Annotated in this window: 50 protein-coding genes and 4 tRNA genes; 16 read left to right on the top strand and 38 right to left on the bottom strand. The window is 70.1% G+C overall.

Going from position 1 to position 50,716, the window contains the following annotated elements; genetic code table 11:
- Positions 1 to 80: 80 nt before the first annotated feature.
- The 11 genes from ACFORO_RS35895 to ACFORO_RS35845 all read right to left on the bottom strand — a co-directional run bounded on the left by ACFORO_RS35895 (position 81) and on the right by ACFORO_RS35845 (position 11,014).
- Positions 81 to 593 carry an XdhC family protein gene (locus ACFORO_RS35895; protein WP_377869836.1) on the bottom strand — a complete coding sequence of 171 codons (513 nt, stop codon included), beginning with the start codon at positions 591 to 593 and terminating at the stop codon, positions 81 to 83.
- 15 nt (positions 594 to 608) lie between these two features.
- On the bottom strand, positions 609 to 1,094 hold the full coding sequence (locus ACFORO_RS35890; protein ID WP_377869835.1) for an NUDIX hydrolase: 486 nt from the start codon (positions 1,092 to 1,094) through the stop codon (positions 609 to 611).
- Positions 1,091 to 2,233, bottom strand: a complete 1,143-nt coding sequence (locus ACFORO_RS35885; protein WP_377869841.1) for a glycosyltransferase family 4 protein — start codon at positions 2,231 to 2,233, stop codon at positions 1,091 to 1,093. The genes ACFORO_RS35890 and ACFORO_RS35885 overlap by 4 nt, the downstream gene beginning before the upstream one ends.
- 17 nt (positions 2,234 to 2,250) lie before the next feature.
- A complete protein-coding gene (locus tag ACFORO_RS35880; RefSeq protein ID WP_377869834.1) occupies positions 2,251 to 3,162 on the bottom strand; it encodes a phosphatidylinositol mannoside acyltransferase in 912 nt (303 codons plus the stop codon).
- Complete coding sequence (gene pgsA, locus ACFORO_RS35875; RefSeq protein ID WP_344277063.1) at positions 3,159 to 3,806, bottom strand: phosphatidylinositol phosphate synthase; 648 nt, start codon at positions 3,804 to 3,806, stop codon at positions 3,159 to 3,161. The genes ACFORO_RS35880 and pgsA overlap by 4 nt, the downstream gene beginning before the upstream one ends.
- Positions 3,807 to 3,906: 100 nt before the next feature.
- Positions 3,907 to 4,437 carry a MarR family winged helix-turn-helix transcriptional regulator gene (locus tag ACFORO_RS35870; protein ID WP_377869833.1) on the bottom strand — a complete coding sequence of 177 codons (531 nt, stop codon included), beginning with the start codon at positions 4,435 to 4,437 and terminating at the stop codon, positions 3,907 to 3,909.
- A 50-nt stretch (positions 4,438 to 4,487) separates the two neighbouring features.
- The gene (locus tag ACFORO_RS35865; protein WP_377869832.1) at positions 4,488 to 5,030 is read right to left on the bottom strand and encodes an HIT family protein; all 543 of its coding nucleotides are present in this window, start codon (positions 5,028 to 5,030) and stop codon (positions 4,488 to 4,490) included.
- Positions 5,027 to 7,054, bottom strand: a complete 2,028-nt coding sequence (gene thrS, locus ACFORO_RS35860) for a threonine--tRNA ligase (protein ID WP_354745142.1) — start codon at positions 7,052 to 7,054, stop codon at positions 5,027 to 5,029. The genes ACFORO_RS35865 and thrS overlap by 4 nt, the downstream gene beginning before the upstream one ends.
- Positions 7,055 to 7,209: 155 nt before the next feature.
- Complete coding sequence (locus ACFORO_RS35855; RefSeq protein ID WP_377869831.1) at positions 7,210 to 7,821, bottom strand: malonic semialdehyde reductase; 612 nt, start codon at positions 7,819 to 7,821, stop codon at positions 7,210 to 7,212.
- A 157-nt stretch (positions 7,822 to 7,978) separates the two neighbouring features.
- A complete protein-coding gene (locus tag ACFORO_RS35850) occupies positions 7,979 to 9,529 on the bottom strand; it encodes a sugar transferase (protein WP_377869830.1) in 1,551 nt (516 codons plus the stop codon).
- A gap of 603 nt (positions 9,530 to 10,132) precedes the next feature.
- Positions 10,133 to 11,014 carry a nitroreductase/quinone reductase family protein gene (locus ACFORO_RS35845; RefSeq protein WP_377869829.1) on the bottom strand — a complete coding sequence of 294 codons (882 nt, stop codon included), beginning with the start codon at positions 11,012 to 11,014 and terminating at the stop codon, positions 10,133 to 10,135.
- 383 nt (positions 11,015 to 11,397) lie between these two features.
- Here ACFORO_RS35845 and ACFORO_RS35840 point away from each other — a divergent pair, with 383 nt between their 5' ends.
- Entirely contained in the window at positions 11,398 to 11,937 is a 540-nt protein-coding gene (locus ACFORO_RS35840) for an RNA polymerase sigma factor (protein WP_377869828.1), read from the top strand.
- A complete protein-coding gene (locus ACFORO_RS35835) occupies positions 11,934 to 12,194 on the top strand; it encodes a hypothetical protein (RefSeq protein ID WP_377869826.1) in 261 nt (86 codons plus the stop codon). Before ACFORO_RS35840 ends, ACFORO_RS35835 begins: the two co-directional genes overlap by 4 nt.
- Before the next feature lie 89 nt (positions 12,195 to 12,283).
- Here ACFORO_RS35835 and ACFORO_RS35830 read toward each other — a convergent pair.
- Positions 12,284 to 12,358, bottom strand: a tRNA-Val gene (locus ACFORO_RS35830).
- A gap of 391 nt (positions 12,359 to 12,749) precedes the next feature.
- Between ACFORO_RS35830 and ACFORO_RS35825 the strand changes: the two genes are divergently transcribed.
- The 4 genes from ACFORO_RS35825 (at position 12,750) to ACFORO_RS35810 (ending at position 13,542) form a co-directional block, all read left to right on the top strand.
- Positions 12,750 to 13,175, top strand: coding sequence for an SsgA family sporulation/cell division regulator (locus ACFORO_RS35825; protein WP_005159130.1), 426 nt, complete (start codon positions 12,750 to 12,752; stop codon positions 13,173 to 13,175).
- Between the two features lie 126 nt (positions 13,176 to 13,301).
- A tRNA-Gly gene (locus ACFORO_RS35820) sits at positions 13,302 to 13,374 on the top strand.
- 21 nt (positions 13,375 to 13,395) lie between these two features.
- Positions 13,396 to 13,466 (top strand) — tRNA-Cys (locus ACFORO_RS35815).
- 1 nt (position 13,467) lies between these two features.
- Positions 13,468 to 13,542 (top strand) — tRNA-Val (locus ACFORO_RS35810).
- 64 nt (positions 13,543 to 13,606) lie between these two features.
- Here the strand turns inward: ACFORO_RS35810 and ACFORO_RS35805 are convergent.
- The gene (locus ACFORO_RS35805; RefSeq protein WP_377869825.1) at positions 13,607 to 14,731 is read right to left on the bottom strand and encodes a Dyp-type peroxidase; all 1,125 of its coding nucleotides are present in this window, start codon (positions 14,729 to 14,731) and stop codon (positions 13,607 to 13,609) included.
- A gap of 381 nt (positions 14,732 to 15,112) precedes the next feature.
- Between ACFORO_RS35805 and ACFORO_RS35800 the strand changes: the two genes are divergently transcribed.
- On the top strand, positions 15,113 to 16,429 hold the full coding sequence (locus tag ACFORO_RS35800) for a right-handed parallel beta-helix repeat-containing protein (protein ID WP_377869824.1): 1,317 nt from the start codon (positions 15,113 to 15,115) through the stop codon (positions 16,427 to 16,429).
- A gap of 116 nt (positions 16,430 to 16,545) precedes the next feature.
- Here the strand turns inward: ACFORO_RS35800 and ACFORO_RS35795 are convergent, their stop codons facing one another.
- Entirely contained in the window at positions 16,546 to 17,274 is a 729-nt protein-coding gene (locus ACFORO_RS35795) for a hypothetical protein (protein WP_377869823.1), read from the bottom strand.
- 144 nt (positions 17,275 to 17,418) lie between these two features.
- On the opposite strand from ACFORO_RS35795, the gene ACFORO_RS35790 reads away from it, so the two are divergent.
- On the top strand, positions 17,419 to 19,926 hold the full coding sequence (locus ACFORO_RS35790) for an SdrD B-like domain-containing protein (RefSeq protein ID WP_377869822.1): 2,508 nt from the start codon (positions 17,419 to 17,421) through the stop codon (positions 19,924 to 19,926).
- Between the two features lie 45 nt (positions 19,927 to 19,971).
- Here the strand turns inward: ACFORO_RS35790 and ACFORO_RS35785 are convergent, their stop codons facing one another.
- Positions 19,972 to 21,216 carry an alpha/beta hydrolase gene (locus tag ACFORO_RS35785; RefSeq protein WP_377869821.1) on the bottom strand — a complete coding sequence of 415 codons (1,245 nt, stop codon included), beginning with the start codon at positions 21,214 to 21,216 and terminating at the stop codon, positions 19,972 to 19,974.
- A 47-nt stretch (positions 21,217 to 21,263) separates the two neighbouring features.
- Between ACFORO_RS35785 and ACFORO_RS35780 the strand changes: the two genes are divergently transcribed.
- Entirely contained in the window at positions 21,264 to 21,791 is a 528-nt protein-coding gene (locus ACFORO_RS35780) for a helix-turn-helix domain-containing protein (protein ID WP_377869820.1), read from the top strand.
- A 260-nt stretch (positions 21,792 to 22,051) separates the two neighbouring features.
- Here the strand turns inward: ACFORO_RS35780 and fgd are convergent, their stop codons facing one another.
- The 4 genes from fgd to ACFORO_RS35760 form a co-directional block, all read right to left on the bottom strand.
- The gene (fgd, locus tag ACFORO_RS35775) at positions 22,052 to 23,056 is read right to left on the bottom strand and encodes a glucose-6-phosphate dehydrogenase (coenzyme-F420) (RefSeq protein WP_354749249.1); all 1,005 of its coding nucleotides are present in this window, start codon (positions 23,054 to 23,056) and stop codon (positions 22,052 to 22,054) included.
- Positions 23,057 to 23,161: 105 nt separating this feature from the next.
- Positions 23,162 to 24,595 (bottom strand): glycoside hydrolase family 76 protein, encoded by a 1,434-nt coding sequence (locus tag ACFORO_RS35770; RefSeq protein ID WP_377869840.1) that lies wholly within the window; start codon positions 24,593 to 24,595, stop codon positions 23,162 to 23,164.
- A gap of 127 nt (positions 24,596 to 24,722) precedes the next feature.
- Entirely contained in the window at positions 24,723 to 25,097 is a 375-nt protein-coding gene (locus ACFORO_RS35765; RefSeq protein ID WP_377869819.1) for a YciI family protein, read from the bottom strand.
- Between the two features lie 94 nt (positions 25,098 to 25,191).
- The gene (locus ACFORO_RS35760; protein ID WP_377896715.1) at positions 25,192 to 25,935 is read right to left on the bottom strand and encodes a hypothetical protein; all 744 of its coding nucleotides are present in this window, start codon (positions 25,933 to 25,935) and stop codon (positions 25,192 to 25,194) included.
- 610 nt (positions 25,936 to 26,545) lie between these two features.
- On the opposite strand from ACFORO_RS35760, the gene ACFORO_RS35755 reads away from it, so the two are divergent.
- Complete coding sequence (locus ACFORO_RS35755) at positions 26,546 to 27,340, top strand: siderophore-interacting protein (RefSeq protein WP_377869817.1); 795 nt, start codon at positions 26,546 to 26,548, stop codon at positions 27,338 to 27,340.
- 5 nt (positions 27,341 to 27,345) lie between these two features.
- Here ACFORO_RS35755 and ACFORO_RS35750 read toward each other — a convergent pair whose 3' ends face one another.
- Positions 27,346 to 27,846 carry a methylated-DNA--[protein]-cysteine S-methyltransferase gene (locus ACFORO_RS35750; protein ID WP_377869816.1) on the bottom strand — a complete coding sequence of 167 codons (501 nt, stop codon included), beginning with the start codon at positions 27,844 to 27,846 and terminating at the stop codon, positions 27,346 to 27,348.
- A 67-nt stretch (positions 27,847 to 27,913) separates the two neighbouring features.
- Here ACFORO_RS35750 and ACFORO_RS35745 point away from each other — a divergent pair, with 67 nt between their 5' ends.
- Entirely contained in the window at positions 27,914 to 28,531 is a 618-nt protein-coding gene (locus ACFORO_RS35745; protein WP_377869815.1) for an RraA family protein, read from the top strand.
- A 311-nt stretch (positions 28,532 to 28,842) separates the two neighbouring features.
- Here ACFORO_RS35745 and ACFORO_RS35740 read toward each other — a convergent pair whose 3' ends face one another.
- Positions 28,843 to 29,031: a hypothetical protein gene (locus ACFORO_RS35740; RefSeq protein WP_377869814.1), complete on the bottom strand. Its 189-nt coding sequence runs from the start codon at positions 29,029 to 29,031 to the stop codon at positions 28,843 to 28,845.
- Between the two features lie 122 nt (positions 29,032 to 29,153).
- Between ACFORO_RS35740 and ACFORO_RS35735 the strand changes: the two genes are divergently transcribed.
- Both ACFORO_RS35735 and ACFORO_RS35730 read left to right on the top strand, forming a co-directional pair.
- Positions 29,154 to 29,450: a hypothetical protein gene (locus tag ACFORO_RS35735; protein ID WP_354749263.1), complete on the top strand. Its 297-nt coding sequence runs from the start codon at positions 29,154 to 29,156 to the stop codon at positions 29,448 to 29,450.
- A 295-nt stretch (positions 29,451 to 29,745) separates the two neighbouring features.
- Entirely contained in the window at positions 29,746 to 30,975 is a 1,230-nt protein-coding gene (locus ACFORO_RS35730; protein WP_377869813.1) for an alpha/beta fold hydrolase, read from the top strand.
- 70 nt (positions 30,976 to 31,045) lie between these two features.
- Here ACFORO_RS35730 and ACFORO_RS35725 read toward each other — a convergent pair whose 3' ends face one another.
- The 17 genes from ACFORO_RS35725 to ACFORO_RS35645 all read right to left on the bottom strand — a co-directional run bounded on the left by ACFORO_RS35725 (position 31,046) and on the right by ACFORO_RS35645 (position 48,168).
- Positions 31,046 to 31,897, bottom strand: a complete 852-nt coding sequence (locus ACFORO_RS35725) for an oxidoreductase (RefSeq protein ID WP_377869812.1) — start codon at positions 31,895 to 31,897, stop codon at positions 31,046 to 31,048.
- Positions 31,898 to 31,972: 75 nt separating this feature from the next.
- Positions 31,973 to 32,839, bottom strand: a complete 867-nt coding sequence (locus ACFORO_RS35720) for a helix-turn-helix transcriptional regulator (RefSeq protein ID WP_377869811.1) — start codon at positions 32,837 to 32,839, stop codon at positions 31,973 to 31,975.
- 58 nt (positions 32,840 to 32,897) lie between these two features.
- The gene (locus ACFORO_RS35715; RefSeq protein WP_377869810.1) at positions 32,898 to 34,394 is read right to left on the bottom strand and encodes a PucR family transcriptional regulator; all 1,497 of its coding nucleotides are present in this window, start codon (positions 34,392 to 34,394) and stop codon (positions 32,898 to 32,900) included.
- Positions 34,391 to 35,461: a DUF917 domain-containing protein gene (locus tag ACFORO_RS35710; RefSeq protein ID WP_377869809.1), complete on the bottom strand. Its 1,071-nt coding sequence runs from the start codon at positions 35,459 to 35,461 to the stop codon at positions 34,391 to 34,393. The genes ACFORO_RS35715 and ACFORO_RS35710 overlap by 4 nt, the downstream gene beginning before the upstream one ends.
- Before the next feature lie 14 nt (positions 35,462 to 35,475).
- Positions 35,476 to 36,195, bottom strand: coding sequence for an SDR family oxidoreductase (locus ACFORO_RS35705; protein WP_377869808.1), 720 nt, complete (start codon positions 36,193 to 36,195; stop codon positions 35,476 to 35,478).
- Entirely contained in the window at positions 36,192 to 37,286 is a 1,095-nt protein-coding gene (locus ACFORO_RS35700; protein ID WP_377869807.1) for a DUF917 domain-containing protein, read from the bottom strand. Before ACFORO_RS35700 ends, ACFORO_RS35705 begins: the two co-directional genes overlap by 4 nt.
- A complete protein-coding gene (locus ACFORO_RS35695; RefSeq protein ID WP_377869806.1) occupies positions 37,283 to 38,353 on the bottom strand; it encodes a DUF917 domain-containing protein in 1,071 nt (356 codons plus the stop codon). The genes ACFORO_RS35700 and ACFORO_RS35695 overlap by 4 nt, the downstream gene beginning before the upstream one ends.
- Positions 38,354 to 38,356: 3 nt before the next feature.
- Complete coding sequence (locus ACFORO_RS35690) at positions 38,357 to 39,907, bottom strand: hydantoinase/oxoprolinase family protein (RefSeq protein ID WP_354749430.1); 1,551 nt, start codon at positions 39,905 to 39,907, stop codon at positions 38,357 to 38,359.
- A 27-nt stretch (positions 39,908 to 39,934) separates the two neighbouring features.
- The gene (locus ACFORO_RS35685; RefSeq protein ID WP_377869804.1) at positions 39,935 to 41,260 is read right to left on the bottom strand and encodes a purine-cytosine permease family protein; all 1,326 of its coding nucleotides are present in this window, start codon (positions 41,258 to 41,260) and stop codon (positions 39,935 to 39,937) included.
- A gap of 113 nt (positions 41,261 to 41,373) precedes the next feature.
- On the bottom strand, positions 41,374 to 41,742 hold the full coding sequence (gene crcB / locus ACFORO_RS35680) for a fluoride efflux transporter CrcB (RefSeq protein ID WP_344277316.1): 369 nt from the start codon (positions 41,740 to 41,742) through the stop codon (positions 41,374 to 41,376).
- A complete protein-coding gene (locus ACFORO_RS35675) occupies positions 41,739 to 42,209 on the bottom strand; it encodes a fluoride efflux transporter FluC (protein ID WP_377869803.1) in 471 nt (156 codons plus the stop codon). Before ACFORO_RS35675 ends, crcB begins: the two co-directional genes overlap by 4 nt.
- Before the next feature lie 129 nt (positions 42,210 to 42,338).
- Positions 42,339 to 43,001: an enoyl-CoA hydratase/isomerase family protein gene (locus tag ACFORO_RS35670; RefSeq protein WP_377869802.1), complete on the bottom strand. Its 663-nt coding sequence runs from the start codon at positions 42,999 to 43,001 to the stop codon at positions 42,339 to 42,341.
- 1 nt (position 43,002) lies between these two features.
- The gene (locus tag ACFORO_RS35665; protein WP_377869800.1) at positions 43,003 to 43,617 is read right to left on the bottom strand and encodes a TetR/AcrR family transcriptional regulator; all 615 of its coding nucleotides are present in this window, start codon (positions 43,615 to 43,617) and stop codon (positions 43,003 to 43,005) included.
- 236 nt (positions 43,618 to 43,853) lie between these two features.
- Positions 43,854 to 44,138 (bottom strand): isoamylase early set domain-containing protein, encoded by a 285-nt coding sequence (locus ACFORO_RS35660; RefSeq protein WP_377869799.1) that lies wholly within the window; start codon positions 44,136 to 44,138, stop codon positions 43,854 to 43,856.
- 104 nt (positions 44,139 to 44,242) lie between these two features.
- The gene (locus ACFORO_RS35655) at positions 44,243 to 45,547 is read right to left on the bottom strand and encodes an alginate lyase family protein (RefSeq protein WP_377869798.1); all 1,305 of its coding nucleotides are present in this window, start codon (positions 45,545 to 45,547) and stop codon (positions 44,243 to 44,245) included.
- 87 nt (positions 45,548 to 45,634) lie between these two features.
- Complete coding sequence (locus ACFORO_RS35650) at positions 45,635 to 46,468, bottom strand: fumarylacetoacetate hydrolase family protein (RefSeq protein WP_377869797.1); 834 nt, start codon at positions 46,466 to 46,468, stop codon at positions 45,635 to 45,637.
- On the bottom strand, positions 46,468 to 48,168 hold the full coding sequence (locus ACFORO_RS35645) for an IlvD/Edd family dehydratase (protein ID WP_377869796.1): 1,701 nt from the start codon (positions 48,166 to 48,168) through the stop codon (positions 46,468 to 46,470). The genes ACFORO_RS35650 and ACFORO_RS35645 overlap by 1 nt, the downstream gene beginning before the upstream one ends.
- 146 nt (positions 48,169 to 48,314) lie before the next feature.
- Here ACFORO_RS35645 and ACFORO_RS35640 point away from each other — a divergent pair, with 146 nt between their 5' ends.
- The 3 genes from ACFORO_RS35640 to ACFORO_RS35630 all read left to right on the top strand — a co-directional run bounded on the left by ACFORO_RS35640 (position 48,315) and on the right by ACFORO_RS35630 (position 50,056).
- Positions 48,315 to 48,590, top strand: a complete 276-nt coding sequence (locus tag ACFORO_RS35640) for a YggT family protein (protein ID WP_377869795.1) — start codon at positions 48,315 to 48,317, stop codon at positions 48,588 to 48,590.
- A 318-nt stretch (positions 48,591 to 48,908) separates the two neighbouring features.
- A complete protein-coding gene (locus tag ACFORO_RS35635; protein ID WP_377869794.1) occupies positions 48,909 to 49,637 on the top strand; it encodes a DddA-like double-stranded DNA deaminase toxin in 729 nt (242 codons plus the stop codon).
- The gene (locus ACFORO_RS35630; RefSeq protein WP_354749451.1) at positions 49,628 to 50,056 is read left to right on the top strand and encodes an Imm1 family immunity protein; all 429 of its coding nucleotides are present in this window, start codon (positions 49,628 to 49,630) and stop codon (positions 50,054 to 50,056) included. The genes ACFORO_RS35635 and ACFORO_RS35630 overlap by 10 nt, the downstream gene beginning before the upstream one ends.
- Positions 50,057 to 50,716: the final 660 nt, after the last annotated feature.

Here is a 50,716-nt window from a genome sequence, read left to right as displayed (position 1 = left end):
GGGCCCACGCACCACCGCCACCTGGTTAAACAACAAGCTCAGGGTTCCCCTCACGGACAAACCTTGGTGACCAAGCCGGATCAGAACTCGAACCCGCCCGGCCGCCCGTTCCGATCGGCCACCAGACCCGCCAACGTCGCCACCGCGATCTCCGCCGGAGTCCGCGAACCGATGTTCAGCCCGACCGGCCGGTGGACCCGCGCGATGTCCGGTTCCGCCACGCCCAGCGCGCGCAACGCTTCGAGATGCGGGCCCGGATGCCGCGGATTGCCCAGCACCCCCACCCACCGCGTCGGCACAGCCAGCGCGGCCTGCAGGACCACCCCGAGCTCCGGCCGGTGGTGGTCCGTCACCACGACGTCCGCGTCCGGCCCCGGGGAAGGCGCGGTCGTGCGGACCTCGACGCCCTCGGGTGCATCGCTGGCCCGCGCCTCATCTGGCTCGAAAAGCACGGCGCGGTAACCCAAATCGGCCGCGTAGCGCAGCAGGTACCGGGCCACCGGCGAGGCGAACACAGCCACCAAAGTCCGTTCGGCGGGCGCCTCTTCGACCTCGCCGTGTGCGACGGCGCAGGCATCGGGTTCGGTCGTCATGCGCCTCAGTCTGCCTCAGAGGTCCGGTTCGGCGAATTCGAAGTACTCCGGCAACGGCGCGGTCCCGGCCAGCTTGAAGTACCGCACCTTCCGGCGGCGCCGCAGCGCCAGCGTGTCCCGCACCGCGTCGTTGTGCACCCGGCGCGCGATGACGACCCGGTGTTCGGCGTCGGTCAGTTCCTCGGCGAGCACCACCGGCAGCCGGGAACGGTCGATCGGGGCCAGGACCAGCGTCAACTCGTTCTCGGCGGCCTCGCGGTCCGGCCGCGCGGCACCCTCCGCCCGCGCGGCTGCGGCGTGCAGGTCGGCACCGTCGTGCAGTACCGCGGCGACCGCTCGCGCTACCACGGCCCGGCGTGCGAGAGCAGCTTCCAAGGCAGCCCAGCCCGCGTCGGTCCGGACGTGCAGGCGGTCGAGCCGGTTCGCGGTCGCGACCAGGAACAGCCCGCCGAGCACCACGATCGCGGCCGCCGCCACGAGCAGCCACACCAGCGCCGTCACGCGAGCTCCCGCTCCCCCGCCGCGACCAGCCGGGGATCCGCCGCGATGGCCGTTTCGTACACCCGCAGCACCTGGGTGACCACGACCGCCCAGTCGTACGCCGTCACCCGTTCGCCCGCTGCGGCCGCGAGCGACGCCCGGCGCGCCGGGTCGCCGAGCAGTTCGCGCAGGCCGTCAGCCAGCGAAGCCGGGTCGCCGGTCGTGGTGAGGAGCCCGGCATGGCCGTCGTCGAGCACGCGGCGGAACGAGTCGAGGCCGCTGGCCAGCACTGGAGTGCCCGCGGCCATCGCCTCGGTCAGGATCATCCCGAAGCTCTCGCCACCCGTGTTCGGCGCGCAATAGACGTCCACGCTGCGCAGCGCCCGCGCCTTCGTCTCGTCGTCGACCTGGCCCAGCAGTTCGATGTGCGGCCACAGCCGCGGCCCGGCCATCCGCCGCAGCTGCTCCGGCTCGCCGCGGCCGACCACGAGCAGCCGCAGGTCCTCGAACTCCGGCAGCAGCCGTCGCGCGGCCTCCAGCAGCACGTCCATGCCCTTGCGCGGTTCGGTGAACCGCCCGACGAACCCGATCGTGCCGCCCGCGCGCGGGTAACCGTCCAGCGGCAGCGCCCGGGAGAAGAACTCGACGTCGACGCCGTTCGGGATCTCGACCGCGTCGCCGCCCGCGTGCTCCACCTGTACCCGCCTGGCCAGCGCGGACACCGCGATCCGCGCGGTGATCTTCTCCAGCAGCGGACGCAGCACCGGCTGGAACGCCGCCAGCGTCCGCGAGCGCGTCGTCGCTGTGTGGAAGGTGGCCACGATCGGCCCGTCCGCGACCTTCAGCGCCAGCAGCGACAGGCTCGGCGCGGCCGGCTCGTGCAGGTGCAGCACGTCGAAGCCGTTGTCCCGGATCCACCGCCGCACCCGGGCGTAGGAGACCGGCCCGAACTGCAGCCGCGCGACCGAGCCGTTGTACGGGATCCCCAGCGCTTTGCCCGCCGGGTGCACGAAATCCGGCAGCTGCGCGTCCTCGTCCGCCGGAGCCAGCACCGACACCCGGTGCCCGCGCTCGAGCAGCGCCCGCGCCAGGTCGATCACGTGCCCCTGGACCCCGCCGGGAACGTCGAACGAATACGGGCACACGATCCCGATCTTCAACCCGCGCGCCACCCGGGTCAGCTCGCTTCTTCCAGCGGCTTGGGCTCCTTTGCCGCGGCGTCGGCGGGCCAGAACGGCTGCAGCATGTGCCAGTCGGCCGGATGCGCGGCGATGTCGCCGGCGAACACGTCGGCCAGCGCCTGGGTCGCGGCGGGCACCTCGGCCCGCTGCGTGACGCGGATGCGCGGGTGGATCCGGATCTCCCAGCCGTCCTCGGTGAACCAGCAGCCGGTCGGCAGCAGCGCGGCGCCGGTGGTGGCGGCGAGCCGCGCCGGGCCGGGCGGCAGGTGCGTCTGCTCGCCGAAGAAGCGCACCGGGATCCCGGACGACGTCAGGTCCCGGTCCCCCAGCAGGACCACCACCTTGTTCTCGCGCAGCCGCCGCAGCAGCAGCCGCATCGCCGCGCTATCGCCGGTCAGCGGCACGATCTCGAAGCCGAGCGATTCCCGGAACGACACGAACCGGCGGTACAGCGATTCGGGCTTGAGCCGCTCCGCGACCGTGGTGAAGGCGCCCGCGTAGCTGGCGAGCCAGACGCCCGCGATGTCCCAGTTCCCGCTGTGCGGCAGCGTCATCACCGCGCCGTTGCCCTCGGCGAGCGCCGCGTCGATGTTCTCCGCGCCGGTCACCGTCACCTGTTTCGCGACCGCCGCGTGGTCCATCGCCGGGAGCCGGAACGTCTCGAACCAGTACCGCGCGTACGACCGCATCGCGCGCCGGACCAGCTCGTCCAGCTCCGCCTCCCCGGCCTGCGGCACCACCCGGGCGAGGTTCGCGCGCAGCTGCCGCACACCCCCGCCGCCGCGCCGGGCGGCCATGTCGGCGCCGAAGGCGAACGTCGCCGACCCGAACGACTCCGGCAGCCGCCGGACGAGCCGCCAGCCCGTCGCGTAGCCGAATTCGCTGAGCCGCTGGGACAGTGTGCTCACGGTTGCGCCCCGCCCGCCGATGAGTCGGCCTGTTTCGCCGCGACCGCCCGCGCCGCGCTCGCCACCGCCGCCGCCCGCTGCAGCAGCGTGATCACCGACAGCACGGCGAGCAGCCACAGCGTGATCTCGACGGTGTAAGGCACGCCCAAGCCGTGCAGCCCGGTGCCGACGAGGGCGATGATGAGCCGCTCCGCGCGTTCCACCAGCCCGCCGTCGGCTTCGAGGCCGGACGCTTCGGCGCGCGCCTTCACGTAGGAAATGACCTGGGCCAGCACGAGACAGATCAGCGCGGCGGCCGCGGCCCGATTGTTGTGGTCCTGCACGAAGCACCACCACGCGATCGCGGCGAACAGCGCGCCGTCGACCAGCCGGTCGCAGGTCGCGTCGAGCACCGCGCCGAAGGGCGTGCCGTACCCGCGGGCGCGGGCCATCGCGCCGTCGAGCAGGTCGAGCATCGCGAAGCCCCACACGGTGAAGGTGCCCCACAGCAGCATCCCCTGCGGGAAGAAGACCAGTGCGCACGCGACAGCGCCCGCGGTGCCGAGCACGGTCATCGCGTTCGGGGTCAGTCCGGCGCGGACCAGGGTGGCGCCGATCGGGTCCGTCACGCGGGAGACCGAGGCACGGGCGAAAATGTTGAGCATCTTCCTCGTCTGTGCACCTGATTCGGGGGCGGGTGGGCGACGAAAGCCTATCGACCCCGCTCACCGGACCGGACGTGCCCGCCCGCGACCCGCCGGAACGTCAGCCGGATTTCGGCAGTTCGACGACCGGCGCGGCGAATTCCGCGGCGTCTTCGGCCTCCCGGACGGCCTGGCACTTGGGCCGCAACCCGGCCAGGATCGCCTCGGAAATCTCGCCGAGCTGACGCACCTGCTCGGCGCTCAACTGGTCGAACAGCGTCTCCCGGACCGCCTCGACATGCCCGGGCGCGGCCTCTTCGAGCGCGGCGAGCCCGGAGTCGGTGAGCACCGCCCACGACCCGCGCTTGTCCGTGGGGCACGACTCGCGCTGGACCCAGCCCTTGGCCTCCAGCCGCGCCACCGCGTGCGACAGCCTGCTGCGCGACGAACCGCGCACCGACGCGAGTTCGCTCATCCGCAGCCGCCGTCCGTCCGCTTCGGACAGCGCGACGAGCACCTCGTAGTACGTGTGCGGCATGCCCGACTCGTGCTGCAGCTGTCCTTCGAGGTGGGCGTGCAGCAGCGAGCTGGCCTGGGCGTAGGAGCGCCAGACCCGCTGCTCGTCGTCGGTCAGCCAGCGTGGTTCGGACATATCGTCATCATACGCTGGTTGAGCACTCAATTACCGCGGCGCGACGGGCCTCACCACGCGCCCGCGAGCAGGTCGCGGGTTTCGCCCAGCAGCTGCGGCAGCACCTTCGTGTGGCCGATCACCGGCATGAAGTTCGCGTCGCCGCCCCAGCGCGGCACCAGGTGCTGGTGCAGGTGCGCGGCGATGCCCGCCCCGGCGATCACGCCCTGGTTCATCCCGATGTTGAACCCGTGCGCCGCCGACACCGCCCGGATCACGCCCATCGCGTGCTGCGTGAACTCGGCCAGCTCGCGCGTCTCCTCAGGCGTGAGGTCGGGGTAGTCCGCGACGTGCCGGTACGGGACCACCATCAGGTGCCCCGGGTTGTACGGGTACAGGTTCAGCACCGCGAACACGGTTTCGCCGCGCGCGACGATCAGCGCGCGCTTGTCGTCGCCGAGCCCGGGCAGGCGGCAGAACGGACAGCCTTCGGGCTCCTCGCCCTCGGGCTTGTCCTGGCCGCGGATGTAGGCCATCCGGTGCGGGGTCCACAGCCGCTGCAGCGCGTCCGGGACCCCGACCCCGTCCTGTTCGACGAGTTCCGGCTCGGTCACTTCAGGATCTTCTCCACGGCCTCGGCCGACGGCGACGCGTTCTCCCGGCGCTCGATCCATTCGGCGATCGCCTCGACCGCCTGGTCCACCGGGACGCCGTTGATCTGGCCGCCGTCGCGGAACCGGAACGACACCGCGCCCGCCTCCGCGTCCTTCGCGCCGGCCAGCAGCAGGAACGGCACCTTCTGCGTGGTGTGCGTGCGGATCTTCTTCTGCATCCGGTCGTCGCTCGCGTCGACCTCGACGCGGATCCCCTTGGCGCGCAACGCCTTCTCCACGCCGCGCAGGTACTCGACCTGGTCGGCGGTGATCGGGATGGCGACCGTCTGCACCGGCGACAGCCACGCCGGGAACGCGCCCGCGTAGTGCTCGGTCAGCACGCCGAAGAACCGCTCGATCGACCCGAACAGCGCGCGGTGGATCATGATCGGCCGCTGGCGGCTGCCGTCGGACGCGGTGTACTCGAGGCCGAAGCGCTTGTTCTGGTTGAAGTCCAGCTGGATGGTCGACATCTGCCAGGTGCGGCCGATCGCGTCCTTCGCCTGCACCGAGATCTTCGGGCCGTAGAAGGCCGCGCCGCCCGGGTCCGGCACCAGTTCGAGGCCGGAGTCGACGGCGGCCTGGCGCAGCGTCTCGGTGGCCTCCTCCCACTCCCAGTCCTCGCCGATGAACTTGTCCGAGTCCCCGCGGGTGGACAGTTCGAGGTAGAAGTCGGACAGGCCGTAGTCGGCCAGCAGGTCCAGCACGAACTTGAGCAGCGACCGCAGCTCGGACGGCATCTGCTCCTTGGTGCAGTAGATGTGCGAGTCGTCCATCGTCAGGCCGCGCACGCGGGTGAGGCCGTGCACGACGCCGGACTTCTCGTAGCGGTAGACGGTGCCGAACTCGAACAGCCGCAACGGCAGTTCGCGGTAGGACCGCCCGCGCGAGCGGAAGATCAGGTTGTGCATCGGGCAGTTCATGGCCTTGAGGTAGTAGTCCTCTTCCTCGAACTGCACCGGCGGGAACATGGTGTCCGCGTAGTACGGCAGGTGCCCGGAGGTGTGGAACAGGTCGCCCTTGGAGATGTGCGGCGTGTTCACGAACTCGTAGCCGGCCTCCTCGTGCCTGCGGCGCGAGTAGTTCTCCAGCTCGCGGCGGATGATGCCGCCCTTGGGGTGGAACACCGGCAGCCCGGAGCCGATCTCCTCGGGGAAGGAGAACAGGTCCAGCTCCGCGCCGAGCTTGCGGTGGTCGCGGCGCTCCGCCTCGGCGATGCGCTCGAGGTGGGCGTCCTGCGCCTCGGCCGATTCCCACGCGGTGCCGTAGATCCGTTGCAGCTGCGGGTTTTTCTCGCTGCCGCGCCAGTACGCGGCGGCCACCCGGGTGAGCTTGAAGGCCGGGATGAACTTGGTGGTGGGCACGTGCGGGCCGCGGCAGAGGTCGCTCCACACGCGTTCCTTGGTGCGCGGGTCGAGGTTGTCGTAGATCGTCAGCTCGCCGCCGCCGACCTCCATCACCTCGGTGGTGTCCACATCGGACTTGATGTCCACCAGCTCGAGCTTGAACGGCTCGTCCTTGAGCTCTTCCTTGGCTTCGTCGACGGAGTCGAAGACGCGGCGCGAGAACTGCTGCGCGCCCTTGACGATCTGCTTCATCCGCTTCTCGAGCTTCTGCAGATCCTCGGGCGTGAACGGCTTTTCGACGGCGAAGTCGTAGTAGAAGCCGTCGCGCACCGGCGGGCCGATGCCGAGCTTGGCGTCCGGGAATTCCTGCTGAACGGCCTGGGCGAGCACGTGCGCGGCGGAGTGCCGGATCACGCTGCGGCCGTCCTCGGTGTTCGCCGCGACCGCTTCGACCAGCGCCTCGGCTTCCGGGCTCCACGCGAGGTCGCGGAGCTTCCCGTCGGCGTCGCGCACGACGACGATCGTGTCCGGGCCCTTGGTGGGCAGCCCGGCTTCGCGCACCGCGGCGCCCGCCGTAGTGCCCGCCGGCACCACCACGCGCGGGGCGGGTACGGCGGCTACTGACGACGGCTGGGACACGATCGGGCTCCTTCGGGAGAAGTGACTGAAACGGCTTCCGCTGATGCTAGTCGGCGGCGACGAACCCGATTCGACCGCCGTCAGCCAACACTGCCCGCGGACGCCGGAAGGCCGCCCCGGGCGTGCGGGGCGGCCTTCCGGCGGCGAAAGAAGGGTCAGAGCGTGTCGACGACCTGGTCGAAGTCGAGCCGCGGCAGGCGGTCGTACCACGGGCTCTCGCCCGGCTTGCCGACGTTCACCACGACGAGCGAACGCCAGTTGTTGCCGGAGAAGAACTCCTTGTCCACGCCCGCGGCGTCGAAGCCGGTCATCGGCCCCGCGGCCAGTCCGGCGGCGCGCACGCCGATGATGAAGTAGCCGACCTGCAGCAGCGAGTTCAGCTTGGAGAACTCGACGCGGCCGGACTCCTCGGCGAACATGTCCTTCACGCCGGGGTTGTGCGGGAAGGTCTGCGGGATGTTCTCGTGGAAGTCGACGTCCGCGGCCAGGATCACGGTCAGCGGCGCGGCTTCGGTCTTGGCGCGGTTGCCCTCGGCCATGTGCGGCAGGAGGCGCTGCTTCGCCTCGTCGCTGCGGATCACCAGCGCGCGCAGCGGCTGGGTGTTCATCGAGGTCGGGGCCCACTTGACGAGGTCGTAGATCGCGCGGACCTGCTCGTCGGTCACCGGCTCGGTGCTGAAGTTGTTGGCCGTGCGCGCTTCGCGGAACAGCAGGTCCTGCACCTCGGCGGGCACCTGCAGCTGCTCGGACTCTGCGAAAGTAGTCATCGGTTCGGCGTTCCTTCCCGTGCTGTCGCCTACGCACGGCACCAACATGGTTGAACGCTTGACTATTTCTCGTCCGGCGCGGTTGTGACTCAGCGCACGGGCGACGGCCGCCGGTCCGCGCGGGACCGACGGCCGCCGTCAGCGGAATTCTCGCAGGTCAGTAGGCGCCCTGCCCGGCCAGCACGGCGCGGAAGGTCTTCCAGAGGATCACCAGGTCGAGAGCCAGCGACCAGTCCTCGACGTAGCGCAGGTCGAGCCGGATGCTCTCGTCCCACGACAGATCGCTGCGCCCGCTCACCTGCCACAGCCCGGTCAGCCCCGGCTTCACCAGCAGCCTGCGGCGCGCGGCCGGGGCGTACGTCGCCGTCTCCTCCGGCAGCGGCGGCCGCGGCCCGACCAGTGACATCCGTCCCGCGACGACGTTGAACAACTGCGGCAATTCGTCGAGCGAATACCGGCGCAGCAACCCGCCGACCTTCGTGACCCGCGGGTCCTTCTTCATCTTGAACAGCGGCCCCGCACCCTCGTTCGCCGTCTCCAGGTCGTGCCGGATCAGGTGCGCGTTCACGACCATGGTGCGGAATTTGAGCATCGTGAAGGCTTCGCCGTCCTTGCCGATGCGCCGCTGCCGGTAGATCACCGGACCCCGGTCGCCCGCCTTCACCGCTACCGCGATCGCCAGCAGCAGCGGCGAAAACAGCGCGAGCAGCAACGCCGCGCCGCAGCGGTCGACGACCTCTTTGACGAAACGGCGCCCGCCGGTGAACGCGGGCGCGGTGACCCGCAGCAGCGGCATGCCCAGCACTCCGCTGACGTTCAGCCGCGGCCCGGCGACCTCCATCAGCATCGGCGCGACGACCATTTCCGACGACGTGCCCTCGAGATCCCAGGCAAGCCGCTGCAGACGCTCCGGATTCCAGTACTGATCGGCCGTGATGGCGACTACCCGGTACCCGCCGCGGCGCACGTGCCGGGAAAGCTCTTCGAGCCGCCCGACGACCGGAACGCCCTCGATCTCGCCGTGCCCGGTGGACGTGCAGACCGCCTCGACCCGCCACCCGACGTGCGCTTCGGTCCGGGTCCGCCTGATGAGGTCGGCGACGGTTTCCGCGTCGCCCGCCGCCATCACCGGCAGCAGGCACAGCCCGCGCCGCCGTCTCCGGTGCAGGATCTGCCGGAGCACATAGCGCTGGGGAAACAACACCAATGCGACGGCCGGGACGACGAAAAACACCCAAGGCTGCACTTCGAGCGCACCGAACAACAATCCGCCGAACGCGACCAGCACGGCCGCAGTAATCAGCGCCCGGCCCAGCGTCCGGTACTCCTCGGGGCCCTCCCCCAGCACCCGCGCGCTCCAGGCCCGGCTGACCGGAAGGGCGCACAGGATCGCGAAAGCGGTGCCGAACGCGTGCATATCGTGCGGAGCGACGCGGTCGATGATGAACGCGCTGATCGCGATCACCACGCAGGCCGCGACGAGATCCGACGCGATCACGGTCCGGCGGTACCGTTTCTCCCATTCCGCGGCGTGCGTTTTCGGCGGATCTCCTTCCGCCGGACAGACCGTCGCCGGGTCAAGCCGGTCGTCGGCGGCACGGCCGGGCGGCGGGGCCGCCACGTCGACCGGCGGTGCGGGGACCGCCCTGAGGTCGACTCTCGGCAGCGCCATGCCGTCCGCGGGCCAAGGCCGCACCGGTTCTTCCATCAGTCCTCCCGCGCTACGCAAGCTCCCCGGACCTGATCGCCACCAGCACACTGAGTCAGGACCGTCAATCACAATCAGTGATCATGAGACGGTTCGGCCCACTGTCGCCGAAGGTGTGACACTCGCCAAGGTATCGGGTGGTCAGCGAGCGGTGTTACAGAGATTTCCCAGCCACGGCCTGCGAGTCTTCCCCGTCAAGAAGCACCGGGAAGATAACGGGAATGTCACGATGGGTCACGCTGACTCGGCAACCGAAACTACTCGCAGTAGTCAAGTTTCCCACTACCTACACCGAACGGCCCAGCAGGCCCGCAGCCGATTCAGCTCCCCCGCGCGGGTCACCGGCCGCGGGCCAACCCGCTCCAACCGCCGTTCGGGCACAAGCTCTGCGCCGACTCGCCGATTTCCTTTGCCCGCAATGCAATCCGCTCCGAAATGCGCAGGACGTCCGGTCTTCGACCATTCGGGTGGTCTGAACCATTCTCCGCGCGCTCTCCGCCGCGCCGGGAACCCTCCCCGCACATTTCTCCCGGATTAGCCCGGCACCCGCCTTCGCGGCGGGGCCAGGTCCACACTGGACACTCGAAAAGCGCAGGTCTTCGCTCATGCCGTCGGCGGTGCCGCGGCCGTCGCGTTGAGCGCGGTCACCACGGCTTGCTCCTCGAAGTCGAAGTGCGCCTCCAGTTCACCGGCGAGCCGCTCCAGTTCGGTCCGCAGCCGCACCGGGTCGGATTCGCCCGGGACGAAGCCGTCGACCAGCTCCCGGATCAAGTCCCGCAGCCGCGCCACCACGTGATGCTGCTCGGCGAGCTGCGCGATGGCCGGGGCGAGCGCCGGGAACCGCGCCGCCAGCGAGGGGAACACCACCGAGTCCTCGCCGACGTGATGGCGGCGCAGCGCGGTGCAGAAGCTGAGACAGTGCGTGCGCATCTCCTGAGCCAAGTCCGGTTTCGGCCGGACAATCGCGGTCGCACGGCCGTTGACCAAGCCGTCCGCCTGCTCGCGCAGCGTCCGCAACTCGCTGCGAAACCATTGGTGCACTTCGACGAGCCAATCCCCCATTCCTTTGACGCGCTCGTCGATCCGATGCAATACGACCACCGGAATCTCACGGGTCGTCTTCGCCTGATAATCGCCGTAGCCCGGAGCTTCGGCGACCACTTGCGCGAAAAGCTTCTCGTACGCGGCTCCCCGCGGAATGGCCGCCATCGCCTGATACGTTTCGCTCCCGGTCTCGACGGTCACCCTCGGATTCCGCCGAATGTTGTGGTACCAGGCGGGATTGCGGTCCGCCCCGTTCGCCGAGGCGACGACCACGCCGTTGCCGTCGATCCGCAGGTAGCCGAGCAGCACCTCCCGGTCCAGGCCGCTCCTCGCGCCGGTCGTCGTCAGCACCGCCAGCGACCATCCCTCGAACATGCCGCTCAGCGCACCGCGGTTCGCGCGGAACTCGGCAATGAGCCAGCGGTGAAAATCGTTGCTCACACAATTCCTTTCGGCTGTTTCCGGAAAGGAGGCATCGAGCACAGGACAGGACGCGAAAAGACCCCGCAGGCACAAGCATGGCGCAGTGATCCGGCTGACGGATCCGCGGAACTGCGAGAGACGGAGAGCCCGATCTCTGTGCTGGCTGGTTAGCCGCTACCTCCATGCGTAGGCCCATACGGGGCGCATGGCTAAGTTAGCACAGCCGCGGATCTTCGCGCGGCTGAATCCTTTCGCCGGGCCGATCGCTCTTATGGACGTGCGGCCACAAGGCCGACGCGTCGAAGGAGGTTCGATGACCGCAGTCATTGTCGCGGTAGTGGTCGTGGCGGTTCTGGTGTGCAGCTGCGTGGTGTTCCTGCGAGCGCGCGGCAGGTCGAAGCGTGGCTGAGCCGTGGCCCGCCGACCAGCTCGTCCTGGCGGCGCAACGCGGCGACGAGGCGTCGATCGCCGTACTGGTGTCCGGCGCGTACCCGCACGTGCGGCGGTTCGCGTTCTCGCTGTGCGCGAGCAGCCAGGACGCCGAGGACGCGGCGCAGGAGGCGATGATCGTCCTGTTCCGCAAGATCGGAACCCTGCGCGCGACGGCCGCGCTCGCGTCGTGGATGTTCCGCATCGTCCGCAACGAGTGCCTGAGCCGGGCGCGGGCCCTGGTGCAACGCGACGAACCGATCCCGGACACCGCGGGCCCGTCCGCCGAGGACGACGTGCTGAGCAGGCTGGAGGTCGAACGCCTGTCCGCCGCCATCGCGTCGCTGCCCGACGACCAGCGCGGGGTGCTGATCATGCGCGACATCCAAGGCCTGCCGGGAAAGACCGTCGCCAAGTCGCTGGGCTTGAGCACCGCCGCGATGAAGTCGCGGCTGCACCGCGCCCGCGCCGCCGTCCGCGCTTGCCTGGATCTCCCGGAGGAAGCCCGATGAGCACGTCGTACGCCAGCAAGTCCCTGCCGGTCCACCTCGCGCGCGGGTTCGTCGGATTCGGCCTGGTCGCCGCGTCGATCGCCTTGGCCCCGGTCGTCGGCTGGATCAGCCTGCTGGCGCTGCCGCTGGGCGTGCTGGCCCTGCGCGGATGCCCGACGTGCTGGGCGATCGGGCTGGCGCAGACCCTGTCGCGTGGGCGTTGGGAACGGACCTGCGAGGACGGGGTGTGCCGGTTGGAACCGGCGCGGGGACGCTGATCCGACCGGCCGAACGCCGCCCGGGACGCGCTCCCCGGGAATGCCGAAGGCCTGCCGACAACGATCGTCGGCAGGCCTTCGGATGGTGGTGGTGGGCGATACTGGGATCGAACCAGTGACCTCTTCGGTGTGAACGAAGCGCTCTCCCGCTGAGCTAATCGCCCGCTCGCGGTGCGAACTCAGCCTACCCCACGACTTTCGGGGGCCTGCAAACGGGTGGTTTGATCCGACTACAGCGCGTCTGCCTGCGAATACCGTCCGAACAACCCCGAGCTAACCAAGGCCTTGCGCGGGCGGGGGCGCGTGCGGCCGTCCGCGACATCCGTGCGACGGTGCTATCGCACAGCGGCCGAACCGCGCAAGATGTACCGGTGGCTCCCCACCGGGCGCCCGCTGAAGGCTGCGCGGCACGGACGGCGACGGACCGGACGGACCTCGGGGCAGACGGTCTCGAACGGGTGATCTCGAGCGCACTCGCGACGGATCCGGGCTCCTGGTGCGTCTCACCGTTGTCCTCGGTCGTCCAGGCCGGGAAGGGAGACGAAGGGTAGGACGATGCGCAACGATCACGTGACGCTCCGCTCGACGGCGGTCTTCGACCTGCTGGCGCCGCGGACCCCGGCGGTTCCGGTGAAGGTGGAGCTGCGCTACGACACCCGCGACCCCTATGCCGTCGTCGCCGCCTTCCGCACCGGGCGGGCCGGCTGGGTCGAATGGGTCTACGCGCGCGACCTGCTGGCCGACGGCCTGCTCGCCGACGCCGGCGACGGGGACGTCCGCATCCGGCCCTCGGTGGAGGACCCGGAATCGGTCCTGATCGAGCTGAACTCGCCGTCCGGGCACGCCATGTTCGAGGCGTCCGCGCAGGAGCTGGCCGATTTCCTGGACCGCACGTACGACGTCGTGCTGCCGGGCAACGAACACCTGTGGGTCGACGTCGACGACGCGCTCACCCACCTGATCCCGAACGATCTGGCCTGATCACCGCCCCGCGATCAGGCCAACAACCCCCCGGTGCCACGCCGGCCGCCGGGGTCGGATATGGTTCTTTCACACCACGGCGACGGGGTGCGGGCTTCCCGCCCGCGACTTCGGAGCCACGGTAGTGCGGACGTAGCGCAGCTGGTAGCGCATCACCTTGCCAAGGTGAGGGTCGCGGGTTCGAATCCCGTCGTCCGCTCGGAGGGCTCAAGCCCCATGCGGTGGAGTGGCCGAGAGGCGAGGCAACGGCCTGCAAAGCCGTGTACACGGGTTCGAATCCCGTCTCCACCTCGCGCGATTAGCTCAGCGGGAGAGCGCTTCCCTGACACGGAAGAGGTCACTGGTTCAATCCCAGTATCGCGCACCAGCGTTGTCCGGAAGCCCTGCTTCTCTTCGGAGAGGCAGGGCTTTCGTCGTTCCCGGGCACCCGCTCAGGACGGGAACAGCGCCGATCCCAGCGGGCGGTGTTCGTCGAAGCCCGGGAGGATCAGGAAGGTTCCGCTCGCCGTGGTGGTCGTGAACGGCAGCAGCGCGTCCGCGGCTTCCATGCTCGCCAGGGTCGCGGTGAACGTGTGCAGGTCGTTCTGGAAGCTCACGAAGAGGAGGCCCGGGGCCGGCGTGTCCATGCTGTAGCTGCGGCGCAGCATGAGCCCGGCCCCGACGACGTTCGCGTGGGCGCGGCGGATGTGGGCGTCGGCGGGGACGAGGTAGCGGCCGTCCGGGGTTTTCGCGCCCAGGTCCGGACCGTCCCCTGTGGAGCCGCCGGACAGAGGGATTCCGGTGTCTCTTCGGCGGCCGAAGACGGATTCCTGTGCGGCTACCGGCAATGCGGCGAAGCGGGTCACGTCCAGCGCCATCCGCCGGACGACGGCGATCGTGCCGCCCGCGACCGGAGGCGGGCCCGGGAGCCATAGGTCCCGTTGCTGCTCGGCGGGAGTGTGCGGGCCGACGATGCCGTCGACGAAGCCCAGGACGTTCCTCGGCGCGGTCAGTCCGGCTGAGACCGGGACGTGCGGTCCGCGTGCGCCGGATTGCCGCCAGCGTTCGCGTACGCCGGGCTTCGCGAGGAGCGCTGCTGCGGCGACGGGCGGGACCAGTGGGTCGCTGGCGCAGATCTGGAGCAGCAGGTCTCCGCCGCGGTCGGACGGTGCGATCGTCTCGTGCGCGGCGGGTGGGAGGTCTTTCGCGCCGGGCAGTTGTGGATCGCGGGTCTGGACCAGTCTCGGACCGACGCCGACTGTCACGGTCAGGTCGCCCGGGGGCAGGCCCAGGAGGCGGGCGTCCGTTCCAGCGGTCAAAGCCATGATGCTGCGGCCTAATTCGGCGAGAATTGGCCCTGGCGCAACGGAAACATCTGCGGTGACGACCAGCAGATGCGATTGCGGCTGTTGCGGCGTGGTGATCCCGGCTTGGTGCATGCCGGTGGGCGGGATCGGGCCGGGCCGGGTCTCGGCGGAGTCGGGTGCGGAGGCGGCGTGGCAGCCAGCGGCGAGCCCGGCGGTCACCGCGGCCCCGAGAAAAGCGCGGCGGGAAGGGCGGCGCTCAGCGGAATTCACGACGGGCAGCGTGACAGATTCCGGTGCGCCAGGCGAATTCGGCTCGGCAAAACGGGTGTCTCGTCAGGCGGTGGGATGCGAAGCGGCTCCGACAAAGCGGCCGGGTTATCTCCTGCCGGATGCACGCGTCACAACGGCCCCCACGCCCGGCTAGGTGGAGCGCCGCCAAACTCACGACCCGCGACGACGGCCCTGCTCTCCTGGTTCGCTGCACCGGTCTGCAAAGGCCGCGGCGTCCACGTGCGAATCCAGCGGGACAGCGCCAAAGCGTGCCGCTCCCCTGCGGCCTGCCGACCGCGGCACGCACCAACCAAGCGCACGACCGCCAACCCGGCCAACAATCACCCCAACGGAATCCGGCTCTCGTGCCAGACTGGGCGGATGCGTTTTCCCGCCATGGTGGCGATCCTGGGGCTTTCCGCCGCGCTGGTCAGCGGTTGTGGTTCTTCCTCCGCCGAGGGTCATCGGCCGGACGGGGCGGGGGTGACCATTCGCGTCCCCGCTGACGCGCCGACTATCTCCGCCGCCGTTTCCCTGGCGCAGTCCGGGGATCTCGTGCTTGTCGCGCCTGGGGAATACCACGAAACGGTGAAAATCACGACGCCGAAGGTCACGCTGCGCGGCGAAGTGCGGGAGCGGGTGGTCGTCGACGGGCAGCTGAAGCGGGACAACGGCGTCGTCGTGTCCGCGCCGGGCGTCGCGGTGGAGAACCTGACCGTCCGGAATCACACGCAGAACGGCGTCCTCGTCACGGGTTCGGTCAAGGCCGCCGACGGGCTGCCGGGGCACGGGGGCGGTTACGACACCGGTGACGAGCCGATCCGGTTCCTCAGCTCGTTCCTGGTCTCGCACGTCACCGCCACCCGCAACGGTCTCTACGGAATCTATGCGTTTTCCGCACAGAACGGGGTGATCGAGCAGTCGTACACGTCCGGCGGCGCCGATTCCGGAATCTATGTCGGCCAATGCAAACCGTGCCGGACGGTCGTGCGGGACAACGTCGCGGAGCTCAACGCGGTCGGGTACGAGGGCACGAACGCCAGCGGCGAGATGTACGTCGTCGGCAACCGGTTCAGCGGGAACCGGGTCGGGCTGACCACCAACTCCGACCACCAGGAGAAGCTGTTGCCCCAGCAGGATTCCGTGGTCGCCGGGAACCTGGTCGCGGCCAACGGTCAGGCGGCGACGCCCGAGCAGGCCGACGGCGGCTGGGGCATCGGGATCGGCATCGACGGCGGCAGCGGCAACCAGGTGCTGCGCAACCGGATCGCCGGGAACGCGAACGCCGGGCTTGTGCTCACCGCGACCCAGGACGTGCCGCCGAAGGGCAACCGGATCGTCGGCGACGTCTTCGCGGCGAATGGCCTCGACGTCGGCTGGACGTTCCCCGGTCCGACGAAGGGCAGCGGAAACTGCGTTGATTCCGGGGCGCTGCACACGATTCCGGAGGGATTGGCGGTGAATGCCGCTTGCCCCACAACAGCGGACTCCCCTGCTGGTGCCTGGACCAGGGCGAAACCGCCTGCGGGCATTCCGTTCACGGAGGTCGCGGCACCGCCGCCGCAGCCGCAATTCCCGGATGCGCGCACGGCCGGTCCCACGGTTGTCCCTGCGGTGCCGGGGTTTCCGGACGTCGCGAAAATCCAGGTGCCCGGTGCGTCGTTGCTGGCGGACCGGGCTTCAGCGGCTGCCGCCTAGGGACACCGATCGCAGTGCCGCGATTCCCGCACGCTGACGCCCATCGGCCACGCGGTCGCTCACCACCGCATCCCCGCCGACGGACCGGGCCTCAAGAGCCGCATCCTAAGGAAACGTCAGTTGCCAGCCGGAACCGCAATGAATTCGTGCGTATCGAAATCAATGACAACCGGATTCGTCTCGCCCGGAACCGAAGCCCGCATCCGATACATGACGCCGTCCCCGTCGAGCCAGTACCGGACGGATTCCGCGCTGCCGGGCCGTTCCCGGGAATCCGGACCCGTGAAGACGTCGACCGCGTGCCCGTTCACCCGATCGGACCCTACCCATTCGGCACCGTTCTGCGGGAGCAATTGCGCGTTGTCCGGCCGGTCGCTGCCGAGGCCGAGCAGAATGGCCAAGGACCGGTCCAGCGGACCCGCTGCCGGATTGAGCGGGCGGCCGAACCAGCCGTCGGCGGGCGGGTTCGCCGGGGGCAGGCCGGGGACCGCGGACAGCGGGCGGAGTTCGACGCGGGTGGCGGTCCACCGGATCAGACCATTGCCGGAGTCGTTGCGCCCCTTGCCTTTCAGCACTCCGTAACCGGTCTTGGCGCGGTAATCGGCCGAACCGGTGATCACGAGTTCGCCCGCCGCGCCGGGGACACTGATCGTCACCGCGCGGCCTTGTTTCTGGTAATTGCGGAATCGCGCGATCGCGAGCCGGCTCGCCTCGTCCGCGGTGACCGCGCGCGGGCCGGAACCGGGCGAACTGGCGGCGACATACGAGAATATTCCTGCGCCCAGCACGACTGTCACCGCGAGAGCGACGACGATCCAGCGGCGCGCGATCCGTTTGGCAAGCACAGCGAGTGACCGTAGCAGGGATTTCGATTCACCCGGTCCGTTTATCCCGGTGCCGTACCCGGAAAGGTCGTTTTCTGCTTCACTGTTACAGCTTTGCGGCACGCCGCGCGAATATTCCGCGCAGAGAACGGAGATCCCGCAGTCATGAACAGAGGTGGCAGAAGAACCCGTGGCAGATACCGGCTGACCCGATTAGCCGCCGCTGTCCTGGTGCTGGGCGGCAGCGCGATGACGGTCACCGCCGGCAGCGCCGAGGCCGCGGAAGACGGCACATTGACCGTCCAAGTGCTCCGCGATTTCTTCGGCACCGGCATTATCAACGCCACCATGGACACCCCGCAGCCGGGCATGTCTGTGCTGGTCACCGACCCCGCCGGGCATCAGGTGCGCGGCCGCACGGACGCGGCGGGCAAGGTCGTCGTGGACCCGGCCGCGCCGCTCGCCGGCGGCCGGTATCGCGTCGACGTCTCCGTTCCGGATCCGTATCGCGCGTATTTGCAGGCCGCGCCCGCGTCCACGGAGAAAAACCACTTCGACAGTTTCACGACGTTCGTGGATCTGCGCGAGGCCAAGGACGTTTCGGTGATCACCGGCGTCTGGAACCCGGCCGACCACACCCTCCCCGACGCCCGCTATTACGTGCCGGTGCAAAACCCGGCGGTGAACAGCGACGGCAGCGCACCCGATCCGAACACCCGCGCGCTGGTCGCGTTCGACCGTAATCTCCGCGGCACCTGCCCCGCCGACTCGGCCTGCCCGACCGTGCTGAACACCCAGGCGCAAGTCGGCACCACGTGGGGATTAGCGTACGACAAATACCGCGACCGCATTTTCCAGTCGGCGTTCGCGAAACGCTTCACCACCTACGGTCCCGAAGGCGGCGGCGCGATTTACACGACGCCGCTCGGCGGCGGCGCGCCCAAGCTGTTCGCGAAGGTCCCGGCCGCGGAAATCACCGCCCACGGCGCGGTCGACATGCGCAAGGACGAGCATTTCGTCGACGTCCCCGGCAAGGAAAGCCTCGGCGGGATCGCGCTCACCGAGGACGGCAAGAAGCTGTACGCGATAAGCCTCGTGACCCGGAACCTGCTCAGTTTCGACGCGACCGGAGACACCGCGAAGATCGAAAAGCAGACGCCGATCCCGATGCCGGAATGCGCGAGCCCGGACGATTGGCGGCCGTTCGCGGTCGCGGCGCACGATGCGAAATTGTACGTCGGCGGCGTCTGCTCGGCGGAAAGCACGAAGCGGCGCGAGGACCTGAAAGCCGTGGTCTACACCTACGACGGCACGAAGTTCACGCCCGTGGTCGAGCACCGTCTCGACTATCTCCGCGGCAACGTCATCGCGGGCTTCCAGGACGAGGACATGGACCACTGGAACCCGTGGGACACCTCGTTCGCCTCGTGGGACAAGTTCATCAAGCACGGGCCCGGGATCAACCCGCAGCCGGAACTGGCGAGCCTGGCGTTCACCCGCGACGGCTCGATGATCCTCGGCTTCCGCGACCGGTTCATGGACGTCTTCGGCTCCGGCATCGACCCGCGGCCGGGCCGCACCGGGGTCGCGACCGGCATGTCCGGCGGCGACATCACCATGGCGTGCGCGGCGCCCGGCGGCGGATACGACTGGGAGGGCACCGGGGTCTGCCCGAACCACGGCACGTACGCGACCAACGGCCACGAGCCGGCGGGCACGGTCGAATACTTCCACGGCGACTTCTACGACCCCAACCGCTCCGGCAACGGCCTGCACCAGGAGGCCGCGCAGGGTTCGGTCGCCTACATCCCGCAGCAGCAATGGGTGATCAGCACCGAACTCGACCCGGCGCAGGCGGTCAGTTCGGACGGCGTCGGCTACTACGACGTCGGCACCGGCATCGGGCCGGGGCAGGACAATCCGAAGCACGGGTACGCGTTCGTGGGCCCGGCCAACAGCTTCGGCAAGGCGGGCGGGCTCGGCGACATCGCCTACCAGGCGGCGAACGCGCCGATCCAGATCGGCAACCTCGTCTGGTTCGACGGCGACCACAACGGCATCCAGGACCCGAACCGCACCGACGAGGTCCCGCTCGCCAAGGCGACGGTGAATCTGCTCGACGTCGACGGCAAGAAGGTCGCCACCACGCAGACCGACAAGGCGGGCGAGTACTACTTCGGCGGCGTCGGCGCGGAGTACCAGCTGAAGCCCGGCGAGAAGTACACCGTGCAGTTCGACGTCTGCACCGCGGCCACGGACAACGTGCCCGGGACGCCGCCGGCGACCGACTTGCGGTTCACGCTCCCGACCGCCGGCCCGGACCGGGCGCACGACTCGAACGTCGTGCCGCCCAAGACCGGACGGCTCTGCAACGGCTACGCGCCGGTGACCGCTCCCGCCCAGGCGGGCGGGGTCGACCACACCATCGACGCCGGGGTCTACCTGCCCGCGCCGCCCGGTCCGCCCACGTCGTCGGCTCCCCCGGCGACGAGCCCGAACCCGGCGGTTCCCCCGGTGGCCCATCCGCCTGCTTCGGGCGCGACGGACACGGATTCCCTTGCCTCGACCGGGATCCCGCTGCTTCCGATGCTGCTGATCCTCGGCGGAGCCCTTCTTGCCGGAGGCACCGGCTTCCTGGTGGCGAGCCGGAGAAGGCGGTTCAGGCGGCAGTGATCGCCACGGTGGCCGAGGTCCGCGACGCGCGGGCCTCGGCCACCGTTATCGCGCCAGCCAGTCCGCGAGGTCTGCCACCACCGCTGGGTCGACGTGCTGCGGTCGCTGGTAACTGTCCGGTGTGGACGGTCCGGTGCCGGGGAAGAACTCGTGGTCGTCCGCTGGATAGACGCGAATGTCCACCGCCGGTCCAGCCAGTCCGTTCTGCCATCGGGACAGGTCGTCCTCGACGGTGACCTGATAATCCCGGCCGCCCTGCATCAGAAACATCGGCACCGCCAGCGACGCGGCGGTCGCGACCGGGTCGTACTCGCGCAGCTCCAGCCAGTACGACCCGGGATAGCCGAACAGCAACCCGACCCCCGGCGCGGACGGCGACAACGCCGGATCGGCGACCGCCGCGGCCTGCCGGGTGATCGGTTCGACGAGCGCCGCGACCTTGGCGTCCAGCGCAGCCAGATGCCGGACCACTCGGACAGCGGCTTCCTGCATCGGCTCGGCATCAGCCGCCAGGAGAACCAGCCCCGCGATCGACGGCTCGGCGATCGCCACCAGCGGCGCAATCTTCCCGCCCATGCTGTGCCCGGCCACGAACACGCGCGCGGCGTCGACACTGTCCTGCGCTTGCAGAAGCCGGACGGCCGCGACAGCATGCGGCACGTATTCCGCGGACATCGTGAACCCGGGCGCGCTGGCCAGCTCGGGATGGGCGTGCGTCACCTTGTCGAAGCGCAGCACCGCCACGCCCCGGGAAGCCAAGCCCCACGCGAGATCCTTGAGCGGCTTGTTCGGCCCGGCCGTCTCGTCGCGGTCGAAAATCCCGCCGCCGCTGAGCAGGACCACGCCCGGCCACGGCCCCTCCCCTCGCGGCACGGTCAGCGTTCCGGGCACCGAATGGGGTTCCGCGGAAAGAACGACGTCCTGTTCGACGAACGCCGCTCCATCCGCATAGGACGGTTTGGTCCATCCCACGGCGGCAGCAAGCCGAAGCCCCGCAACGGTTCCCGCCGCGTCGACCGACATCACCACGAGAAACCCGCCCCGCGCGCACATGACCGGCACCTGCACCCGGGTCAGCCCAGGACCCGCTGGCTCAGCAACCGGTTCTCCCAGCGCGGCCACCGGACCGTGCTCACCGGTTTGTGCAGTCCACGCGGCTTCCAGCGCCGCGCCGGACACCGCCGCCCGCAACTCCGCCGAGAACCGCGTCGCGATCTCGCCGAACCGCCCGTCTCGCGCCTGCTCGACGACAGCCGTCGCCACCTCGCTCGGATTCATCCCGACCCCCATCGTTCTCACGTTATGCGAATGGTAGCACTGTGTGAGACCATTCGGGGGTGGACGTGTTGACTCTCCTGGGACATCCGGTACGACTGCGGATCGTGCACGCGCTGCGCGGCGACCGGACGCTCACCACCGCACAACTGGGCGCACTGCTCCCGGACGTCTCGAAGGCGACGGTCTACCGGCACGTCGACCTCCTCGCCGACGGCGGGATCCTCGAGGTGGCCGACGAGCAACGCGTGCGCGGCGCGGTCGAGCGCACCTACCGGCTGCGCAAGGAAAACGCGTCGATCGACCAGGACGCGATCGCGCAACTGACCCCGGACGACCACCGTCGCGGATTCGCCGCCGCGACTGCCGCGCTGGTCGCCGAGTTCGACGCCTACCTCAGCCGGGACCAGGCGAATCCGGTGGAGGATCTCGTCGGCTACCGGCAGCACGCCGTCTGGCTGGACCGCGACGAACTGCTCGCGATGATCGACGGCATGCGGAAAGCCATCGCGCCCATGCTCGCCAACGGGCCCGCGCCGGGGCGCACACGCTACCTGCTCAGCCCGATCCTCTTCCCCAGCGAAGACTGAAACCTCCGCCCAGCACGAGGCCCCTGCCAGGAACTCAAGCAGTGCGACCGTGTCTTGAGATCCGTGAAGGACTCCTTGAGGGAATCTGATTCCCCCAAGGAGTCCTTCACGGACCGCTGCCCGGCTTCCGCTCCCGGGTCCGGGGCTCAGGGCGACCTGCGCTCAACCGGACCGAGCCAGCCGAGCTGCGGAAACACGACGGAAGCGCGTCCGCCTCACAGCCGCGCGAGGCCGGACGGGGGTTTCCGCGGCAAAAGAGATCAGGCCAGCGCGCGCAGCCGCGGCAGCACGTCCTCGGCGAACTGCGACAGGTACCGCTCCTGGTCGTGGCCGGGGCCGTGGAAGACCAGGTGGTTCAGGCCCGCGTCGAGGTACGGCTTGATCTGCGCGACCGCCTCGTCCGGGTCGGAGGCGACGATCCACCGCTTCGCGACCTGCTCGATCGGCAGCTCGTCGGCCAGCCGCTCCATCTCCTCCGCCGACGACACCGTGTGCTTCTGCTCCGCGCTCAGCGACAACGGGGCCCAGAACCGGGTGTTGGCCAGCGCCTTCTCCGGGTCCCGGTCGTAAGACATCTTGATCTCGATCATCCGGTCCACGCCGGACGCGTCGCGCTCACCCGCCGCCGCGCCCTCGGCCATCGCCGGCATCAGCTTGTCGGTGTAGAGCTCCATGCCCTTGCCGGACGTGCAGATCATGCCGTCGCCCGCGCGGCCCGCGTACTTCGCCACCACCGGGCCGCCCGCCGCGATGTACACCGGCACCGGACGCTCCGGCCGGTCGTAGATCTTCGCGTTGACCAGCTGGTAGTAGTCGCCCTCGAAGTCGACGCTGTCCTTGCTCCACAGCTCGCGCATGAGTCGCACCGACTCGCGCAGCCGCGCGAACCGTTCCTTGAACTCCGGCCATTCCCGGCCCGACACCGCGATCTCGTTCAGCGCCTCGCCGGTGCCCGCGCCCAGGATCACGCGATCGCCCGACAGCAGCGCCATCGTCGCGAACGCCTGCGCGATCACCGCCGGGTTGTACCGGAACGTCGGCGTCAGCACGCTGGTCCCGATCAGCACGCGGCTGGTCCGCTCCGCCACCGCGGGCATCCACGCCAGCGCCCACGGCGCGTGCCCGCCCTCGTGGCGCCACGGCAGGAAATGGTCCGACACCCACACCGAGTCCAGCCCCAGCTCCTCGGCCCGCACCGCGAACTCCACCAGCTCGCGAGGCCCGAACTGTTCCGCCGACGCCTTGTACCCGACCTTCAGCTCCACGATCGCCCTTCCCCGTCCGCATGAACCACGCAGGATTCCGTGGCACCGTCAACCGTACCCGGATGGGCCTTGCGCAGACGGGTGTGCTGTCGATCACTCGCCGGGCTAGTTCGTCGCGTTCATCAAGGCGAGCGCCGCGGCCTGGCAGCCCGGTCCTTTCTCCGCGGTGGAGGACCACGAACGCGAGTACTGGTCGAAGTCGTTGCGGGAGTGCGCGTAGGCGGAATCCGCTTGCCTGGCCAGGAAATCCCGGTACGGCGCGTCGGGTGTCGCGGCGTCCAGTTCGGACAGACCGCGGACGAGCCCGGCCTTGAAGTACGACCCGTCGTCGCCGCAGCTGCTGCCCTCGCCGGGGTCGTGGACGATGCCGTCGGAGCCGGTGAAAAACGACCCGGTGCGCGTTGTCGAGTCGGCGACCGAACGGGCGGTGCCGATCAGGCCCTGGTCGCCGGTGACCTTGGCCAATGCGGTGAGGCCGGAGACGAATACGCCCTGGTTGTAGGTGTAGCGCTGGCCGACGGCGGCGCAACTGGCGCCGTCGATGCCGTCCACGACGAGGCCGTCGGAGCCGATGAGTCCCTTGCCGCGGAACCAATCCCAGCCTTGCCGCGCCCGCGTCCGGTAGGTCGCGTCGCCGGTGCGGTCCGCGATGGTGGCGTTGACCTGGATGTACAGGCTGTTGGAGATGGACGCCTTGTACGTCAGGCCTTCTTTCCACCGGATGCCGCCGCCGCAGTCGCCGGTCCAGAAGGTCTGCATGTGGTCGGCGTCGGCCTTGGCGGTGGCGAGGTAGCGCTGCTCGCCGGTGCGGTCGTAGGCGTCGAGCCACGCCATCGCCCACCAGCCGGTGTCGTCGGAGAACTCGTTGCGGAACTGCCCGCGGCCGGCGTTGACGTTCTTGTCGTACGTCGTGGCCATCGCGTAGTCGTAGCTGGCCATCCGGCTGACCGACGCGTTGCGGATCACCGCGGCCAGCGACACGGCGCTCCCCCAGCCGCCGCCGTTGCGGAAGTAGCCGGTGCCGTTGTCGTAGAGCGCCATCAACGCGGTCGCCGCCGCCTGCGAGCGGTTCGCCGCGTTCCAGCGGGTGCGCGCCCAAGGCGTGCAAGCGATCCGGCCGGTGTCGACCGCGCTGCCGCACGCGCGCAGGGCGCCGACGCCGCGAGTGTTCCAGTCGTCGTTGTTGTACATCTGGGTGCGCCAGCCGCCGACTCCCGACGGCGCGGTGGTCCGGCCCAGCTGTGCGCCGCCGTCCCAGGTAGCGCCGCCGTCGAAGGACCGGTCGAGCCACACCTGGTCGCCCGGGCGCGAGTGGTCGACGACCGCCCAGCCCATCGGGTCGCCGTCGGCGAAGTGCAACTGGAGGACGCGGTCGTCGAGCGGCGCGGTGACCGCGATCCGGTCGCCGGACGCCTGGTCGGCGGCACGGTCGTCGCAGTATTTGTTGCACACCACGATATTCGCCGCCGGCTGTGGCTCCGGTGTTTTCGCCTGGACCGGCACCAGCGCCGACATCGTTGTCAAGACCGCCGTGAGCATGACCCGCACCGCTGCCTCCTCGGATCCCCGCCCTGTCCCCAGAACGAAGATCCCCGCGAGGCGCGGTGCGGGTCAACGAATGACAAAGACTTGGCGCGCGAATAGGCCGGATGCCTTGCGCGCTGGGCTATTCCGCGCTCACGCCCTCGAGATCCCCGGCCTCCACGACCTGGCGGACCTCGACCTCGACCTCATCGAACAGGTCCGCGTACTGTCGCGCGTACTCGACCGCCTGGGCCAGGTCCGCGGCGTTGACCAGGGCGAACCCGCCGATGACCTCCTTGGTCTCGGTGAACGGCCCGTCCGTCGCGGTCGGGTTCGCGCCGCGCGGCTTGCGGACGATCGAGCCCCTCTCCGACGGGTGCACGCCCTCGGCGGCGATCAGAATGCCGCGTTCGGTCCAGTCCTGGATGAACGCGCCGATTTTCTCCATGAACTCGGGGCTCGGGTTCCAGGCCTCGGGGGCGCTCTCGTCAAGCCGGTGCATCAGCAGGAAACGCATTGCCCGCTCCTCGGGGTCGGTGGCCGGTTCCGTCCGGCCGTCGCATCCTCGTCGAACGGGCCGGCGCGACATCGACACCTCGCCGAGTTTTCGTTCAGCAGCGATGCGACGGCGACCTTCGGGGCCGGGCGACCCAGGCCGCGACGCCCGCGGCGAGGGTCACGGAGGTCACCGCGACGCCGGCGATCGGGCTGTTCATCAGCACGAGGCCGGTGAGGAACGCGGTCCCGGCGAGGAGGAGCAACGCCATCCGGAGCGTGGACGCCCAGGTGACGACGAAGTCCGCCGCACGGGTGGCCCAGGGATCGCGGGTGTCGGGCTTGCGGTGGCGGCCGTGCTTGCGGCGGGCGAGAACCCGGTGCGCGGAGGCGAGCATCTCGTCCCGCGTGGCGATCCGGCGGGGCGGACGGGAGAAGGGATCCCAGTCGACCACTACGCGGACGCGGCTCGGGTGGTCGGGATCGGGGTGCTGGGGGTCTGCGGGGCGGGGCGGTTCGGGTGCGTTGATCGCGGCCGAATCGGGCTTGACCGCATCACTCGCGGCTCCATCGCCCAGCCGAGCCAACTCCGCTGCGCCGCTCGCAGCCGAGTCGGGCTTGGCCACATTGCTCGCTGCCGCAGCGCCTCGCTGTGTCCCCTCGGCAGGCTGGGCCGCCTTCTCCCGCTTCGCCGCACCGCGCGTTCTCGGAGCAGGCTCCGGTTCGCACTCGCGGCCCAACTGCCGCGGCTGAGGCGCCCGGACCAGCACTGCGCTTTCCCCCGGCTCGGGCGGCGTGCCGGTCTGACGCGGCTGCCCGGTTCGGAGCGGCTGGTCGGCGAGGCAGGGAACCACCGTCATGAGGTCGTCATCCCTTTCTCTTCCGGCCGGCGGACCGGTTCCGACGGCTGTCCGGATCCCGGCCGTTCGTGCGGCGCGCGCCCCGGATGGGCTCATCCTGGCGAAGACGGTGCGTCACCGACCAGTTCTACTGGCAGTGTCGCGGTGAACGGTCCCTCAGCGTCGCCCAACGGTTCGAGTGAAGGTTTTCGCTACTCTTCGCTGTCACCGATTCGACACCCGGCGGCCACTCCCTCGACGGCTTGTCCAGACCTCGTGACACGTCCGCGAACAGCGGAGAACCGACCCTGACACGGGAATATGCACGTTCATCCGCACATTCGCCAGGTGGAGAAACTCGACGGCACCGGACATGACCACCGGGCAGTGATACACAGAGTGTCACGGCGAGTCGGTTTATTGAGCAGTCAACCGTCACCCACATGAGTGACACGGAGAGTGATCATCGAGCGTAGGCAACAATCCGCGAACTGGCCCGGATGGAGGCATCCGCCGGAGGCGAGGACCACGGACGGGTGCATTCGGGCCGAGTGCGCGCACCCTTGCCGTCCGATGAGGACTCCGGCTACCGTTCATAAGGCAAGCCTTGCCTAACTAAATGAGGACCACCATGCCGACCCTCCCCCAGCGCCGCACGCCCGACAGCAGGCGGCTGCTCCGGACGTCCGTGCTGCGCGCCGAACGGACCTCCACGCATTTCGTGACCCTCACCGTCGGCGGGGAGGACCTCGAGGACTTCGCGCCGCTCGGCTTCGATCAATGGTGCCGGTTGTTCTTCCCGCGCGAGGGCCAGCGCGAGCTGCGCCTCCCCACCGCTTCGAGCAATCGCTGGCTCGCTCAGCACATGCTCATGAGCAGCGCGTCCAGGCCGTGGGTCCGGAACTACACGATCCGGGCGACGCGGCCCGGCGAGGTGGACATCGAGTTCGCGGTGCACGGCGACGGCGGTCCGGCGTCGAGGTTCGCGGAGAGCGCGCGGCCGGGCGACGAGATCGGGATCCTCGACGAGGGGATCACGTATCTGCCGCCGGAAGGCGTGCCGCAGTTGCTTCTTGCCGACGAGAGCGCGATTCCCGCGGCGCTGGCGATCCTGGAGTCGTCGCCTGGTCTGCGCGCCACGGTTTTGCTGGAGGTCGGGGCGCGGGACGACATTCACGCGGTCGACGTGCCGCTCGGCGCCGAGGTCCAATGGCTGGTCCGCGAGGACGATCGCCTGCCGGGGCGGCTCGCGCTCGACTTCCTCGCCCAGCTCGATCTGTCCGACCCGCCGGGCTACACGTGGGTCGCGGGCGAAAGCGGGCTGGCCACCGGCGCGCGGCGGTTTCTCACGCGGGAGCGCGGGGTTCCGAAGCAGGCGATCGCGTTCCAGGGGTATTGGAAACACGGTCGCGCCGCGCTGGGGTGAGGCCGTTAAAACAGGCGTCCGGCGTCGTCGGCGGGCGGTTCTTCCAGCTGCAGCAGGAACCGTTTCCGGTCGACGCCGCCCGCGTAGCCGGTGAGGCCGCCGCTGCTGCCGACTACTCGGTGGCAGGGCACGACGATGCTCAGCGGATTCCAGCCGTTCGCGTTGCCGACGGCCTGCGCCGCGCCGGGTTCGCCCAGTTCGACGGCCAGGTCGCGGTAGGTGCGGGTTTCGCCGTAGGGGATGCGGGTCAGCAGCTGCCACACGCGGCGTTCGAAGTCGGATCCGCGCAGGTCGAGTTCGAGGTCGAAGGTCTGGCGCTGGCCGGTGAAGTACTCGTCGAGCTGCTGAGTCACGGTGGCGAAGGTGTCGTCGGCGCGCGGGCCGAAGTCGGGGAAGCGCGGGGTCCGGCTGTGGCCGTCGAAGTAGACGGCGATCAGCGCGCTGCCGTCGGCGACCAGGGTGAGGTCGCCGATCGGTGACGCAGCGACGGTGTGCCGGAAAGCCATTTTCTCCTCCGTGATCGGTGCCACGGAACGGTATCCGGCCGGGCCGCGCGTGAGAGCATCGCCGTCCATGGACGACGGTTTCGCCGACATCCCGACCACGACGCTCGCCGACCTGCTCGGCCGCGGCCAGGTGCTCGACTACGGGGTGCGCCCCTTGTGGGGTCCGGTGCCGAGGATCGCCGGGCCTGCGTACCCGGTGCGCTGCCCGCCAGGCGACAACCTGATGCTGCACGCGGCCATCCATCGTGCGCCCGCCGGAGCGGTGGTAGTGGCAGAATCCGGCGACGTCGACTACGCGTTGGCTGGCGGGAACGTCTGCGCGACTGCTCAGCGGCGCGGCATCGCGGGCTTTGTCCTGGACGGCGTGATCCGCGACCTGTCGGAGGTTCGCGAGGCGCGTTTTCCGGTGTTCGCGCGCGGCGTGATCCCGATTCCCGGCACGAAAGCCGCGGTGACGCCGCTTGGCGAGCCCGCGCGGTGCGGCGGGGTGACTGTGCACGCCGGGGACATCGTCGTGGCGGACGAGGAAGGCGTGGTCGTCGTGCCGGGGCCCGACGCGGCGCAGGTGCTGGTGGACGCGCGGGCGAGGCTGGCCAAGGAGGAGGCGCAGACGCTCGACGAGTGGGCGGAGGCGCACCGTGCGAAGGTGGACGCGGCGCTCGAGGCCGGCGGGTTTCGCGGCTGACGCGACCACCGCGGCGCGCGGGACGCCCGGAGTGTTCGGGCTTCGGCGGGCCTGCGCGAAACAATCGCAGGTGAAGCTGGCGATTGACCTGGCCAGGATCGGAGAGGGCAGCGGAGGTCTAGGCAGGCGGGCGGACCGGCGTCAGCGGGCGTCTTGGCAGGCGGGCGAACCGGCGTCAGCGGGCATCCACGCAGCCGGGCCGACCGGCGTCAGCGAGCGTCCAGGCAGGCGGGCGGACCGGCGCCGTCCGTCCCGCCCGGCGGGGCCCCTTCCTGAGCCGAGGATCTCGGCTGCCGAGACTTCCGTCCGGTTCACTCCGGCCGGACTGTCCACAAGGGACGCGCCATCGCCAGTTCGGGGCCAGGTTCCGATTCGGGCGGGAGGGGTTCGGGGTCGGGCAGCGGACGGGCCGGTCCCGGCGTCACCGGGTCGGGCTCCACCGGACCGGGCGGGACGGGCTCGGGCGGGGCGGGCGGTGCGGTCGAGCGGGGGCGAAGCATCGCGGACTCCTTTCACTCCCCGATGGGCTACCGCGGACCGGCGGCGGCGAAACATCCACCCGTCCCCGCCGAGGTCGGCTAGGGTCGAAGGCGGAGCCGACGAACCGAGAAGAGGCGAGACGATGAGCGCGGACAAGCCCGGCGAGCAGCAGCCGCTCGACGCGGAGATCGTGGAGAGCCCCGGCACGCCGCCGCCCGCTGCCCTGCCCGAACCCGATTACAGCGAGAACGGCGCCCCGTCGTTCGACTTCGTGCGGGACCGGATCGAGAAGCGGTACACGACGTCGGTCGGCGCGCAGGAGATCGCCGGAATCGGCGGGCCGGAGGACCTGGAGTCGCTGGACAAGAAGATCGCCGACCGCAAGGAGGCGGCGAAGGACAAGCTGGCCGAGATCCGGCGGTCGATGGGGAAGGAATAGCTCCGGCTCCCAGACCCCGGCAGAACCGCGGCGGGAAGCGATCGCCGCGTCGACCGGTGTTCGCGCCGCCCAAGCGGCGACACCCTGCGCGATGCGGCCGAGCGCCTCCTCCCCGGAAGGGCAGCGCCGGGCACCGCTGCACCTTCCGCGCGAGCGGGACCCGACGTGCCCCCTCGCCGCCGAGAAGCCACCGCTCCGCTCAGGGCGAAACCGCCGCGGCTCTTGAGTCCACAGTGGACTTCCGGGGAGCAATTTCCGTGGCCTGCCCGACGCCCGTTCTGGTTGAATCGCCCGTATGGCAACCACCGTGCGCGTTTCCGGCCTGGTGCTCACCGAGCACGAGTTCTCCGTCCCCCTCGACCATTCCCGCCCCGAAGGCGCGAAGATCACCGTCTTCGCGCGGGAGGTCGCGGATCCCGACGGGCTCGACCGGCCGTTTCTCGTTTATCTCCAAGGCGGTCCCGGGCACGAAGCGCCGCGGCCGTCGCGCGGGACGCCCAGCTGGTTGCCGCGGGCGTTGCGGGAGTACCGGGTGCTGATGCTCGACCAGCGCGGCACCGGGCGGTCCACGCCGGTCGGCGCGCTCACCGGCACGCCGGCCGAGCAGGCCGAATACCTCACGCACTTCCGCGCCGACGCGATCGTGCGCGACGCGGAGTTCGTGCGGCGGCAGCTGGGCGTCGAGAAGTGGAGCGTGCTCGGGCAGTCGTTCGGCGGGTTTTGCACGCTCGCTTACCTTTCCCAGTACTCCGAGGGGCTGGCCGAGGCGTTCTTCACCGGCGGGCTGCCGCCGATCGCGCGGCATCCGGACGAGGTTTACACCGCGACGTTCGCCAATCTGCTCGAGCGCAACCGCCGGTACTACCTCCGCTACCCCGGCGATCGCGCGCGCGTCGAAGCGCTGTTGCCGTTGCTCGACGACGGGGCCGTGCTCCTGCCCGACGGGAGTCCGCTCACCGCGCGGTTGTTCCAGCAGCTCGGTTACGTCCTCGGCGCCAGCGGCGGCGAGGAGGCGCTGCATTATCTGCTTGAGCGCGACCCGAAGTCCCCGGCGTTCGCGTACGACGTCGCGAGCTCGCTGCCGTTCAGCGCGCGCAATCCGCTGTACTCGGTCATCCACGAGTCGTCGTACTCCGACGGGTTCGCTACCCGCTGGTCCGCCGAGCGCGTGCTGCCGGACGAGTTCCGCACCGACCGGACGTTGTTCACCGGCGAGCACGTGTTCCCCTCGCTCTTCGAGGATCTCCACAGCCTCCGTCCGATGAAGGAGACCGCGGAACTGCTTGCCGCGCACGAATGGCCGCGGCTGTACGACGCCGACGTGCTGCGCGAGTGCACGGTCCCGGCCGCCGCCGCGATCTACGCCAGCGACATGTACGTCGAGCGGGCGTTTTCCGAGGAAACCGCGCGGCTGATCCCGACGCTGCGGCCGTGGATCACCAACGAGTACGAGCACAACGGCCTGCGCGCGGGGGGCGATCACGTGCTCGGGCGGTTGATCGACCTCGTTCGCGGACGCGTCTGACCTGCCGTGAGGGGAACCCTCAGGGACTCTGAGTCCCTCAGGGTTCCCCTCACGGACGGCGCGCCCGGGGTCAGGCGACGGTTACGCCGCCTTCGACGGAGTCGGTGGACAGCGTGAGGTCCTGCCAGGCGTCGAAGTCGTCCTGGACGCGTCGGCGTCCGGCGGTGACCAGGCGCAGCGCGTCCGAGCCGAGCAGGAGGTGCACGGGCGGGTTCTCCTCGTCCAGGAGGCTGAGGATGGCGTCGCCCGCGCGGTCGGGGTCGCCGATGCCCTGTCCGGCGAGCGCCTGGCGGCGGGTCCGGATCGGGTCGAACAGGGCGTCGTAGTCGGCGATGCCGCGCGGGGCGCGGACCAGCGACCGGCCCGCCCAGTCGGTCTTGAACGCGCCGGGCGCCACGGCGGTGACCCGCACGCCGAACTGCGTGACCTCTTGGGCGAGGGTGTCGGTGATGCCTTCCAGCGCGTGCTTGCTGCCCTCGTAGAACGCGAGGCCGGGGAAGGTGGTGTGCCCGCCCATCGAGGTGATGACGAAGATCTGGCCGTCGCGCCGTTCGCGCATGCCGGGCAGGACCGCCTTGATGGTCGCGACGGTGCCGAAGACGTTGACCTCGAACTGGCGGCGAAGATCCTCCATCGACGACTCCTCGAAGGTGCCTTCGAGCCCGTATCCGGCGTTGGCCACGAGGACGTCGATCGGACCCAGTTCCGCTTCGACCTCCCGCACGGTCGGCTCGATCCGGTCCGCGTCGGTGAGGTCGAGGACGAAAGCCCGAGCGCTTTCCGGGTCCAGCGCCCGGAAGTCGGCCGCGTGCTTTTCGGTGCGCACGGTGCCCGCGACGCGGTGCCCGGCCGCGAGGGCTCGCTGGGCGACGGCGCGTCCGAGGCCGGTGCTGACGCCGGTGATCAGGATTGTCTTGCTCACTGCGAAGTGTCCTTTCGTGGGGCATGACTGCATAGACCCCGCAAGTGCGGCGGGGCCTGGTGATAGGGGCGAAGGTCAGGACTCGGCGATGTCCCGGGCAGGCGCGGGTTCGCGGCCCCAGCTGGCCAGCAGCCGCAGGCGTTCCTGGGACGGCGAACCGGCAGGCGCGCTGTAGACGACCATCGACTGGCCCGGGTCGGCGACCGCGGTGAAGATCTCGTACTGCAGTTCCAGATCGCCGGCGACCGGGTGGCACAGGCGTTTGAGGCCGGTGCTGCGTTCCTGGACGCGGTGCTCCGACCACCACGCCGGGAACTCCGGCGACCGCATCATGAGCTCGCCGATGAGGTTGGCGATGTGCTGATTCCGCGGCTGAGCGGCGGCGGCCAACCGCAACCCGTGCACGTAGTCGCGGGCGACGCGTTCCCAGTCCCGCCAGACCAGCCGGGCCCGCGGATCCAGCAGCGTCCAGCGCGCCATGCTGCGTTCCCGGCGCGGCAACTCGGCCACGTCGGGAAACAGCAAGGCCCACAATGCGTTCCCGCCGACGACCGTGAGGTTCCGGTCGCTGACGAACGCCGAAGCGAGCTCCATCGAGTCCAGCACCTGCCTCAGCGCCGGACGCAACCGGGACGAATGCTCGGCCCGGTCCGTGCGCTCGGCCGTGGCGCCCGCGAGTGCGAACAGATGCCGCCGTTCGATGTCGTCGAACCGCAGCGCGTCGCAGAGGGCGTGCAGCACCTGCTCGGACGGCTGCCGGGCACGGCCTTGTTCCAGCCGGGTGTAGTACTCGGTGCTCACCCCGGCCAGCTGCGCGACCTCGCCGCGCCGCAGCCCGGCGACCCGCCGCCCCGCCCCGAACCCGGCCGGAAGCCCGATCTCGTCCGGCGTCAGCCCGGCGCGGCGGGCCCGGAGGAAATCGCCCAAGTCGTTCTTGCCCATGCTTCGAGTCTGCCTTCCGGGCGGTTGATCACCAAGGGCGTAGCTGGTCCTGCCAGTACTACTCAGCGGGCCTCGCGAGGATCACCGCGCGGGCGGCCAGGTGCAGGGCCAGCCGCTCGTCCGGACGCGACAGGTCGACGTGCAGCAACTGCTCGATCCGGCCGATCCGCGCGGCGACCGTATTCCGGTGGATCCCCAGCACCGTCGCGGTTTCCGCCAGCGAAGACTCGGCATCGAGGTAAGCCGCGAGGGTACGGATCAAATCCCCAGGCGCCGAGACCAGCGGAGCGAGCAACGCGCGCGCGGCAGGCTCGAAAGTGTCCGTCCGCGTCCACTCCAGCAGCAGCTGAGCCATCCCGAGCTGGTCCACGTGCAGGAAGTGCCCAGTCTCCGGACGCGCCGCGGCGAGGCGGGCGGCGTCGGTGGCTTCGGCGACTGTCGCGGTGAGACCGTCGGCGTGCGGGCGGCCGACGCCCAGGTGGGCGTCGAGCGTGCGGCGCAGGCTGCGGTGCACGGCGCGCAGCCGCGCGGACAACGCACGCACGCGTTCCGCCGTCGGTTCCTGTTCGAAGGTGACCCAGCCGGTCCAGCCTTCGCCGTGTTCGACGGTGACCGCGTCGATCGATTCGGCCCGGAGGGCGCGGACGACTTCCTGCGTACGGGAGACGGTGTCGACGTCCGCGGGCACGCCGATCCGCAGGCCGACGTGCCAGCCGCCGAGTCGCCAACCCGCGTCGGCAGCGCGGCGGCGCAGGTCGGCACCGGGTTCGGTGTCTTGGCGCAGCACATCACCCAGCAGGGCGGACCGGGAACGGGCGTCGCGTTCCAGCTCCAGGCGGTGGGCCAGCAGCCAGCGTTGCACGGCACCGGCCGCGACGGCCAAGGTCGCGGCGACGACGTCCGCGCGCGGGGACTTGGCGCCGGGCAGTTCGGCGGCCAGCCACACCGACGGCTGCGGCAGCACGGCGGGATGTGCGAGCAGGACGCCGTCCGGGAGAGAAATGCGTTGCGGGACTGGCTCGTGCACTCGGACGCGGGCGGCCTCGGCGAGTTCACCGGCGAGCACCTCGCCGCGGTCGTCCAGGACGGCGACGGGAGCGTCCAGCAGCCGCCGCAGGACGGTCACGATTTCTTCCGGAGGACGCAACCGCTCCCCTAACGCCCGGTGGGCGGCGAGCACTGCGTCCGCGCGGTCGATGTCGGGGGCGGCCAGCGCGAGGCGGGCGTCCACGAGCAGATCGAGCGGATCGGCGGACGTGACCAGCAACGGCACCGACAGCCGTTCGGCCAGAAGTCGTGACGCGGCAAGAGGTTCGGCTCCGGGGAGCAGGACCCCGGCGGCGCGGGCGTCCGCGCAACGGCGCAGGAGGGCGTCGATCTGCCAGTCGGAACCGAGCGGGCGGACTACCACCACCAGTTCGCCGGAAGCGGGGGTGCCGGAGGCGTCCAGGGCGGCTTTGACTGTCCGCAATGGACGGTCCAAACCGGATTCGCCGGAGCACACCCGGACCGGGCCGGACCACGAGGGCAGAGCGAGCAGCTGGCGGAGGATCACTGTGTTACCACCGGATCGCAGTCGATTCCGTATGCGCGCGGTTCCAGCAGCGGGCGGCGGCGCGGATCGGTCCAGAACGGCGACGCGGCGAGACAGACGACATCCACTTCCACGCCGGCGCGGATCGTGTCGCATTGCAGCGGGACGCCGGTGCGGCGGTCGAGCACCGACAGCACGTCCGGAGTGGACGCCACCGGCAGCCCGTCTCGCAGCGCCAGCAGGTATTCGTTCTCCATTTCGAGCCGCAGCAACGCACCGTCGCGGTGGTCGGTCAGCGTCGCCGAGCCGCGGCCGAACCCGGGGTGCCCGTGCTGTCCGGGGCCGATGTGCCGCGACACTTCCAGCACCCGGCCGCGGGCGAGGACCTGGCCGTCGAGGGCGGTTTCCAGCGCGGCGAGGTCCGGGCTTTCCCCGGCGGCGAGCACGCGGGTGCCGAGGGCGAGCGCCTCGCTCGTCGTGTGGAGGACAGCGTGGTCGGCGAGTTCACCGGCCGGGATCGGCGCGAGCGCGATCGCCGCCCAGCCGCCGGAACTGGCCAAGAACGCGCGGATCCCGCTCTCGACCACCGAGGCCGCGGCGGCGGCCAGCACGACTACCCGGCCGCCGGGTTCGGCCATCGCCGCCGGAGCGACGCCGCGGCCGGTCGCGGCGACCGAGAGCTGGTCGAGTCTCGGCAGCCCGCGTCCGGACAGGTCCGCGTCCACATAGGCCAGACCCAGTTCCTGGGCGACCACCAGCGGCAGCAAGCCGTTCAGGCCGCCGATCTCGATGGACATCAACGCCTGCGCGCGCTGCCCGGTCCAGCGTTCGATCGCCGCGATCGCCGAGGCGAATTCGTCGCCGCTGGGCAGCTTCTCGGCGAACGCGGCGGTCGCGCCGACGATCCCCGTCGGCACCACCAGGGTGTCCGGCGGCAGATCCGCGGCGGAGTGCACGACGGGTTCGCGGCCGGATTCGGTCAGCCGCCGCAGCAGCACCGCCGCGGTGACGGTGTCCCCGCCCCCGCCGGACCCGAGCAGCGCGACGCCGCGTTCGAGTGCCGGCACGTCCGCGGCGGTGATGCGCATGGCTGGTCAGCGTATCAGCGGAGGCTGTACCCGCCGTCCGGATACAGCGTCGAACCGGTGGTGTAAGTGCTGGTGAACAGGTACAGCACGGCATCGGCCACTTCGGACTCCCGGCCCACGCGGTGCAGCAGGGTGTCCGCGCGGTACTGCGCGAAACTCGATTCCCGCGCGGCGGCCGGACGCCCGGCCCACAGGTTCCCGTCGATCGTGCCCGGCGACACGACGTTCACCCGTACCGGTGCCAGCTCCACCGCGAGCCCGCGGCCGAGCCCCTCGATCGCCGCGTTGCACGCCACGTACGCCGGCGCTGCGGCGGGCGGACGCACGCTCGCGACGCCGGACATGAGCACCACCGAAGCGTCCGGCGACAGCTTCGGCGCGGCGTGCTTCACCGCGTGGTACTGGCCCCAGAACTTGGTGACGAACGGGCTTTCCGCCTCCTCGTCGCTGAGGTCGCGCATCGGGCCGACGGTGTAGGACGCGGCGGGCGTGAACAGGTGGTCGACCCGGTCCAGCGCGCCGAAGAACTCGGCCAGCGACGCCTGGTCGGTGGTGTCCACGGCCTGCCAAGTGGCGGTCGGGCCCAGTTCCGCCGCGGCGGCCCGCAGTGTGTCGCCGGTCCGGCCGCCGAGGTGGACGAGCGCGCCGGCCGCCGTCGCGCGCCGGGCGACCTCCAATCCGATCCCGGAACCGCCGCCGAGCACTACGACCGCCCGGCCGTCGAGCGAAGTCACGAAGCCACCTCCACGGGTACGAAGTCGTGCGGCAGCCCGAACGCCGCCGGGCCGAACGTGGCCAGCGCTTCCGGGGTGCGCATGAGCGGCGGTGTCGAGATCCCGACCACGGTGACGCGCTGGCCGTAGCGCAGCGTTTCGGTGGTGATCGGCTCGGCGGATTCCGCCTCCAGCACGCAGATCAGGTCAGGCACGAGGCAGCGGACGTCGCCGTCGACGAGCGCCACCAGGTTTTCGTTCTGGAAAAGGATTTCCAGCTTGCGGTCGCCCTCGAAGGACACGACGGCGGCGCGGCCGCGGGCGAATCCTTCTTCGGTGCGACGTTCCACATCGGACACTTTGCCGCGGAATAGCACGCGCAGATGCGAGTACAACGTGTCACTGAGCGCGGTCGCCAATGCCGCGATCGGATCGGCATTCTCTTCTCGCGCAAGGCGAATCGCCCGGCCGACGCTCAGTGCGAGCGACAGCGTCCGCGGCACCGCCGTGCGTTTCACGTCCGCGCCGCTCATCGAGTACTCAGCGATATGCGCGACACCGCCTAGCCGGATGGTGATCCCGCGCGCGAGCCATTCCATCCGGCGGTTGTCGGCACCGGTGTCGATCACCGTCGTTTCGCCGCGTTCCCCGGCGATGCCCATCGGCGAACCGGAGACGCCGTACACGCCGAACGTCTCCATCTGCAGTTCCGGGAACGCCCGGCCCATGCCGTCGGCGTCGACCACCGGCAGCCCGAGCCGCGCGCCGACGACCAGCGGGATCATCGAGTTGATCCCGCCGCATTCGATCGGCATCGTCGCGTCGGCCTTCGCACCGAGGCGGTTTTCCAGCGCCCGCAAGGCAAGTTCGGGCTCAGCGCCGTTCGGGAGTTTCTCGTGCACGACGGTCGGCGCGCCCATTTGCGCGGTCGGGATGACGAGCGCGTCGTCGTCCAGGTCCTCCGGGTCGAGCACGGTGACGGGCCCGTGCTCGCGCATCGCCTCGCGCACCAGCAGCCGTCCGACGTACGGGTCGCCGCCGCCACCGGTGCCGAGGACGGCCGCACCGCGGGCGAGGTCTTCGAGGTGGTCTTCGGTCAGGGTCCAGCTCATCCCGCGACCCCGATCGGGTCCAGGTCGTACCCGAAGTACCGCGGACCGGCCAGGGCGATGCCTTCCGGAGTGTGCCAGCGCGGGTCCGCCGGGGCCGCGATCACCGTGACCCGCTGGCCGTAGCGCAGGCCCTCGGTGGTGACGGCCTCGCCGGACTCGCGGTCGAGCGTGCAGATGAGGTCCGGCACCGAAGCGCGCACCTCGCCGTCGACCTCGGCCACCAGGTGCTCGTTCTGGAAGCGCAGCAGCATTTCCGTCCCGGTGTCACCGTCCATTCCGGACAACCGGGCCTCGCCGCGGGCGAACCCGGTGACAGTCCGGCGGGCGACGTCGACGACCTTTCCGCTGAACAGCGTCCGCCCGCGCAGCCGCGCCACGACGCGATCCACCGGGTTCTCGTGCGCCTCGCGCGCCTGCCGCACAAGCGCGCCAAGTTCCGCGCACAGGGTCAGCGTGCCGGGCACCATCGACTCCCGGGCCTGCGCGCCGGACATCGCGTAGTTGCTGATCATCGCCGAACAACCCATGTCGATGGTCGCCGACCGGGCCAGCCGCTCCGCCCAGTGATTGTCCACAGTGTCCAGTACGCCGCGGTTGCCCTTCTCGTCCGCGATGGACATCGGGGTCGCGCGGATTCCGTACAGGGTCGGCAAAACCATCTGCAGTTCCGGGAACGCCCGGCCCATGCCGTCCGCGTCCACCAGCGGCAGGCCCAGCTGCGCCGCTGCGACGACGGGGATCAGGGAGTTCACGCCGCCCGCTTCGGCGCAGGCGATGTGCGTGAGTTCCTTGCCCAGGTAGGTGGCCAGCGTCCGGGCGGCGAGCCCGACCTGTTCGGCGGAGGGCAGTTTCTCCACCATCACGGTCGGCGCGCCCATCATCGCGACCGGCAGGACCACCGCGTCGTCGGCCAATTCGGACAGTGCCACCAGCGGCACCGAACCGTGCTCGCGGACCGCGGAATGCGCCAGCAGCCGGCCGATGTACGGGTCTCCCCCGCCGCCGGTGCCGAGGATCGCCGCGCCGCGCGCGATGTCGTCCAGGTCCTTCTCGGTGATCTCAGCCATCGTTCACTCCCCCAGCTGCAAGTCGCCGACCGCCTTGACCCGGATCCGGGTGGCGTTGCCGGGCAGGTACGGGATCGGCACCTCGTCGAAGTCGACGATGCCGACGGACGCCGGGCTCGCCCCGGCCGCCACCGCACGGTCGACCGCTTCCTGCTTCGCCTCGTCCACCACCGCTTCGCGACGCCCGGGTTCGATCACGTACACCCGGTCGACCTCGCCGCCGATCTGCGCGATCGCCGCGCCGATCGCGTTGGCCACCGCGTAGTGGTCCGGCCGGCGCACCTCGCCGGAACCGGCGAGCTCGTCCGGCAGCAGCACCGAACCGCCGCCGACGGCGACCACCGGGAGCGGCTCGGACGACGTGCGCATCCGGTCCACGACGTCGGAAACGTCCGCCGCGATCCGGTCCAGCGCGGCCTGCACGAAGTCCCGGTCGAGGTGCGCGACCAGCGACGGGTCGCCGATCTCGGCGCGCCCGGCGGCGACCGCGATGTCCGTGGCGGTCAAGGTGTCTCCGCCGAATACGAGCGCTTTGGAGGTCAGCTCGTAGCCGACGGAATCCGGTCCGACGGTCACACCGGACGCGTCGCCGCGCACCCGGCTGCCGCCGCCGATGCCGATCGAAAGGACGTCCGGCATCCGGAAGTTCGTGCGGATCCCGGCCACGCTCACGTCCGTGGTCGCCTCGCGCGGGAATCCCTGCCGCAGCACGCCGACATCGCTCGTGGTGCCGCCGACGTCGACCACCGCGCACGTGTCCAAACCGGACAGCACCGCCGCGCCGCGCATCGAGTTCGTCGGGCCGGACGCGAAGGTCGCCACCGGGTAGCGGCGGGCGAAGTCGACGTCCATCAGCGTGCCGTCGTTCTGGCTCAGGTACAGCGGCGCGGTGATGCCCGCGCCGGTGACCGACGCGGCCAGCCCGTCCACGATGTGCGCCGCCAGCTCGCGCAGCGCGGCGTTGATGACGGTCGCGTTTTCCCGCTCCAGCAAGCCGATCCGGCCGATTTCGTGGGAGAGCGAGATCGCGACGTCCGGCAGCTGCGAAGCGATGATCTCCGCCGCCCGCGCCTCGAACTCCGCGTTCACCGGCGAGAACACCGACGTGATCGCGACGCTGCGAACCCCGGCCGAGCCCATGTCGTCGGCGGCCTTGCGCAGTTCGCTCTCGTCCAGTTCGGCGATGTGGCGCCCGTCGAACTCGTGGCCGCCGTGCACCAGGTAGCTGCGCCCGGACACCGCGTCGACCAGCCGCTGCGGCCAGTCCACCATCGGCGGCAGCGACGCGCCGGCGGGCAGGCTGAGCCGCACCGCCGCGGTCGGGGCCAGCCGGTGCGCCTCGACGAGCGCGTTGATGAAGTGCGTGGTGCCGATCATGACCGCCCGCACCGCGGCCGGGTCGAACGCGCGCTGCCGCTGCAGCCCGTCGATCGCGGCGACGATGCCCGAGGTGACGTCCTCGGTGGTGCTGGTCTTGATCGAGGCGAGCACCTCGCGGCCGTCCAGGAGGACCGCGTCGGTGTTGGTGCCGCCGACGTCGATGCCGATGCGCACGAAGAAATCTCCTTCCAGGTCGGGGAATCAGGCGGCCGGAGCCGGTTCGGCGTCCGCGGTGCGGGTCTTGCCGACCCCGCGGACCAGGCCGAGCTTCCCGGCGGCCACGTACAGAACGAAAGCGACGACAAGCGAGTTGATGCTGGGCAGACCCCATTCGACGAACTCGCCGAACAACGCGGCGGCGATCCAGACGACGATCGTCGCGGGCACCCACAGCGGGGCGTCAGTGGGCACCGCGCCCCGGGCCCGCGCCTCCTCCAGGACGCCGCGCCACTGCTTCACCACGAAGTACTCGGCCACCATGATCCCGGCGACGGGCGGGAACGCGACCCCGAGCACGGTCAGGAAATCGGTGAACTTCGACAGGATCCCGGCCGCGGCGAGCACGCTGCCCACCACGCCGAGCACGGCGGTGACCAGGCCGCGGTGCGCCCGCTTCCCGGACACGGTGCCGATGAAGTTCACGACGCCGAGCCCGGACGAGTACAGGTTCCAGTCGTTGATCTTCATCGTGCCCGCGATGACGATCAGCAGCCCGACCCAGCCGACCGACGACGTGACGATCGTGGTGATCTGCGCCGTGCCGACCGCGTGCGCGAGCAGCACGCCGGCCAGGCCGATCACGTACTCGCCGAGCGTGACGCCGACGAGCGTCTGCTTGACGACGTCGCCGGTGGTGCGGTTGAACCGGGTCATGTCCGGCGTGATCACCGCGCCGACGATGAACCCGCCCGCGACCAGCGTCGTGCCCTGCAGCAGGCTCAGGTGCGGGCCGGGCGGAGCGGACGCGACGAGCGCGCCGAGGTCGTGCCGGGTCAGTTCGGAGACCACCGACCAGCCGACCAGGATCAGGAACGCGGGCACCATCAGGTACGCCGTCCACGCCATCGAGTGGAAGCCGCGGACCACGATCGCGGTCACCACCAGGCCGAACACGAGCGCCCAGCCCCATTCCGGCAGGCCGCCGACCAGCGCGGCGAGGCCTTGCGCGGACACCGCGGACTGGATGCCGAACCAGCCGATCAGGCTGATCCCGATGGCCAGCCCGATGAGCGCGGAGCCGCCGCGGCCGAAGCCGGTCCAGCGCGCGATCAGCGAGGTGGTCAGGCCCTCGCGGACGCCGATCACGCCGACGAGGATCGTGATCAGTTCGAGGATGACCGAGCCGAGCGTGAACGCCAGCACGGCGTCCCAGAAGCTCATCCCGAAGCCGATCGTGGCGCCGAGCAGGAACTGCGACAGCGCGGACACTTGGCCGAACCGCTGCACAGCGACCGACCACCACGAATAACGCGCGGAATCGGGCACCCTGGTCAGCGCGTAATCGTCGACACCGACAGCCGAGGCCATGGCGACCTCCTCATCCTGGAGGGGAACGGTTCCCAGCACCGTAAGCAGCGGCTCCGGCGAGGTCACCGTGCGATCCGCACAGTCTGGCTAGCCGACCTGTGCGAATCGCACCCTTACCCGACCAAGGCGTGGACGGCCTCGTACGAGAACGCCGCCGCGCCGACTCCCGCCGCGATGCTGACCACGACGTTCGCCGCCGCGGCGAAGTACGACTGGCGCTCGACCAGCCGGACGGTTTCGTAGCTGAAGGTGCTGTACGTCGTCAGCGCGCCGCAGAACCCGGTGCCGAGCAGCGAATAGACCGCCGCGGGCAGCGCCGTCCCGGCACCGGCGAGGCCGCCGAGCAGGACGCAGCCGACCAGGTTGACGGTGAACGTGCCCCACGGGAACAGGCTCTGGTGCCGGGACTGGACGGCCCGGTCGGTCAGGTACCGCATCGGCGCTCCGACCGCGGCGCCGAGGAAAACGAGGAGGACGGTCATCGGACAGCCACCTCCGCCGGGACGAGCTTGCGGGTGATCGCGTGTCCCAGCATGACGGCGAGCAGCGCGGCGGCGAGTGTCCCGCCGAGGTAGCCGAAGGCGAGCGGCACAGTGTCCGGCTGAAGGAGGTTGCGCGCTTCGACCGCGTACGTGGAGAAGGTGGTGAAGCCGCCGAGGATGCCGACGCCGAGGAACGGCCGCACCAGCCGGTGCGCCGACCACGCCTCGGTGACCAGCACCATCAGCACGCCGATGAGGAAACAGCCGGCGACGTTCGTCCAGAAGGTCGCCCACGGGAAGCCGCCGGTCCCGGCGGGAAGGGCCTGCGCGAGGCCGTAGCGGGCCAGGGCGCCGAGCCCGCCGCCGAGCGCGATCACGCCGAGCACCGACGCGTGGTGCCGGACGAGTTCGCGTTGCTGCACGGGATCCCGGAGATCGACGTCAGGGTCGAGAGGTTCTTCAAGCACAGTCTTCTCCTACTCCACGGACACCCGGTTCGCCGTTCGAGTAGGGACTGTTGGCGGTCTCGACCGCGGTTGTCCGGGAGATTCCCGGAGCGGCGAGCCCCACCGCCGCGCGTACGCGAGCCTACCTGATCAGTTTCCCGCCTCCCGCAACGCGGTCAGCGCCGGGCCGAACATAGTGGACTTGATCGCGGCGAGCGTGCCTCGGTCCTTGCCCGCCAGCGGCGCGACCCGTTCGATCGCCGCCGCCCGCAGGTCCTCCAGCGCGGCGGTCCCGTCGACCAGGCCGAGCGCTTTCGCTCGCGGACCGCCGAAGCGGCTCCCGGTGGTCATCGACGCGATCGCGGCGGCCGGGCTGAGCTTCCCCTGGACGAGCGCGGCCATGCCCGGGGTGAACGGGAGGTTGATGTCGGCTTCGGGGAAGCAGAAGTAGCCGCGGTCCTCGCGCATGAGGCGGAAATCGTGGGCCATCGCGAGCATCGCGCCGCCGCCGAAGGCGTGCCCGTTGACCGCGGCGATCGTCGGGACCGGCAGCGCGAGCATCCGGGCGAGGAGTTCGTGGATGCTCGTGACGTATTTGCCGGCGTCGTCGGGGTGGCTGGTGAGCCAGTCGAGGTCGAGGCCGTTGGAGTAGTACTTGCCGCTGCCGATCGTGACGAGCGCGGCGGGTTCCTTGCCCGCGGTGACGGTGTCGAGGTGAGTGTGGACTTCTTCCAGCCACGTTGGGGCGAAACGGTTTTCGTCGGCGCCGAAGTCGAGCACGTGGACGGCGCCAGTGGTGGCGAGGGTGGGCATTTCAGTCCTTTCTGGACTTCTTCGGGGGTTCCAGGGCGAGGATGGCGCGGACCGCCGCTGCCAGCCGCGCGCGACTTTCCGCACTGGCGGGTCCGGTGGCGAGTTCGCGGCGAAGCAAGGCGGTCGGGAGGTCCACGACGCAGGCGGTGATGACCTCCACGGCTGGTCCGTCGCCGCGGTTCCAGAGCTGACGGGCCAGGCGGACCAGAAGGCGGACGAGGCGTTTGTCCAAGGCGTGTAACGCTTCCGCTACGTCGTCGGGAAGCTGCGGACCCAGTACGCGCTTCGACGGGACGGCGATCATCATCCGCGCGGCGTCCGGACGCGCGTCGGCCACTACGGCGGAAGTGTCGGCTGCCGCGACCACCGCTTCAACCGGGTCGGCGGCTTCGTCGACCAGCCGTTCTTGCTCGTCGAGGAAGAAAGTGGCGGCGCGGAGCCAAGTCTGGCCGACGAGGGCGGGGAGGTTGGCGAAGGCGTGGTAGATCGTGCTGTTCGGGACACCCGCCTCCTGCGCGAGCCGCCGGACGGTGAGCGCCTCGGGGCCGGTGTCGGCGATGAGCCGCTCGGCGACGTCAAGGATCAACTCGGGGTCGTGGATCCGGGGGCGGGGCATGTCGGCGATAGTAATGGAGCAGGTGCTCCAAAACCAGGGCGGGGTGATGCGCGACTCGGGGGTCGTGAGTGTTCACCACCGGAAACCTTGTCCAGTGCCGAGGAAGCAGCCCCGCGCGCGTCCCGAACGACCCTCGGCCGTTCGCCGAGCAGGGCGCTTTTTCCCGCCGCGCTCACGGGAGCCGAACCGCCTTTTCCGCCGCCCGCGCCCCGCCGGGCACGGGTGCGGGACGGGGTTCAGTCCGCGACGTACAGGCAATCCCGCCCGTCGCGGGCGGTGGCGTCCGGGTCGTCCAGCCAGCGGCCGCCGTCGGCCAGGTAGCGGAAGCGCAGCCGGGCGCCCGGCGGGACCTCCACCGCGGCCGAGCGCGTGCCGTTCGAGCGTTTGCGGAGTTCGTGGCGGCCGGGCTGCCAGTCGTTGAAGTCGCCGACCACGCTCACCGGGCCGGGCGGGGTGTCGAGCGGCAGGACGAACGTCACCCGCCGGGCCTCCGAGCTGGCGCTCCGGCTGGTCTTGATCACGGCGTTTCCCTTTCCCGTTCCGGCGAATCGGTCCTTCTGAATCGTTTCACGACCGACGCCGGAAACCCGGACGCGACGGGTGCCGCGTCCGGGTGAAACCGGGGTCAGGTGGTGGAAACGTCGTCCAGCTGCTCGGCCGCCGGGCGGACCGGGAACAGGTCGCCGCCGGGCGGGGCCGGGATGTGGCCGACCGCGGCCCGGGCCTTCCAGTCGCCCGCGTCGGCGGCGGCGTGCACGCTGTCGAGGGCGGCGTACTGGATGAAATGGATGTCCGGCAACGGCCACGGTGCGGCACCGGTGGCCGCCGGGAGCAGGTGGTCGACGGCGGCGAAAATGCTGCCGCCGTTGGGGTTCCGGTACGACCACAGGTCGACGCCCAGGTGCTTGCCCAGCTGCGCGAGGCGAGTCAGGGCGACCAGGTTGAACGTGTGGTAGTGGTACGTCCGGGTGCGGGTCGACTCCTCGGGCTGGCCGCCGTCCGCGGCGATCTGGTGGTCGATCCGGGCTTTGCCGGAGTCGCGGACGATCTGGCGCGCGAGGTCGCGCTGCCCGACGTAGCTCGCGGTCGCCGCAGTGAGCAGGTCGTAGAACGTGCCGTGGTTGTTGGTCGCCTTGGCCTCGTCGGTGCCGTTCTTGCTGGTGCGCAACCAGGTCAGGAAGTCCGCCGACCAGCCGCGGAACGCCTTGCCGTCGGCCTTCGTCCAGCCGGGCGCGCCCGCCTCCAGGATCCGGGCGGCGTCGAGGACCTGCGTGAAGGTGTAGGAGAACTCGATGATGCCGATCCCCCGCCCGTCGGTCTTGCACGGGATGCCCTGCGCGAAGTTCAGGTTCGGGTTCATTTTCGTTGCCGCGTCGAGGAACCAGGTGCGCAGGTCGAGCGCGGCGCGCTGGGCGTACTCGGCCTTGCCGGTGTAGTACCAGGCGAGCGAAAGCTGGTAGATCGAGTTGAACGCGACGAGCCGCTCGGCCTTGTCCGGCACGTTCTTCATCTCGGGGTTGACCTGGCCGTCGCGGTCGACGTACGGGCAGCCCTGCGGGTTTTCCGGCGTTTTCGGCTGGCTGGGCCAGTAGTACGGGGCGAGGCTCAGGTAGTCGTGCTTGTCGCCGCTCGGCGGGACGCGCTCCTTGTCGACGACCGTCCACGGACCCTTGGCCAGCGCGTCGTCGGCCTGCTTCAGCAGATTGGACAGCGACGTGCGCAGCGTCGGATTCCCGGCCATCAGGCCGATTTTGTTGCCTGCCAGGTGCAGGCCGTCGAGCACCACCGGGTCCGGCACGCAGACGAACGAACACGACCTCGGCGCGGGCGCGGCGGTCGCCGCCCCGGCGGTGGTCGCGAGCAACCCCGCGACCGTCGCGAGAACCGCCGCGAGACGACGCGGACGGGAAGACCGGAAAGGAGGCAGCACCGCAACTCCGTTCAAGGATATGAATACTCCACAGATATGTGAACTGAGATTGAATAGCCGAACGCGCGAGGCCGCGTCAAGGGGAGGTCAGGCGGAGCGGCCGCGCCGAACCGGGTTCCGGAGGGTGCCGATGCCCTCGATCATGATGGTGACCTCGTCGTCTTCCTCCAGCGTGACGTCCGGGCCGGGGACGGCTGATGTACCGGTGGCCAGGACGGCGCCGCGCGGGAAAACATCGCCGCGATAGAGCCACGACACCAGATCCGCGAGCCTGCGATGGAGCCGTGCGGTGGACGTCTCCCCTGCCCAGCGCAATTCTCCGGCACGATGGATCGCCACGGTGATGCCGAGCGCGTACGGGTCCGGGATGTCTTTCGCGGGCACGATCCACGGCCCGGCCGCGCAGGAGCCGCGGTACATCTTGGCCTGCGGCAGGTACAGCGGGTTCTCGCCTTCGATGCTGCGCGAACTCACGTCGTTGACGATCGTGTAGCCGACGATCTCCCCGTTCGCGTTGCACACCAACGCCAATTCGGGTTCTGGCACGTCCCAAGCGGAATCCTCCCGGACGCCGATCGGTTCGCCGGGGCCGCGCACACGATGTCCGACGCTCTTGAAGAACAGCTCCGGTCGCTCCGCCTCGTAGACCCGCGCGTAGACGTCGGCGTCGCCGCTCTCCTCCATCCGCGCCTCGCGCGACACCTCGTAGGTGACTCCGGCGGCCCACACCTCGGTGTCGTCGTCGACCGGCGCTCGCAGCTCGCCCAGTTCGCCTGGCGTCAGCTCGATCGCCAGCGCTTCGGCGAAGTCTTCGGCGGACAGGGCGAGCAGGGAGCCGAGTGTGGTGCCGGGAGGGAGCGTGCCGGTGGATTCGCCGTCGGTGACCTGCCAGCCCGCGGCGGTCTTCACGAGGCGGCGCATCAGTGCGAGTCCCTGGGGACGGCGGAACCGCGGGTGCCGTGGAGGAAATCGAAGTCCGCGCCGAGGTGGGCCTGGGTGACGTGCTCGCGGTAGAGCCAGGTGTAGCCGCTGCGGTACGGGCTTTCCGGCGGAGTCCACGCCGCGCGGCGGGCAGCGAGTTCGTCATCGGGCACGTGCAGGGTCAGCCGGCGCGCCGGGGTGTCGAGCGTGATCCGGTCGCCGGTGCGGACGAGCGCGAGCGGGCCGCCGACCGCCGATTCCGGGCTCACGTGCAGCACGACCGTGCCGTAGCCGGTGCCGGACATCCGGCCGTCGCAGATCCGGACCACGTCGGTGATCCCCTGGTCGAGCAGCTTCTTCGGGACCGGGACGTTCGCCACCTCCGGCATGCCCGGGTAGCCCTTGGGGCCCGCGCCGCGGATCACGAGGACCGTGTCGGAGGTGACTGGCAGTTGCGGATCATCGGCGATCCGGTGGTAGTCCTCCGCGGTGTCGAAGACGAGCGCCGGGCCGGTGTGCGCGAGCAGTTCCGGGGACGCGGCGGATTGCTTGATGACCGCGCCTTCCGGGGCGAGATTCCCGGTGAGCACAGCGGTTCCGGTGCCGGGCGGTTGGAACGGCGCCTCGACTGTGGTGATGACCTCGTCGTTCCAGCACTCCGCGGTTTCCCGGGGCTCGCCGGTGACCGTGCGGACGTCGGTGTGCAGGAGCCCGGCTTCGGCGAGCCTGCTGAGCACCACCGGAATTCCTCCCGCGTAACAGAAATCCTCCATGAGGAATTGCCCGGACGGCATCAGGTTCACCAGCGTGGGGACCGCGCGGCCCAGTTCGTCGAAGTCGCTCATCTCGAGCGGGACGCCGACGCGCCCGGCCAGCGCGAGCAGGTGCACGATCGCGTTGGTGGACCCGCCGATCGCCGCGTTGACGCGGATCGCGTTCTCGAACGCCGCGCGGGTCAGGATTTCCGCCGGCCGCAGGTCCTCCTCCACCATGGCGACGATGCGCTGCCCGGCCGCCTGCGCGGTCTCGAAGCGACGTGCGTCGACCGCGGGCCAGGTCGCCGAACCGGGCAACTGCATGCCGAGCGCTTCGGCGAGACAGGCCATCGTCGAGGCGGTGCCCATGGTCATGCAGTGGCCGTTCGAGCGGGCCATGCAGCCTTCGGCGAAGAAGCACTCTTCCTCGGTCATCCGACCGGCTTTGCGCTCTTCCTCGAATTTCCAGACGTGCGTGCCCGAGCCGACGTCACTGCCGCGGAACTTGCCGTTGAGCATCGGGCCGCCGGTGACCATCACCGCGGGCAGGTCGACGCTCGCCGCGCCCATCAGCATCGCCGGGGTCGTCTTGTCGCAGCCGGAGAGGAGGACGACGCCGTCGAGCGGGTTGGCGCGGATCAGTTCCTCGACCTCCATCGCCATCAGATTGCGGTAGAGCATCGCGGTCGGCCGCATGAGCGTCTCGCCGGTCGCCATCGTGGGGAACGCGAGAGGGAAGCCGCCCGCTTGCCAGACCCCGCGCTTGACCGCCTCGGCCACGCGGTCGAGATGAACGTTGCACGGCGCGAGTTCGGACGCGCTCACCGCGATCCCGATCACCGGCCGGCCGTCGAACACCTCCGGGCCGAAGCCCTGGGACCGCATCCAGGACCGATGGATCATCCCCGCCCGGCCGGACGCCCCGAACCACGCCGCACTGCGCACGCCGGCTCCCTTCGCTGGAGCCCTCCTCGATACCCGATCGGGGGGATTCTGGCAATCGACTGAGAATTCCCGCGAACCGGACACTTCGCGGGGGCGCCGGGCGTTGGAGGGGGTGACAGAGGTCGCCGGACAACGCGAGGTGTGCGATGAGCCTGATCGGGACCCTGGTCGGGTACGTCCTGACCGTGTTCATCGTGGTGCTGATAGTGCGGATGGTGCTGGACTGGACCCGCGTGGTCGCTACGGGCCCGGCGTGGCTCGGGCAGGCACGCCGGATCACCCACCGCGCCACCGAACCGGTAATCGCTCCGGTGCGCCGGGTACTGCCGCCGATCCGGGCTGGCGGGATCGGTATCGACCTGGCGTTCACGGTGGTTTTCGTGGCGGCGTTGGTGGTGCGGTCTGTGGCGTTCGCGTTGTGAGGTTTGGGGTCCGGGTGTCAGCCGTGCCGTCGGTTGTTAGCGGTTTGCTCGGGTTGTGAGCAATGCGGTCGCGTTCTGAGAGCGCGTCCGCGCTGTGTGCCATTCGCTCGTGTCCCGAGGAATACTCTCGCATTCTGAGCAGGGCGCGTACCGTGAGAACTCCCGGGTCCGTGGGTATGTCCACAGTGGAGCGACGCGGGTACTGCGGACATCCCCACGGACCCGCGCCCAGAAGCCCGGTCACAGCCAGGCAGGGGGAACGGCTCTGCGGCGATCCCGGATCTACCTCCAGCAGGTCAGGGGTGGTGGCTACGCACAGTGGCAGGCGTCGAAGAGATCATCAAAGGTGTCAAGGCCGCCGCAGCCAAGATCGCGGCAGGCCGATCGCGGCTCGCGAGCGCGAGACAATCCACCAAAGACGCTGGCCAAACCCTCGCGCAGGCGGCACAGGGCGCGACCGCGCAGGAGGTCGCGCGGGCGGCAGGCCCGTTCGCCGAGACCATGAACGGCATCGCCGCGACGGAACAACTGCTCGACCGGGCATCCGCGCACCTGGACAGGTACATCGAGGATATCCGCGGCGGGGGCGAACCGGACGAAGCCAGCGGCAGCCCGCCCAGGCCGCCCAGTGACCAGAAAGCTGAGTCGAAAGACCCGGTAGAGAAGGCGCGGCAAGAGCTTCCGCCGCCGGTCACGCGCGGTCGCGGGGTGAAAACACACGGCCGGTTGCTCACGGAGGACGGAGGCTCGCACGCCGTCACCAGCGGCCGGGACGAATGGACAGACCGGGTAAACCAGGTCGTGAAGGAAGCCGGTTGCCCGTACACGCCGATGACCGCTTCCGCCGACGTTGAACTCAAGGTCGCGGCCCGGATGCGCGATACCGGGATCCGGCGCGCCACCGTGGTCGTCAACAACCAGCCGTGCACCGGCCGGGCGAGCTGCGATGATCTGATCGGCGTGGTGCTGCCGGAAGGCAGCTCGCTCACGGTCCACGGAACCGGCGGATTCAAGAAGACGTACAAGGGAGGCAAACGGTGGGAGTGACGTTCGACGCGTACTACGACCCGGAGCACCGGGAACCGGTCGCGCTGAGCACATCGGCTGAGGCGGACGAACTGCTGGACCGGATGGTGGCCGAGGCGGAGTCGCCGGACGTCAACGTCGGCGTGGTCGCCCAACTCGACCGCGAGGACGAGACAGGGTGGGTGTCGACCTTGCAGTTCGGGGTGCGCGCAGCCGCCACGACGTGTGGGTTCGTCATCCATATGACCAAGGGCAAGCCGACCGTCATCAGCGACAACGGCGGAACCTCGCCGGTCATGATCGACTACGACTACCAATCCCACCCACGCGAGATTCCGCAGAACGCAGAGATCACCTGGCCAACCGTGCGCCAAGCGGTCCACGACCACGTGGCTTCCAGCGGCGCACGGCCCAGCATGATCACGTGGCGTGAGCCGTAGGGTCTTTTCGCTCGACAGCGGGCATCTTCTCGGCCACCCACCGGCGTACTTCGTCTGGGTGCTGGCCGGCAGGAACGGAGTGCAGTTCCAGCAGCAACTCCATGCGGACAGGGTTCGGAATGTCCCTACGCCCGGGAAATAGCTCGATTTTGCCGCCTGGACTTAGGGGTTGCTGCCACTCCGCGAGAGGAACTGTTGGCGGCGGATCGCCAAAGGTTCGTCCCGCCCTCCGCAACGGCTGGCCACCGGGCCCGGATGCATGACTCCTTGTTCCATACGTGGCCCGAGATGCGGTAGTACACGTCGATGCGTGGCGCGTCGTGCTGGAGGGTCGCAGTGACTTTGCACCCCTCCCCGTGAAACTCCGCGGTGTACTCCCAACGCGGTGCACTACTAGCGTGATCTTGCCGCTCGACCAAGTCACCTGCTCAGGATTCCCGTCGAAGCCGCGACGGATCGTCAGGTAGTCGTCCGTGTGGAACGGTTCACCCAGTGGGAGCCGTGGCCGACGAACACTGGACCAGGCGGATCAACCCAGTCTGTTTCGCGGCCACGGACGATCCTCCGCGGTCGTCTTCGTTTCCCGCTCTCCCCCAGTTGGTTGATCAGCACGTCCACGACCTGGTGAGCGACACCGCGACGACGCTGCCGTTCAGGCCC

The organism is Amycolatopsis halotolerans (genome assembly GCF_042647905.1).
Taxonomy (GTDB): Bacteria; Actinomycetota; Actinomycetes; order Mycobacteriales; family Pseudonocardiaceae; genus Amycolatopsis; species Amycolatopsis halotolerans.
Note: the sequence above shows the minus strand (reverse complement) of the source record. Positions and strands in the feature narration are given on the sequence as shown.

What these genes read in the sequence shown, in the direction of transcription:
- ACFORO_RS35770 (WP_377869840.1), bottom strand. Translation starts at nt 24,595, where the DNA reads ATGCTCACGGCGGTCTTGACAACGATGTCGGCGCTGGTGCCGGTCCAG.
- ACFORO_RS35670 (WP_377869802.1), bottom strand. Translation starts at nt 43,001, where the DNA reads ATGCCCACCCTCGCCACCACTGGCGCCGTCCACGTGCTCGACTTCGGC.
- ACFORO_RS35755 (WP_377869817.1), top strand. Translation starts at nt 26,546, where the DNA reads ATGCCGACCCTCCCCCAGCGCCGCACGCCCGACAGCAGGCGGCTGCTC.
- ACFORO_RS35685 (WP_377869804.1), bottom strand. Translation starts at nt 41,260, where the DNA reads ATGGCCTCGGCTGTCGGTGTCGACGATTACGCGCTGACCAGGGTGCCC.
- ACFORO_RS35870 (WP_377869833.1), bottom strand. Translation starts at nt 4,437, where the DNA reads ATGTCCGAACCACGCTGGCTGACCGACGACGAGCAGCGGGTCTGGCGC.
- ACFORO_RS35745 (WP_377869815.1), top strand. Translation starts at nt 27,914, where the DNA reads ATGGACGACGGTTTCGCCGACATCCCGACCACGACGCTCGCCGACCTG.
- ACFORO_RS35760 (WP_377896715.1), bottom strand. Translation starts at nt 25,935, where the DNA reads ATGACGGTGGTTCCCTGCCTCGCCGACCAGCCGCTCCGAACCGGGCAG.
- ACFORO_RS35850 (WP_377869830.1), bottom strand. Translation starts at nt 9,529, where the DNA reads ATGGAAGAACCGGTGCGGCCTTGGCCCGCGGACGGCATGGCGCTGCCG.
- ACFORO_RS35800 (WP_377869824.1), top strand. Translation starts at nt 15,113, where the DNA reads ATGCGTTTTCCCGCCATGGTGGCGATCCTGGGGCTTTCCGCCGCGCTG.
- ACFORO_RS35665 (WP_377869800.1), bottom strand. Translation starts at nt 43,617, where the DNA reads ATGCCCCGCCCCCGGATCCACGACCCCGAGTTGATCCTTGACGTCGCC.
- ACFORO_RS35750 (WP_377869816.1), bottom strand. Translation starts at nt 27,846, where the DNA reads ATGGCTTTCCGGCACACCGTCGCTGCGTCACCGATCGGCGACCTCACC.
- ACFORO_RS35730 (WP_377869813.1), top strand. Translation starts at nt 29,746, where the DNA reads ATGGCAACCACCGTGCGCGTTTCCGGCCTGGTGCTCACCGAGCACGAG.
- ACFORO_RS35740 (WP_377869814.1), bottom strand. Translation starts at nt 29,031, where the DNA reads ATGCTTCGCCCCCGCTCGACCGCACCGCCCGCCCCGCCCGAGCCCGTC.
- ACFORO_RS35700 (WP_377869807.1), bottom strand. Translation starts at nt 37,286, where the DNA reads ATGAGCTGGACCCTGACCGAAGACCACCTCGAAGACCTCGCCCGCGGT.
- ACFORO_RS35835 (WP_377869826.1), top strand. Translation starts at nt 11,934, where the DNA reads ATGAGCACGTCGTACGCCAGCAAGTCCCTGCCGGTCCACCTCGCGCGC.
- crcB (WP_344277316.1), bottom strand. Translation starts at nt 41,742, where the DNA reads ATGACCGTCCTCCTCGTTTTCCTCGGCGCCGCGGTCGGAGCGCCGATG.
- ACFORO_RS35640 (WP_377869795.1), top strand. Translation starts at nt 48,315, where the DNA reads ATGAGCCTGATCGGGACCCTGGTCGGGTACGTCCTGACCGTGTTCATC.
- ACFORO_RS35765 (WP_377869819.1), bottom strand. Translation starts at nt 25,097, where the DNA reads ATGCGTTTCCTGCTGATGCACCGGCTTGACGAGAGCGCCCCCGAGGCC.
- ACFORO_RS35790 (WP_377869822.1), top strand. Translation starts at nt 17,419, where the DNA reads ATGAACAGAGGTGGCAGAAGAACCCGTGGCAGATACCGGCTGACCCGA.
- ACFORO_RS35650 (WP_377869797.1), bottom strand. Translation starts at nt 46,468, where the DNA reads ATGCGCCGCCTCGTGAAGACCGCCGCGGGCTGGCAGGTCACCGACGGC.
- ACFORO_RS35720 (WP_377869811.1), bottom strand. Translation starts at nt 32,839, where the DNA reads ATGGGCAAGAACGACTTGGGCGATTTCCTCCGGGCCCGCCGCGCCGGG.
- ACFORO_RS35825 (WP_005159130.1), top strand. Translation starts at nt 12,750, where the DNA reads ATGCGCAACGATCACGTGACGCTCCGCTCGACGGCGGTCTTCGACCTG.
- ACFORO_RS35785 (WP_377869821.1), bottom strand. Translation starts at nt 21,216, where the DNA reads ATGGGGGTCGGGATGAATCCGAGCGAGGTGGCGACGGCTGTCGTCGAG.
- ACFORO_RS35855 (WP_377869831.1), bottom strand. Translation starts at nt 7,821, where the DNA reads ATGACTACTTTCGCAGAGTCCGAGCAGCTGCAGGTGCCCGCCGAGGTG.
- ACFORO_RS35710 (WP_377869809.1), bottom strand. Translation starts at nt 35,461, where the DNA reads ATGCGCATCACCGCCGCGGACGTGCCGGCACTCGAACGCGGCGTCGCG.
- ACFORO_RS35735 (WP_354749263.1), top strand. Translation starts at nt 29,154, where the DNA reads ATGAGCGCGGACAAGCCCGGCGAGCAGCAGCCGCTCGACGCGGAGATC.
- ACFORO_RS35895 (WP_377869836.1), bottom strand. Translation starts at nt 593, where the DNA reads ATGACGACCGAACCCGATGCCTGCGCCGTCGCACACGGCGAGGTCGAA.
- ACFORO_RS35695 (WP_377869806.1), bottom strand. Translation starts at nt 38,353, where the DNA reads ATGGCTGAGATCACCGAGAAGGACCTGGACGACATCGCGCGCGGCGCG.
- pgsA (WP_344277063.1), bottom strand. Translation starts at nt 3,806, where the DNA reads ATGCTCAACATTTTCGCCCGTGCCTCGGTCTCCCGCGTGACGGACCCG.